The sequence below is a fragment of the Klebsiella sp. P1954 genome (genome assembly GCF_018199955.1).
In the GTDB taxonomy this organism is placed as follows: Bacteria; Pseudomonadota; Gammaproteobacteria; order Enterobacterales; family Enterobacteriaceae; genus Klebsiella; species Klebsiella pneumoniae.
In genome coordinates, this window is record NZ_CP073373.1 from 2,227,949 (window position 1) to 2,283,748 (window position 55,800).

Annotated in this window: 57 protein-coding genes, 3 tRNA genes and 4 pseudogenes (2 of these 64 only partly in view); 32 read left to right on the plus strand and 32 right to left on the minus strand. The window is 57.1% G+C overall.

Annotated elements, in window-relative coordinates; translation table 11 throughout:
* The 4 genes from prfC to KB890_RS10755 form a co-directional block, all read right to left on the minus strand.
* Nucleotides 1-481 carry the 5' end (the start) of a peptide chain release factor 3 gene (prfC, locus tag KB890_RS10740; RefSeq protein ID WP_002887711.1) on the minus strand. It extends 1,109 nt beyond the left edge of the window, so only the first 481 of its 1,590 coding nucleotides appear in the window; the start codon lies at nt 479-481; its stop codon lies off the left edge, out of view.
* Between the two features lie 90 nt (nt 482-571).
* Nucleotides 572-1,249, minus strand: a complete 678-nt coding sequence (gene yjjG / locus KB890_RS10745; protein WP_004146044.1) for a pyrimidine 5'-nucleotidase — start codon at nt 1,247-1,249, stop codon at nt 572-574.
* A 14-nt stretch (nt 1,250-1,263) separates the two neighbouring features.
* Nucleotides 1,264-1,710, minus strand: coding sequence for a ribosomal protein S18-alanine N-acetyltransferase (gene rimI / locus KB890_RS10750; protein ID WP_009309163.1), 447 nt, complete (start codon nt 1,708-1,710; stop codon nt 1,264-1,266).
* A complete protein-coding gene (locus KB890_RS10755) occupies nt 1,679-2,092 on the minus strand; it encodes a DNA polymerase III subunit psi (protein ID WP_004146046.1) in 414 nt (137 codons plus the stop codon). The genes rimI and KB890_RS10755 overlap by 32 nt, the downstream gene beginning before the upstream one ends.
* Nucleotides 2,093-2,194: 102 nt before the next feature.
* Between KB890_RS10755 and rsmC the strand changes: the two genes are divergently transcribed.
* The 4 genes from rsmC to KB890_RS10775 all read left to right on the plus strand — a co-directional run bounded on the left by rsmC (nt 2,195) and on the right by KB890_RS10775 (nt 3,714).
* Nucleotides 2,195-3,223, plus strand: a complete 1,029-nt coding sequence (gene rsmC / locus KB890_RS10760; RefSeq protein WP_004177499.1) for a 16S rRNA (guanine(1207)-N(2))-methyltransferase RsmC — start codon at nt 2,195-2,197, stop codon at nt 3,221-3,223.
* A gap of 171 nt (nt 3,224-3,394) precedes the next feature.
* Nucleotides 3,395-3,481 (plus strand) — tRNA-Leu (locus tag KB890_RS10765).
* 28 nt (nt 3,482-3,509) lie between these two features.
* A tRNA-Leu gene (locus KB890_RS10770) sits at nt 3,510-3,596 on the plus strand.
* Nucleotides 3,597-3,627: 31 nt separating this feature from the next.
* A tRNA-Leu gene (locus KB890_RS10775) sits at nt 3,628-3,714 on the plus strand.
* A gap of 21 nt (nt 3,715-3,735) precedes the next feature.
* Here the strand turns inward: KB890_RS10775 and KB890_RS10780 are convergent.
* Complete coding sequence (locus tag KB890_RS10780) at nt 3,736-3,975, minus strand: DUF1435 domain-containing protein (RefSeq protein WP_002887654.1); 240 nt, start codon at nt 3,973-3,975, stop codon at nt 3,736-3,738.
* 70 nt (nt 3,976-4,045) lie between these two features.
* Here KB890_RS10780 and KB890_RS10785 point away from each other — a divergent pair, with 70 nt between their 5' ends.
* From KB890_RS10785 to fhuF, 3 genes are all read left to right on the plus strand, one after another.
* Entirely contained in the window at nt 4,046-4,216 is a 171-nt protein-coding gene (locus KB890_RS10785; RefSeq protein WP_004221147.1) for a hypothetical protein, read from the plus strand.
* Between the two features lie 23 nt (nt 4,217-4,239).
* The gene (locus KB890_RS10790) at nt 4,240-5,286 is read left to right on the plus strand and encodes a GGDEF domain-containing protein (protein ID WP_002887653.1); all 1,047 of its coding nucleotides are present in this window, start codon (nt 4,240-4,242) and stop codon (nt 5,284-5,286) included.
* Nucleotides 5,287-5,392: 106 nt separating this feature from the next.
* On the plus strand, nt 5,393-6,181 hold the full coding sequence (gene fhuF / locus KB890_RS10795) for a siderophore-iron reductase FhuF (protein WP_002887652.1): 789 nt from the start codon (nt 5,393-5,395) through the stop codon (nt 6,179-6,181).
* Between the two features lie 49 nt (nt 6,182-6,230).
* Here the strand turns inward: fhuF and KB890_RS10800 are convergent, their stop codons facing one another.
* Nucleotides 6,231-7,574: a PTS sugar transporter subunit IIC gene (locus KB890_RS10800; protein WP_020323850.1), complete on the minus strand. Its 1,344-nt coding sequence runs from the start codon at nt 7,572-7,574 to the stop codon at nt 6,231-6,233.
* A gap of 337 nt (nt 7,575-7,911) precedes the next feature.
* Between KB890_RS10800 and KB890_RS10805 the strand changes: the two genes are divergently transcribed.
* Nucleotides 7,912-8,370 (plus strand): YbaK/EbsC family protein, encoded by a 459-nt coding sequence (locus KB890_RS10805; protein WP_004151383.1) that lies wholly within the window; start codon nt 7,912-7,914, stop codon nt 8,368-8,370.
* Between the two features lie 5 nt (nt 8,371-8,375).
* Here KB890_RS10805 and bglJ read toward each other — a convergent pair whose 3' ends face one another.
* On the minus strand, nt 8,376-8,984 hold the full coding sequence (gene bglJ, locus KB890_RS10810; RefSeq protein WP_022631534.1) for a DNA-binding transcriptional activator BglJ: 609 nt from the start codon (nt 8,982-8,984) through the stop codon (nt 8,376-8,378).
* Between the two features lie 41 nt (nt 8,985-9,025).
* Between bglJ and KB890_RS10815 the strand changes: the two genes are divergently transcribed.
* Nucleotides 9,026-9,723 (plus strand): IS1-like element IS1B family transposase gene (locus KB890_RS10815; RefSeq protein WP_095033700.1). Its coding sequence is split into 2 segments (ribosomal slippage): nt 9,026-9,275 and nt 9,275-9,723, totalling 699 coding nucleotides; the frame shifts between segments, so codons are not numbered across the junction.
* Between the two features lie 14 nt (nt 9,724-9,737).
* On the opposite strand, the pseudogene KB890_RS10820 reads toward KB890_RS10815, so the two are convergent.
* The 4 genes and pseudogenes from KB890_RS10820 to pobA all read right to left on the minus strand — a co-directional run.
* A pseudogene (locus KB890_RS10820) lies at nt 9,738-9,824 on the minus strand (bgl operon transcriptional regulator BglJ); the annotation flags it as partial.
* Entirely contained in the window at nt 9,785-10,507 is a 723-nt protein-coding gene (locus tag KB890_RS10825; protein WP_002887645.1) for a helix-turn-helix transcriptional regulator, read from the minus strand. The pseudogene KB890_RS10820 and the gene KB890_RS10825, both read right to left, overlap by 40 nt.
* Nucleotides 10,508-10,772: 265 nt before the next feature.
* Nucleotides 10,773-11,654 (minus strand): helix-turn-helix domain-containing protein, encoded by an 882-nt coding sequence (locus KB890_RS10830; RefSeq protein WP_002887643.1) that lies wholly within the window; start codon nt 11,652-11,654, stop codon nt 10,773-10,775.
* A gap of 16 nt (nt 11,655-11,670) precedes the next feature.
* Nucleotides 11,671-12,855: a 4-hydroxybenzoate 3-monooxygenase gene (pobA, locus tag KB890_RS10835; protein WP_004146057.1), complete on the minus strand. Its 1,185-nt coding sequence runs from the start codon at nt 12,853-12,855 to the stop codon at nt 11,671-11,673.
* 279 nt (nt 12,856-13,134) lie between these two features.
* Here pobA and KB890_RS10840 point away from each other — a divergent pair, with 279 nt between their 5' ends.
* The 6 genes from KB890_RS10840 to opgB all read left to right on the plus strand — a co-directional run bounded on the left by KB890_RS10840 (nt 13,135) and on the right by opgB (nt 18,862).
* The gene (locus KB890_RS10840; RefSeq protein ID WP_016946263.1) at nt 13,135-13,911 is read left to right on the plus strand and encodes a threonine/serine exporter family protein; all 777 of its coding nucleotides are present in this window, start codon (nt 13,135-13,137) and stop codon (nt 13,909-13,911) included.
* Nucleotides 13,902-14,375, plus strand: coding sequence for a threonine/serine exporter (locus tag KB890_RS10845; protein ID WP_002887631.1), 474 nt, complete (start codon nt 13,902-13,904; stop codon nt 14,373-14,375). The genes KB890_RS10840 and KB890_RS10845 overlap by 10 nt, the downstream gene beginning before the upstream one ends.
* Before the next feature lie 102 nt (nt 14,376-14,477).
* Nucleotides 14,478-15,017 (plus strand): primosomal protein DnaT, encoded by a 540-nt coding sequence (gene dnaT, locus KB890_RS10850; RefSeq protein WP_004178536.1) that lies wholly within the window; start codon nt 14,478-14,480, stop codon nt 15,015-15,017.
* A gap of 2 nt (nt 15,018-15,019) precedes the next feature.
* Nucleotides 15,020-15,757: a DNA replication protein DnaC gene (gene dnaC / locus KB890_RS10855; RefSeq protein ID WP_002887623.1), complete on the plus strand. Its 738-nt coding sequence runs from the start codon at nt 15,020-15,022 to the stop codon at nt 15,755-15,757.
* A gap of 65 nt (nt 15,758-15,822) precedes the next feature.
* Nucleotides 15,823-16,314 (plus strand): YjjA family protein, encoded by a 492-nt coding sequence (locus KB890_RS10860; RefSeq protein WP_004177504.1) that lies wholly within the window; start codon nt 15,823-15,825, stop codon nt 16,312-16,314.
* 256 nt (nt 16,315-16,570) lie between these two features.
* A complete protein-coding gene (gene opgB / locus KB890_RS10865) occupies nt 16,571-18,862 on the plus strand; it encodes a phosphatidylglycerol--membrane-oligosaccharide glycerophosphotransferase (RefSeq protein WP_020323861.1) in 2,292 nt (763 codons plus the stop codon).
* Nucleotides 18,863-18,916: 54 nt separating this feature from the next.
* Here opgB and KB890_RS10870 read toward each other — a convergent pair whose 3' ends face one another.
* From KB890_RS10870 to KB890_RS10910, 9 genes are all read right to left on the minus strand, one after another.
* The gene (locus KB890_RS10870) at nt 18,917-19,861 is read right to left on the minus strand and encodes an Rpn family recombination-promoting nuclease/putative transposase (protein WP_020323860.1); all 945 of its coding nucleotides are present in this window, start codon (nt 19,859-19,861) and stop codon (nt 18,917-18,919) included.
* Nucleotides 19,862-19,994: 133 nt separating this feature from the next.
* On the minus strand, nt 19,995-21,005 hold the full coding sequence (locus KB890_RS10875) for an SIS domain-containing protein (RefSeq protein WP_015959384.1): 1,011 nt from the start codon (nt 21,003-21,005) through the stop codon (nt 19,995-19,997).
* 17 nt (nt 21,006-21,022) lie between these two features.
* Nucleotides 21,023-22,084: an SIS domain-containing protein gene (locus KB890_RS10880; RefSeq protein WP_004177511.1), complete on the minus strand. Its 1,062-nt coding sequence runs from the start codon at nt 22,082-22,084 to the stop codon at nt 21,023-21,025.
* Nucleotides 22,085-22,096: 12 nt separating this feature from the next.
* Nucleotides 22,097-22,948: a PTS system mannose/fructose/sorbose family transporter subunit IID gene (locus KB890_RS10885; RefSeq protein WP_004146068.1), complete on the minus strand. Its 852-nt coding sequence runs from the start codon at nt 22,946-22,948 to the stop codon at nt 22,097-22,099.
* Complete coding sequence (locus KB890_RS10890; RefSeq protein ID WP_020323851.1) at nt 22,926-23,705, minus strand: PTS mannose/fructose/sorbose/N-acetylgalactosamine transporter subunit IIC; 780 nt, start codon at nt 23,703-23,705, stop codon at nt 22,926-22,928. Before KB890_RS10890 ends, KB890_RS10885 begins: the two co-directional genes overlap by 23 nt.
* A 16-nt stretch (nt 23,706-23,721) precedes the next feature.
* A complete protein-coding gene (locus KB890_RS10895) occupies nt 23,722-24,192 on the minus strand; it encodes a PTS sugar transporter subunit IIB (RefSeq protein ID WP_002887607.1) in 471 nt (156 codons plus the stop codon).
* 14 nt (nt 24,193-24,206) lie between these two features.
* Entirely contained in the window at nt 24,207-24,629 is a 423-nt protein-coding gene (locus tag KB890_RS10900; protein WP_002887606.1) for a PTS sugar transporter subunit IIA, read from the minus strand.
* 100 nt (nt 24,630-24,729) lie between these two features.
* The gene (locus KB890_RS10905; protein ID WP_020323858.1) at nt 24,730-27,495 is read right to left on the minus strand and encodes a sigma 54-interacting transcriptional regulator; all 2,766 of its coding nucleotides are present in this window, start codon (nt 27,493-27,495) and stop codon (nt 24,730-24,732) included.
* Nucleotides 27,496-27,603: 108 nt separating this feature from the next.
* Entirely contained in the window at nt 27,604-28,425 is an 822-nt protein-coding gene (locus KB890_RS10910) for a GNAT family N-acetyltransferase (protein ID WP_020323868.1), read from the minus strand.
* 32 nt (nt 28,426-28,457) lie between these two features.
* Between KB890_RS10910 and KB890_RS10915 the strand changes: the two genes are divergently transcribed.
* A complete protein-coding gene (locus KB890_RS10915) occupies nt 28,458-28,991 on the plus strand; it encodes a GNAT family N-acetyltransferase (RefSeq protein WP_022631196.1) in 534 nt (177 codons plus the stop codon).
* Nucleotides 28,992-29,060: 69 nt separating this feature from the next.
* Nucleotides 29,061-29,924: a MurR/RpiR family transcriptional regulator gene (locus KB890_RS10920; protein WP_004177525.1), complete on the plus strand. Its 864-nt coding sequence runs from the start codon at nt 29,061-29,063 to the stop codon at nt 29,922-29,924.
* Here the strand turns inward: KB890_RS10920 and KB890_RS10925 are convergent.
* The 5 genes from KB890_RS10925 to KB890_RS10945 all read right to left on the minus strand — a co-directional run bounded on the left by KB890_RS10925 (nt 29,921) and on the right by KB890_RS10945 (nt 34,904).
* Complete coding sequence (locus KB890_RS10925; protein WP_004146077.1) at nt 29,921-30,520, minus strand: 2-dehydro-3-deoxy-6-phosphogalactonate aldolase; 600 nt, start codon at nt 30,518-30,520, stop codon at nt 29,921-29,923. The two genes, KB890_RS10920 and KB890_RS10925, sit on opposite strands and share 4 nt — an antisense overlap.
* Entirely contained in the window at nt 30,507-31,379 is an 873-nt protein-coding gene (locus tag KB890_RS10930; RefSeq protein WP_004178519.1) for a 2-dehydro-3-deoxygalactonokinase, read from the minus strand. Before KB890_RS10930 ends, KB890_RS10925 begins: the two co-directional genes overlap by 14 nt.
* Before the next feature lie 9 nt (nt 31,380-31,388).
* The gene (locus KB890_RS10935) at nt 31,389-32,876 is read right to left on the minus strand and encodes a sodium:solute symporter family protein (RefSeq protein ID WP_004182852.1); all 1,488 of its coding nucleotides are present in this window, start codon (nt 32,874-32,876) and stop codon (nt 31,389-31,391) included.
* A 185-nt stretch (nt 32,877-33,061) separates the two neighbouring features.
* On the minus strand, nt 33,062-33,454 hold the full coding sequence (locus KB890_RS10940) for a RidA family protein (RefSeq protein ID WP_002887555.1): 393 nt from the start codon (nt 33,452-33,454) through the stop codon (nt 33,062-33,064).
* A gap of 10 nt (nt 33,455-33,464) precedes the next feature.
* Nucleotides 33,465-34,904 (minus strand): N-acyl-D-amino-acid deacylase family protein, encoded by a 1,440-nt coding sequence (locus KB890_RS10945; RefSeq protein WP_002887553.1) that lies wholly within the window; start codon nt 34,902-34,904, stop codon nt 33,465-33,467.
* On the opposite strand from KB890_RS10945, the gene KB890_RS10950 reads away from it, so the two are divergent.
* Nucleotides 34,882-35,061: a hypothetical protein gene (locus KB890_RS10950; RefSeq protein ID WP_020323845.1), complete on the plus strand. Its 180-nt coding sequence runs from the start codon at nt 34,882-34,884 to the stop codon at nt 35,059-35,061. The two genes, KB890_RS10945 and KB890_RS10950, sit on opposite strands and share 23 nt — an antisense overlap.
* 43 nt (nt 35,062-35,104) lie before the next feature.
* Nucleotides 35,105-36,325, plus strand: a complete 1,221-nt coding sequence (locus tag KB890_RS10955) for an amino acid deaminase (protein WP_020323862.1) — start codon at nt 35,105-35,107, stop codon at nt 36,323-36,325.
* A gap of 118 nt (nt 36,326-36,443) precedes the next feature.
* Here the strand turns inward: KB890_RS10955 and KB890_RS10960 are convergent, their stop codons facing one another.
* The gene (locus KB890_RS10960) at nt 36,444-37,460 is read right to left on the minus strand and encodes an Ldh family oxidoreductase (RefSeq protein ID WP_020323864.1); all 1,017 of its coding nucleotides are present in this window, start codon (nt 37,458-37,460) and stop codon (nt 36,444-36,446) included.
* Between the two features lie 90 nt (nt 37,461-37,550).
* Between KB890_RS10960 and KB890_RS10965 the strand changes: the two are divergent.
* A pseudogene (locus tag KB890_RS10965) lies at nt 37,551-38,067 on the plus strand (hypothetical protein); the annotation flags it as partial.
* Between the two features lie 3 nt (nt 38,068-38,070).
* On the opposite strand, the gene hpaR reads toward KB890_RS10965, so the two are convergent.
* The gene (gene hpaR / locus KB890_RS10970) at nt 38,071-38,511 is read right to left on the minus strand and encodes a homoprotocatechuate degradation operon regulator HpaR (protein ID WP_002887503.1); all 441 of its coding nucleotides are present in this window, start codon (nt 38,509-38,511) and stop codon (nt 38,071-38,073) included.
* Nucleotides 38,512-38,575: 64 nt separating this feature from the next.
* Between hpaR and KB890_RS10975 the strand changes: the two are divergent.
* The 12 genes and pseudogenes from KB890_RS10975 (at nt 38,576) to KB890_RS11030 (ending at nt 49,223) form a co-directional block, all read left to right on the plus strand.
* Nucleotides 38,576-38,740: pseudogene (locus KB890_RS10975) on the plus strand (hypothetical protein).
* Nucleotides 38,741-38,797: 57 nt separating this feature from the next.
* Complete coding sequence (locus KB890_RS10980; RefSeq protein ID WP_004146085.1) at nt 38,798-39,430, plus strand: fumarylacetoacetate hydrolase family protein; 633 nt, start codon at nt 38,798-38,800, stop codon at nt 39,428-39,430.
* Nucleotides 39,427-40,191, plus strand: coding sequence for a fumarylacetoacetate hydrolase family protein (locus KB890_RS10985; RefSeq protein ID WP_020323866.1), 765 nt, complete (start codon nt 39,427-39,429; stop codon nt 40,189-40,191). The genes KB890_RS10980 and KB890_RS10985 overlap by 4 nt, the downstream gene beginning before the upstream one ends.
* Entirely contained in the window at nt 40,188-41,654 is a 1,467-nt protein-coding gene (gene hpaE / locus KB890_RS10990; RefSeq protein ID WP_002887494.1) for a 5-carboxymethyl-2-hydroxymuconate semialdehyde dehydrogenase, read from the plus strand. Before KB890_RS10985 ends, hpaE begins: the two co-directional genes overlap by 4 nt.
* Before the next feature lies 1 nt (nt 41,655).
* Nucleotides 41,656-42,513, plus strand: coding sequence for a 3,4-dihydroxyphenylacetate 2,3-dioxygenase (hpaD, locus tag KB890_RS10995; protein ID WP_002887492.1), 858 nt, complete (start codon nt 41,656-41,658; stop codon nt 42,511-42,513).
* 9 nt (nt 42,514-42,522) lie between these two features.
* Nucleotides 42,523-42,903, plus strand: coding sequence for a 5-carboxymethyl-2-hydroxymuconate Delta-isomerase (locus KB890_RS11000; protein WP_004151392.1), 381 nt, complete (start codon nt 42,523-42,525; stop codon nt 42,901-42,903).
* A gap of 108 nt (nt 42,904-43,011) precedes the next feature.
* The gene (gene hpaH, locus KB890_RS11005; RefSeq protein ID WP_002887487.1) at nt 43,012-43,815 is read left to right on the plus strand and encodes a 2-oxo-hept-4-ene-1,7-dioate hydratase; all 804 of its coding nucleotides are present in this window, start codon (nt 43,012-43,014) and stop codon (nt 43,813-43,815) included.
* Nucleotides 43,816-43,825: 10 nt separating this feature from the next.
* Nucleotides 43,826-44,623, plus strand: a complete 798-nt coding sequence (gene hpaI / locus KB890_RS11010; RefSeq protein WP_016946174.1) for a 4-hydroxy-2-oxoheptanedioate aldolase — start codon at nt 43,826-43,828, stop codon at nt 44,621-44,623.
* A gap of 21 nt (nt 44,624-44,644) precedes the next feature.
* Nucleotides 44,645-46,003: a 4-hydroxyphenylacetate permease gene (gene hpaX / locus KB890_RS11015; RefSeq protein ID WP_004222447.1), complete on the plus strand. Its 1,359-nt coding sequence runs from the start codon at nt 44,645-44,647 to the stop codon at nt 46,001-46,003.
* A gap of 9 nt (nt 46,004-46,012) precedes the next feature.
* Nucleotides 46,013-46,903, plus strand: coding sequence for a 4-hydroxyphenylacetate catabolism regulatory protein HpaA (gene hpaA, locus KB890_RS11020; RefSeq protein WP_004177537.1), 891 nt, complete (start codon nt 46,013-46,015; stop codon nt 46,901-46,903).
* A 225-nt stretch (nt 46,904-47,128) separates the two neighbouring features.
* Entirely contained in the window at nt 47,129-48,691 is a 1,563-nt protein-coding gene (gene hpaB / locus KB890_RS11025; protein WP_002887473.1) for a 4-hydroxyphenylacetate 3-monooxygenase, oxygenase component, read from the plus strand.
* A 19-nt stretch (nt 48,692-48,710) separates the two neighbouring features.
* Nucleotides 48,711-49,223, plus strand: coding sequence for a 4-hydroxyphenylacetate 3-monooxygenase reductase subunit (locus tag KB890_RS11030; protein ID WP_002887467.1), 513 nt, complete (start codon nt 48,711-48,713; stop codon nt 49,221-49,223).
* A 435-nt stretch (nt 49,224-49,658) separates the two neighbouring features.
* Here the strand turns inward: KB890_RS11030 and KB890_RS11035 are convergent, their stop codons facing one another.
* The 5 genes and pseudogenes from KB890_RS11035 to KB890_RS11060 form a co-directional block, all read right to left on the minus strand.
* On the minus strand, nt 49,659-50,276 hold the full coding sequence (locus KB890_RS11035; protein WP_071604865.1) for a hypothetical protein: 618 nt from the start codon (nt 50,274-50,276) through the stop codon (nt 49,659-49,661).
* A gap of 36 nt (nt 50,277-50,312) precedes the next feature.
* Nucleotides 50,313-50,552, minus strand: a complete 240-nt coding sequence (locus tag KB890_RS11040) for a hypothetical protein (RefSeq protein WP_020323849.1) — start codon at nt 50,550-50,552, stop codon at nt 50,313-50,315.
* Nucleotides 50,549-52,286: pseudogene (locus KB890_RS11045) on the minus strand (VENN motif pre-toxin domain-containing protein); the annotation flags it as partial. The pseudogene KB890_RS11045 and the gene KB890_RS11040, both read right to left, overlap by 4 nt.
* 328 nt (nt 52,287-52,614) lie before the next feature.
* Nucleotides 52,615-52,860 carry a hypothetical protein gene (locus KB890_RS11055; protein WP_045380569.1) on the minus strand — a complete coding sequence of 82 codons (246 nt, stop codon included), beginning with the start codon at nt 52,858-52,860 and terminating at the stop codon, nt 52,615-52,617.
* Nucleotides 52,850-55,800: the final stretch of a two-partner secretion domain-containing protein gene (locus tag KB890_RS11060; protein WP_038434411.1), read on the minus strand. Its footprint extends 4,912 nt past the window's final position; the window shows 2,951 of its 7,863 coding nt (coding positions 4,913-7,863); its start codon lies beyond the right edge, outside the window; the stop codon is at nt 52,850-52,852. The genes KB890_RS11055 and KB890_RS11060 overlap by 11 nt, the downstream gene beginning before the upstream one ends.

Here is a 55,800-nt window from a genome sequence, read left to right on the forward strand (position 1 = left end):
CGTTCTCGACTTCATCCAGCAGCTCCATCGGATCGCGGATATCACGGTCAAGTTTGTTCATAAAGGTGAGGATCGGCGTATCGCGCAGACGGGTGACTTCCATCAGCTTACGGGTCCGATCTTCGACGCCTTTTGCCGCGTCAATCACCATCAGGCAGCAGTCCACCGCCGTCAGGGTACGGTAGGTATCTTCGGAGAAGTCTTCGTGCCCCGGGGTATCCAGCAGGTTCACCAGGCAGTCATGATACGGGAACTGCATTACCGAGGTGGTGATCGAGATACCACGCTGCTTTTCCATCTCCATCCAGTCGGATTTCGCGTGCTGACTGGAACCACGACCTTTTACTGTACCGGCGGTCTGAATCGCCTGTCCGAACAGCAGCACCTTTTCGGTGATGGTGGTCTTACCGGCATCCGGGTGAGAAATAATGGCAAAAGTGCGGCGTTTGGCCACCTCTTGCAGATAAGGAGACAACGTCATAATTAATCTTCTAAGTAAACGCGGCCATGGGCCACGCATGTGGAATACGAAAAATTGCGGCTATTTTACCCATCAACGGGGGGGAGGCAATCAGTGTTTACACAGGAGCTGCTCCAGTTCGCTTAACGAGGTCACCGTCCAGTCCGGCTCGAGGTCCGCCGGCAGCTCGCGCTGATGCGCATTGAGCCAGCAGGTCGCCAGTCCGGCGTTCACGCCGCCGCGAATATCCGACTCGGCGGTATCACCGACCATCAGCACCCGCGAGCGCGGTGGGTTACCCGCCTGCGCCAGCGCATAATCGAAAATACGCGCGTCCGGCTTGGCGACACCCACCTGTTCAGAAATAATCAGCAAATCAAAGTGATCGCGTAAACCTGTCCGCTCCAGACGAGTCTGCTGCAGCGAGGTAAAGCCGTTGGTGATGATGCCCATTCTGACCTTGCCCTGCAGCGCGTTGAGCAGCGAGACCGCGCCCGGCAACGGGGCACAGATTTCCGCCATCGCATTCATAAACGCGTCGTTGAGTTCCCCGGGCGGCACATTCAAACGTTCCGCCCAGCTGTCAAAACGCTGGTGCTGCAGCTGCAGCGAGGTGATGGCGCCGTTTTGGTAATCCACCCATAGCGGCTTGTTCACGGCCTGATAGTCCTGAAAATCTTCGGCGGTAAAGGTCACGCTGTAGTCGAGAAACATCCGCTGCAAGCCGCTGAAAGAATCAAACGTAAACAGCGTTTCATCGGCATCAAAGAAAATCCAGTCCCATTTCATCGTATCACCTTGTGTTACATACTGATTGGCAGAGCCATAATAATGGCGTCTTCGCGTCCGTCGGTCGTAGGATAGTAGTTGCGGCGGATGGTTGCCTCATTGAAGCCTACGCTCTCATACAGCGCGATGGCGGCAACGTTGGATGCTCGCACCTCCAGCCACAGCGTGACGACGCCGAGTTTTTCGACTTCATCAATGACATGCTCCAGCAGCGCTCGCCCCAGGCCGCGGCGCTGGTACGCGGGATCGACGGCGATATTGAACAGCGTCGCCTCATCCAGCACCACTTGCGTAATGGCGAAAGCCGCCATTTCGCCATCTACCGATAGCTGATAGTTGCGATAGCGCTCCCCCTGGTTACTGGCCAGAGTCTGTTCGCTCCACGGGAAAGCGTGGGCGCGTTTTTCGATGTGCCAGGCTTTGGTTAAATCAGCCGTGCTGAGGGTAGAAATCGTGTTCATGTGCGCAGATTTGTTGCCAGAGCGCCCTGCGAGCCGGCGCGCTGGTCTGGAGTTCATCAAAAGCGGGGGTGGACACCTGGGCGCCCGCCAGCGGCAGCGACGCCTCTGTGCCCAACCGCCAGCTGTTGCAGCGGCTGTCCTGCGGCAGCATCGCCACCCGCTCCGGAGTCAGCTGCAGGACCTGATCTGGCGTCACGGCCAGCGCGCGTAATATGTCGCCAATCAGCGGCTCTGTCAGCGACGGCGGGGTTTCCGCCACCATCACCAGACGAATATGTTCAGGAAGCGAGATAGCGATTTCGCCCTGCAACGCCCCCGGTCGGCGCAGCGACCACTGGGTAATGCCCAGCTGCTGTAATTGCCAGTCTCGTCGGGATGTCATAGCGAAACACTCCTGTTAAACAAGCGCGCAATATAGCAAATCCGTCGTATCTGCGCCAACAAACTACTATAATCGGCGCCAGTCTTAATGAAGGAGTGTTTCATGTCCGCTTTTACCCCGGCAAGTGAAGTCTTGCTGCGCCACAGTGATGATTTCGAGTCCGCCCGCGTTCTGTTTGCCGGTGACCTGCAGGATGACCTGCCTGCGCGTCTGGATACCGCGGCCAGCCGCGCCCACACCCAACAGTTCCACCACTGGCAGGTCCTCAACCGCCAGATGGGTGACACCGTCCGTTTTAGCTTAGTGGCTGAGGCCGCTGACGTCGCCGAATGCGACACCCTGATCTACTACTGGCCAAAGAACAAACCAGAGGCGCAGTTCCAGCTGATGAACCTGCTCTCTCTGCTGCCGGTGGGAAGCGACATTTTCGTCGTCGGTGAAAACCGCAGCGGCGTCCGCAGCGCGGAGCAGATGCTGGCTGAATACGCGCCATTAAACAAAGTGGATAGCGCCCGCCGCTGTGGCCTCTATCATGGCCGTCTGGAAAAGCAGCCGACCTTCGACGCCGACGCATTCTGGGGCGAATACACACTGGATAATCTGACGATAAAAACCCTGCCGGGCGTCTTCAGCCGCGACGGTCTGGACGTCGGCAGCCAGCTGCTGCTCTCCACCCTCGAGCCGCATACCAAAGGGAAAGTGCTCGACGTCGGCTGCGGCGCGGGCGTGCTGGCCGCCGCGCTGGCCAGCCATTCACCGAAAGTGCGCCTCACCCTATGCGACGTCAGCGCCCCGGCGGTCGAAGCCAGCCGCGCGACGCTTGCCGCCAACGGCCTGGCTGGCGATGTGTTTGCCAGCAACGTCTTCTCCGAGGTCAATGGTCGCTTCGACATGATCATCTCCAACCCGCCATTCCATGACGGCCTGCAGACCAGTCTCGAAGCCGCCCAGGCGCTGATCCGCGGCGCGGTTCGCCATCTGAACAGCGGCGGCGAGCTGCGCATTGTCGCCAACGCCTTCCTGCCGTATCCGCAGGTGCTGGATGAGACGTTCGGCTTCCATGAGGTGATCGCCCAGACCGGGCGCTTTAAGGTCTATCGCACCATCATGACCCGTCAGGCGAAAAAATAATCGTCTTTTCACGCCGGCGGCCCGCTCCTGGTACCGCTGGCGCTTCCCGCGGGCAAATCCGCCCATTTTTGCAGCAATCGATACAACCTGCATAATTAACTATTGACGTGTCGCCGAAAACCACTAGAATGCGCCTCCGTGGTAACGATACTTTCAGAGTATCGATGGTATGCGAAGGTGGCGGAATTGGTAGACGCGCTAGCTTCAGGTGTTAGTGTCCTTACGGACGTGGGGGTTCAAGTCCCCCCCCTCGCACCATAATCCACGAAGATATTGCTCGCACTGGGCGAAGGTGGCGGAATTGGTAGACGCGCTAGCTTCAGGTGTTAGTGTCCTTACGGACGTGGGGGTTCAAGTCCCCCCCCTCGCACCAACGAGGCAATATCTCAAAGAAAGAATACTGTGCGAAGGTGGCGGAATTGGTAGACGCGCTAGCTTCAGGTGTTAGTGTCCTTACGGACGTGGGGGTTCAAGTCCCCCCCCTCGCACCAATATTCTTCCCTCTCCCGGCATTATCCTCTCAGTTTAATATCCACAATCATCAGCATTATTCCGCCGATCAACGCGACACACGATGGCAGCAGGATAAAATGGCGCAATTGACGATGCCAGATCATCGCCGCGGACATCAGCATGCCCACCGCGACCAGTACCCGCCATACGTCAGCCGACACTCCGGCATACCCGAGAGCGACAATTAGCGCGCCGGGAATCATCACTCCCCAGCCGCTTCCTAATGCTCGCTGCAGCATGGTTTCACCTCTCACAACGATAATGATAACCAATATCATATGATAATCTTTATCATTTGTCATTTGCGACGTGCTCTGCCCCTTTTTCTTTACGTTCGCGGTAATGACATACATTCATGAAGGTGATAAATTAAGCGGATTATCGATATATATTAAATATTTTGCTTATTTTGCAAATAACCTTTTTTTGCACATTGTTATCAGACTCTTCATTTTTGGCTTTCATCATTTTGAAATTTAACGACTAATAATGATTCTTCCGATATGACTGCACAAACCTGGCGAGCACACTACGCACAAAAATATCAATATTCCTTACGGCTTTTTTTACTGCTTAATTTCATTTCTTCCTCGCTGTCGCTGGTGACCCCCCTATTTACGGTAGTTCGTTTTACGCTGCCCTGCGCCCTGATCGTCGTCTGCAGCGGGCTGCTGCTGCTCTGGCACTGGAAATGGCCGCAATCGAAAATAAATATTCCCACTATCTCGTTGTTATTTGGCATGCTATGGGCATGGCACGTAGTGACAAAAGCGATGCTATTGACACCACCGCATTTTAACTATCTGGTGATCGCCCTATTAAGCATTCTGTTTATCGGCACCATCGCTTTTTCCAATAATATCACTGCCTTTACCCTCCACTCTTTACCAACTTTCCTTGCCTGCCTGATAATGGCGGAGGGGGAACAATGGTTGCGTATGACTTACTGCTTTATGCTGCCTATAGCCGGTATTACCCTGCAAAATATTATCCAGAAGCGCAGCGATGCCTTTACGCAGGGTTTAATGGATAAACTGATGCATGAACGCAATACGCTCAACGATCTCAGTATGCTCGATCCCCTGACCGGTTTGTATAATCGCCGCGGACTGCAGAACCGCCTCGATACCCTGCTGGCGCTGGACGGCGACAACCACTACGTGCTGCTCCTCGATATCGATCACTTCAAGGCCTATAACGATCACTATGGTCATATGATGGGTGACCAGGCGCTTATTCGCGTCTCTGCTGCCATTCGCAACGCTGTACGCTCACGCGATATTGTCGCCCGCTTTGGTGGAGAGGAGTTTATGGTGCTGCTGACCAATAGCAGCGAAGAAACGGCCTGGAAGACAGCCGAACGTATACGTCAGCGGGTCTATGACCTGAAGATCCCGCATATGTTTAATGAAAGCGTCGCCACCAACGTCACCATCAGTATTGGCCTGACGCCGCTCATTAATGACAACATTGAACAAGCGCTGGCGCGCGCCGACGGCGCACTCTATGAGGCAAAAAATAAAGGCCGCAACATTATTCTTGCCAGTTGACCTGCGCGCGCTGCGACATCGCGGCGCCGATAAAAGCCTTGCCATGCCGCCTGCAAGCAACTAATATCAGTAATCATTATCATTTAGATTTGTATCTGGAAATCGAATGGCCTGGCGTTCCCTTCCTCTCAGCGATGAACTTATCTGGCGGGCTCCTTTGCCGACGGCTGAGCATGCCCTGGCGGAGAGTATTCGGGAAAAAATCGCCACCCTGCGTCCACACCTGCTTGATTTCCTGCGACTTGACGAACCCGCCCCACGGCACGCGTTAACGCTTGCCGAATGGTCGCAACCCATCGCCTTGCGCTCCCTGCTGGCCACCTGGTCCGATCATATCTATCGTCATCAGCCGACGCTGCCTCGGGAACAGAAGCCTCTGCTCTCGCTCTGGGCGCAATGGTATATCGGTCTGCTGGTGCCGCCGCTGATGCTGGCGCTGCTCAATGAACCGCAAGGCCTCAGCCTGGCGCCAGAACATTTCCATGTCGAATTTCATGAAAGCGGCCGGGCGGCCTGCTTCTGGATTGATGTGCATAGCGATGCCGATATCGAGAGGCTTTCACCGCAGGCGCGAATGGATGCCCTGGTAACGCGCACCCTGCAGCCGGTTGTTGAGGCGCTGGCAGCGACGGGCGAAATCAATAGCAAACTTATCTGGAGCAATACCGGCTATCTGATTAACTGGTATCTTGGGGAAATGCGCGCGCTGCTGGGTGATGAGCGGCTTGCCGCGCTACGTCAGCACTGTTTTTTTGAAAAACAACTCGCCGATGGCCAGGATAACCCGCTGTGGCGAACGGTGATGCTGCGTGAAGGGCAGTTAGTCCGACGCACCTGCTGTCAGCGCTATCGCCTGCCGGATGTCCAACAGTGCGGCGACTGTACGCTTAAATAATTACCACTTACCTGAAAAGTAACGGGCGGCCTTTACCGCCCGTTGCTATTTATGCGGTCTGTTGACTCTCCTGCTCCGCCCGCTCGGCCTCTTCCGCTTCCTGAGCAAGCAGCTGTTTCTCATATACCTTAAAGAATGGGAAGTAGATGATTGCCGACACGCAGGCCAGAACAATGACCAGAATCGCCGCCCGGAAATCCCAGCCCAACGCCCAGGCGCCGCCAATTGGCGCTGGCGCCGTCCATGGTACGACGGAGATGACGCGGCCAATCAGATCCAGCTTCATTGCCGCCCAGGCCAGCACCGCGTTCACCATCGGCGCCAGCAGGAACGGAATAAAGAACACTGGGTTCATGACGATAGGCGTCCCAAAGATCACCGGCTCGTTGATATTGAACAGGCTTGGCACCACGCTCAAACGACCAATGGAGCGCAAATGCGCTGAACGGCTGCGCAGATAACAGAACACCAGTCCCATGGTCGCCCCGGAACCTCCGACCACGATAAAGAAGGTCCAGAACGCCTCCATAAAGATATGCGGCAGAGGCGCGCCCTGGGCCAGCGCCTGCTGGTTCATACCGAGGTTAGTCAGCCAGAACATCTGCAGCATCCCGGACACGATCGCCGCACCGTGGATCCCGGCAAACCACAGCAGGTGGCCGATCAGCACCGCCAACAGAATTGCCGGCAGAGAGTCGGCTGCCGAAACCAGCGGCTTGAAAATGGCCATAATGGCCTGCGGGATCAGCATGTCAAAATGGTGCTGGATAAACAGGCTCAGCGGATAGAGCGTCAGCACGACCACCAGCACCGGGATCAACAGATCAAACGAGTTTTTGATCATCGGCGGAACCTGGTCCGGCAAGCGGATCCCAATGTTGTGCGCTTTCAAGAAACGCATCATCTCCACGCAGTAGATCGCCACCAGAATGGCGGTAAAGATCCCGGTCCCCCCGAGGCTAGCCACCGGCAGCGTGCCATTGGTTTTCGGCGCGGCAATCAGCAAAAAGGCCATGATCGACAGCATTGCGCACATAAAGGGATCGAGCTGATTGGATTTCTCGTAATGCTTACCGAGGTTATAGGAGATTGCCGCGCAGATGTAGATCGACATGATCCCCATCGTCATATCAAAGGGGGTCAGAATACGCCCCTCAAACTCTTTCGCCAGATCCAGCCAGGCGCGGGCAAAACCCCAGGTGGTATCCGGTGAGAACGGTGGATAAGCAAACACTAACAGGAACGATCCGACGATCATAAACGGCATCGCTGAGATAAATCCGTCACGGATAGCCATGACGTGGCGCTGCGACGAGATCCGCCCTGCTATGGGGCTTATGTAATTTTCTACAAAGCGAAATATCAAATTAAACGCAGCATGGTTAGCAGACATAGTAGCCCTCCTGACAGGCTATTGATACTGGCCCAACAACGATTACCCTGCCGTTACGATGACCGCTTTTTGACGCAGCAGGCCGCTGGCGGATGTGCAACCGGCTATACTGCTCATGAGGCAACGATTCATACACGGCTCTTTTGTTATAAATAAAAGGAGAAGTGACTGTTCCAGTATTCATCTCAATGCAGATAACCGCAACCGGTTACAGTAACCGGTTACGGTGATTGTGAAGGAGATCGACAAAATAGAAAGAATCTGGATTGTCCGCGCTGATATTTACACTCCGCCAGGCTTGTGACAGATTTAACCAGGCTTAAATCAGGAGAATCCAATGAGTCTGCAGTCTGTACGGCAGTTTTTTGCCGAACACGCCCCCGATATCGAAATTATTGAGTTAAATCAGAGTACCGCCACCGTCGCACTTGCTGCTGCCGCACACAACGTTGAGCCGGGGCAAATTGCCAAAACGCTGTCGCTCAAGATCAAAGATAAGATTGTACTGATCGTCGCCAGGGGCGATGCGCGGCTGGATAATAAAAAGCTGAAAGAGACCTTTGGCGCGAAAGCACGCATGCTAAGCAGCGATGAAGTGGTTACCTGGACCGGTCATCCGGTCGGCGGCGTTTGCCCGTTTGGTCTGGAAAATCCGCTGGCAGTCTACTGCGACGTCTCTCTCAGACATTATCAGGAAGTACTACCCGCAGCGGGAGCCATCCATAGCGCGGTTCGCATTGAACCAGAACGCATGGCGCAGCTCACCGATGCAACATGGGTAGATGTGTGTTTATAGCCGCATTACGCTACCTGTTTAACGGCGCTGGTCGTACTATTGAGCGGTAAATGCAACAGGATATCCGCCGCGTTTAATAAACCAATGTCTGAGCGAACTCCGAGCTTGGTCATGGCGTTAAACTTATGCGCGCGGATCGTTTTAATATTCCGGTTGAGCTGTATCGCAATATCAGAAAGCGAATATCCCCACGACATATACCGAAGGATGGCGTGCTCCGTCGGGCTTAGCGGATCGTTGCACGCCTCTCTGCCGCAAAATTGTTCGCTGCCGCTGAGATGATTGTCCAGTAGCTGTAGCAAACGCTCCTGTAGCCCGCGTCGCGGCGCGGATTTATTCAGTATGCCGTGCAAACAGGCCGGCATAAGATGGCCGATCAGGTGCATTTCACTTTCATTATTAGCCAGAATAATCGTTTGGACTTCCGGCCGGCACCGCGCCATTTCATGAACAAAGAGCAGGCTCTCGGCTCGTGAAGAACGACTTCCCGAAAGAGAAAAAATAATGGTTGACCAGGGAAACGGTATTTCCGCCGCCCTGAGCATACTGACATTTTTAAACAGATGAATATGATAACGGCGATTATCTTCACGACTAAAGGGTGATGCTGCCAACTTACTGATTTAGTGTATGATGGTGTTTTTGAGGTGCTCCAGTGGCTTCTGTTTCTATCAGCTGTCCCTCCTGTTCAGCTACTGACGGGGTGGTGCGTAACGGCAAAAGCACCGCCGGACATCAGCGCTATCTCTGCTCTCACTGCCGTAAAACATGGCAACTGCAGTTCACTTACACCGCTTCTCAACCCGGTACGCACCAGAAAATCATTGATATGGCCATGAATGGCGTTGGATGCCGGGCAACCGCCCGCATTATGGGCGTTGGCCTCAACACGATTTTCCGCCATTTAAAAAACTCAGGCCGCAGTCGGTAACCTCGCGCATACAGCCGGGCAGTGACGTCATCGTCTGCGCGGAAATGGACGAACAGTGGGGATACGTCGGGGCTAAATCGCGCCAGCGCTGGCTGTTTTACGCGTATGACAGGCTCCGGAAGACGGTTGTTGCGCACGTATTCGGTGAACGCACTATGGCGACGCTGGGGCGTCTTATGAGCCTGCTGTCACCCTTTGACGTGGTGATATGGATGACGGATGGCTGGCCGCTGTATGAATCCCGCCTGAAGGGAAAGCTGCACGTAATCAGCAAGCGATATACGCAGCGAATTGAGCGGCATAACCTGAATCTGAGGCAGCACCTGGCACGGCTGGGACGGAAGTCGCTGTCGTTCTCAAAATCGGTGGAGCTGCATGACAAAGTCATCGGGCATTATCTGAACATAAAACACTATCAATAAGTTGGAGTCATTACCCGACTAAAGATATAGCGCCATGCCATTTCCGTCATCACGCATTTTTCTACGATGGCGACATGGCGGGTTGTACTATTTTTTTCCATTCCATTTGCTCCCCGTAAGCTGAATTGATATTCAGCTCTTGCATTCCCTGCGCGCTGTTGATCCAGGCATACATTTCAGCGTTGCTGCGTAGAGATAAGCGACGCATTGCGCTGTTTTTCTGCGCGCTGATCGTCTTATTACTCTTTTTCAACAGCGCGGCGATCTGGTTTATTCCCCACCCCTTCGCCAGAAGGCGCAGAACTTTACGCTCTGAAAGAGTGAGCATCGCCGCAGAGTGGTAGCTTGCGAAATCGCTGTCCTCATCCCCGGCAAACAGCGTACGGCTAATCTGTTCAGCCGCACGGCTACCGGCGCAAATCACCTCAATCAGCCGGTTAACCGGCTCGCTCTCGGAGATCAACGAGCTTTCAGGACGAATTAATAGCTCAACGGCCAACGGATAGAGGCTGTCGCTGACCATAAAAACCCAGTGAATATCACGGTACTGGGTCATGAGGGAGTAATAACGCTCGCAGACGGCTCGGGGGTGCGCAATCTCGCCGGAGATATCCGCGACAACCAGCACCGCCCGCCGCAGTTGTAAAAGGGTGAGCTCATCATGAGAACGACAAAAACTCAGTTCGTAATCAGGGAGGTTCTCATTGAAGATCACCTTTAACCCTGATTGCATGACGGGAATTTTACTAATAACGACGCCAAACTTACCTTGTCCTGGTAACATAACACCTCCGCTTCCTGTCGAAGTTCCTTCGCTTGCCTGCAAACGATCGGCGAGCGACTTTATCGCCATATCATTTCCTGGATGAATATTAAAATCATATTCATGGCCTGCGCACACGATATACGTAACGACCGAACCGTGGTCATACCGTGTAAAATATTATTGCCGTGTATACTTGCGATTAATATTAACACAGACGTTCCTGCGCTAATAAATTAGAAAAGATAAAAACATTATTTAGCAAAAATAATTTCAGTACTGAACATTATGAAGCATTATCTTTAATTGTTTCTCTAAATGCTTTGGGTGACATACCGCTATAGCGACGGAAAAAACGCGAAAAATAGGCTGCATCGCTAAACCCCAAATAATCAGAGAGTTGTGTAATCGTCATGCGGGTGTACTGCAGATTGCGTCGCGCTTCAAGCATCAACCGCTGATGCAATACTCCAAGAGCGCTACAGCCATAAAACTCACGACATAAATAATTTAAGTGCGTAACCGACAGTCCAATCAGCTTCGCATACTCCGCCAACGGGAGATGCTGTCGGTAGTGGCTCTCGATAAGGCGGGCGAAGTGACGCATCATGCTGCGCTTCCGCTCCGCTTTATCTTCCGCGGGGGACGCGGGATGGCACTGTCGGTTCAGCCAGACCAACAGCGTCCCCAGCAGCGAATAGAGCATCATTTCTCGCGCATCGTGCTCTTCGCAGTACTCCTCGCGAAGCGCTGAAAACAGCGTATGCATGCGCCCGCGAGAACGGCCCACCGGCACACACTGCGGCACGCTAAGCACATCCAGAGGGCGACCGAACTGATTTTCAAACCGGCTCAGCAGCGGCAGCGCCAGAGAGAGCACAAACCCTTGCGTCCCGGGTGAAAAATTAAACCCGTGAATACAGAGGGCGGGAACCACCTGGATGCAGGACTCCGTCATCACCGCGGTGGCGCCTTCAATTTCGATCTCCGCCCGCCCCTGATGCAGATAGAGAAGCTGGACCATTTCCGCATGCTGATGGACGCGAATATGCCACTGATACAGGCTGCTGCGCTGTAAAATCGACTCACAGTGCAGCAGGTCCGGCGTCGGCCAGCCGCACTCTTCGCCATACAGCTTAAATACGGGCACGGTTTGAACGAACGGCATGATGACTCCTCTTAATTCAGGCGACACGCTCCATGGGCAAGCCCACGTAGTTTTCCGCGATGGTGGTCAGCCCGGCGCGCGAGCCCAGATAGTAGCGGCGGTCGGCGGCCTGCATTTTAGCGTCGAACGCGTTCTGATCCGGAAAATCATGCAGCAGGCGGGTCATAAACCAGCTAAAGCGTTCCCCTTTCCAGACCCGATCCAGCGCCAGTTGCGAGTAGGCCGCCAGCAGATCGCTGCGGCCACGATGGTAGTATTCGCGCAAAATCCGCCACAGATAGTTCACGTCCGATGCCGCCAGATTTAATCCTTTCGCCCCGGTTGGCGGAACGATATGCGCCGCATCCCCCACCAGGAACAACCGCCCATATTGCATCGGCTCCACGACGAAGCTACGCAGGGGGGCAATGCTCTTCTCAAGTGAGTGACCAGTCACTAACCTGGATGTCAGCTCTTCCGGCAAGCGGCTTTTCAGCTCCTGCCAGAAGCGCTCGTCCGACCATGCTTCAACCTTATCGCTCAGCGGAACCTGCAGATAATAGCGGCTGCGAGTCAGTGAGCGTTGACTGCACAATACAAACCCCCGCTGATGGTGCGCATAAATAAGCTCCGGATTGACCGGCGGCGTATCCGCCAGCAGGCCTAGCCAGCCAAACGGCCACACGCTCTCGTAGGTCTGCAAAATGCCAGCTGGAATACTTTGCCGCGATACGCCGTGGAAACCGTCGCAACCGGCAATAAAATCGCACTCCAGACGGCAGGTTTCCCCTTCGCTGAGGTAGGTGATCGTCGGCCGGTCGCTTTTGGCGTCATGGATAGCCACCTCGCTCACGCCATAGACGATCGGCGCACCGCTGGCGGCCCGGGCAGCCATCAGATCGCGGGTTACTTCGGTCTGGCCATAAACCATTACGCTCTTACCGTCGGTTAGCTCGCTCAGTGCGACGGGCACCCGCTGGCCGTCAAACAGAAACTCCACCCCATGATGCACCAGGCCTTCGGCATCCATCCGCTGCGCCACGCCCGCTTCGCGTAGCAGATCGACGGTGCCGCTTTCCAGAATTCCCGCGCGGATGCGCCCCAGCACATACTGCGGCGTTTGACGCTCAAGGATCACGGTATGGATCCCGGCGTTGTGCAGCAACTGCCCCAGCAGCAGCCCGGAGGGGCCCGCGCCAATAATCGCGACCTGTGTCTTCATAGGGATGTCTCACTCTTGCAGGGTTAATTATTTGTATAATTTTTGTTTAATAAAAGTGCTTTTCTGCATTTTTGATAAGTCAGTGGGGAAAAAGAAGGGATGAATGGCGACAAAAATTGCACTTTTCACCAAACTGGCAAAAGTGTGGGATGCTTCAAATTCTGCCGCCCCGCAGACTGGGAATTTTTGCACATTATTTGATCCCACCCCCCTCAGCCGCCACTGCGCTTCAGGTTAAAGTATCGGCAGATACCAGGCGTCGTGAACAATAGAGGAAGTATGCAGGTTGATCGGACACAGCAGCGGGCAATCACACGTTTATGCATCCAGTGTGGTCTTTTTCTGTTACAGCACGGCGCCGAGAGTGCGCTGGTGGAGGAACTGTCAACACGTCTCGGGCTGGCGTTGGGGATGGACAGCGTTGAAAGCGCCATCTCTTCGAATGCCATCGTCCTGACCACCATTAAAAATGGCGAATGTCTTACCTCTACGCGCAAAAATGTCGATCGCGGCATTAATATGCATGTGGTGACGGAAGTGCAGCACATTGTGATCCTCGCCGAGCATAAGCTGCTGGACTATCGCGACGTCGAGAAGCGTTTTGCGCAGATCGTTCCCCTGCGCTATCCGCGCTGGCTGCTGGTGCTGATGGTGGGTCTTTCCTGCGCCTGTTTCTGCAAACTGAATAACGGCGGTTGGGATGGGGCGCTGGTCAGCTTCTGCGCAAGCACGGTAGCCATGTACATTCGCCAGGTGCTGACCCATCGCTCCATGCATCCGCAGATCAACTTCTGCATCACCGCCTTTGTCGCCACCACCATCTCCGGGCTGCTGCTGCGCCTCCCGACGTTTGCCAGCACGCCGACCATTGCCATGGCCGCCAGCGTTCTGCTGCTGGTCCCGGGTTTTCCATTAATCAATGCCGTCGCCGATATGTTTAAAGGGCATATCAATACCGGACTCGCCCGCTGGGCGATCGCCAGCCTGCTAACCCTCGCCACCTGCATTGGCGTGGTGATGGCCATGACCGTATGGGGGCTGCGCGGATGGGCATAATCTCATTTATTTTTGCGCTGGCGGAAGACATGCTGCTGGCGGCGATCCCCGCCGTCGGGTTTGCGATGGTCTTTAATGTCCCTCAGCGCGCTCTGCGCTGGTGCGCGCTGCTGGGGGCGATTGGCCATGGCTCGCGTATGATCATGATGAGCGCCGGTTTTAACATTGAATGGGCCACCTTTCTCGCCGCTCTGCTGGTGGGCAGCATTGGCATTCAATGGTCGCGCTGGTATCTGGCGCATCCGAAGATTTTTACCGTCGCCGCCGTGATCCCGATGTTTCCTGGCATCTCAGCCTACACGGCGATGATTTCCGCGGTAAAAATCAGTCATTTTGGCTATTCGGAAGAGATGATGATTTTGCTGCTGAGCAATTTTTTAAAGGCCTCTTCGATTGTGGGCGCCCTTTCGATTGGCCTGTCGATACCCGGCCTGTGGCTGTATCGTAAGCGTCCTCGCGTCTAACCCCGACGTCGCGGTTAATCCGCGACGCTCCTTCCGCGATGGCCTCTGTGCTACTATGTGCAGATCACCCCACTCTTTGCAGTTCAGAGTTGAGATAGAGTTATGTCTTCGCGAATTTTAACCTCCCATTTTAGCGGCCTGGAAGAGTTCCTCCAGCAGCACGCGGCGCTGCTGGCAAAATCGACTGACGGCACCGTTGCCGTTTTTGCCAATAACGCGCCGGCATTCTATGCGCTGACGCCAGCGCGGCTGGCGCAACTGCTGGAGCTGGAAGCCAGGCTGGCGCGCCCCGGCAGCGACATCGCGCTTGACCCGCAGTTTTTCGAGGAGCCCGCCGCGGCGCCGGTTGCGGTGCCGATGGGCAAATTTGCTATGTACGCCGGGTGGCGGCCTGACGCCGATTTTCAGCGCCTGGCCGCGCTGTGGGGCATTGCCCTGAGCCAGCCGGTTACCCCCGAAGAGCTGGCCGCTTTCGTCGCTTACTGGCAGGCGGAAGGTAAAGTCTTTCACCACGTGCAGTGGCAGCAGAAGCTGGCGCGTAGCGTGCAAATCAGCCGCGCCAGCAACGGCGGACAGCCGAAGCGCGATGTGAACAGCGTTAGCGAACCCGACAGCCATATTCCGCGAGGTTTCCGAGGATGAGCATGAAAAACGTTGGCGACCTGATGAAACGCCTGCAGAAAATGATGCCGGCACATATTGAACCGGCGTTTAAAACCGGCGAAGAGCTGCTGGCCTGGCAAAAAGAGCAAGGCCGGCTGCGTTCCGAAGCGCTGGAGCGAGAGAATCGCGCGATGAAAATGCAGCGCACCTTCAACCGCTCGGGGATCCGCCCGCTGCATCAGAACTGCTCCTTTGATAACTATCGCGTCGAGTGCGAGGGGCAGATGAATGCGCTCGCCCGGGCGCGCCAGTACGTGGAAGAGTTCGATGGCAATATCGCCAGCTTTATCTTCTCCGGTAAACCGGGCACTGGCAAAAACCACCTGGCGGCAGCCATTTGCAACGAGCTGCTGCTGCGCGGGAAGTCGGTCTTAATCATCACCGTGGCCGATATTATGTCGGCGATGAAAGATACCTTCGGCAACCGGGAAACGAGCGAAGAACAGTTGCTTAACGACCTCAGCATGGTCGACCTGCTGGTGATCGATGAAATTGGTATGCAGACAGAGTCTCGCTATGAAAAGGTCATTATCAATCAGATAGTTGACCGGCGCTCATCCTCCAAACGACCTACCGGGATGCTCACCAACAGCAATATGGAAGAGATGAACAAACTGCTCGGCGAGCGGGTGATGGACCGTATGCGGCTCGGCAACAGCCTGTGGGTTATCTTCAATTGGGAAAGTTACCGGCACCGCGTTACAGGCAAGGAGTATTAAGAGATTTCCGGGCGACGACGGCGTTATACTAAAGCGATTATTCAGTCACGCTTATGAGTCCGTCTATGAAATCGTTTAAAAATAGCGTTGTTGCCGCGCTTGCCGTTAGCGCGTTTACCCTCTCTGGCGCCCACGCCGCCTCCTGGCAGGATTCCCTTAACAGCGCTGCCAGCCAGCTCAGCGGCAGTAACGCCCAGGCCAGCGGCGGCATGTCCGTCTCTTCGCTAACCAGCCTGCTCAACGGCAGCAGCCAATCCCTGACCGCCAGCAGCATGAATAATGCGGCCGGGATACTGTCATATTGCGCGAAACAGAAGCTGGCCTCCGTGACCAGCGCCGATAACGTCAAAAATCAGGTGCTGGATAAACTGGGGCTTAGCACGCCGGAAAAACAAAAACAGGACACCAGCTATCTGGATGGCCTGCAGGGGCTGCTCAACAGCAAAAACGGCCAGCAGTTGGACCTGAATACGCTCGGCAATAGCTCGCTGGCGAAACAGGTAAAAACCAAAGCCTGCGATCTGGTCTTAAAACAGGGTGTTAATTTCCTCTCCTGATCCTGACTGACAAGGCCGCATTTGTTGCCTTCGCGGCGGCGCCGCGGCCTGAAACGCTTTTTTTGCAGTTTTCCTGTTCCGTTTTCCCATTTCGCCCGATGCGATGCCGATCAAAAAAGGCAACTTCTAAACCAATTCTGAATAACTGCACACTTTCATGACGCTAGAATTGCAGCAAGATGGCGCTGCAATTACAGTGGGGCTTGAAAAGTAATCTGTTCTGCCAGCCGATAACTGGCATTAATGAGGATGAGCTGTGTCAGAGTTGTTATCCATCGCCTTATTTTTAGCTTCGGTGGTGCTGTATGCCTGGAAAGCGGGTCGTAACACCTGGTGGTTTGCCGCCACGCTCACGGTGTTAGGCCTGTTCGTGGTGCTGAATATCACCCTCTACGCCAGTGACTACTTCACCGGCGACGGCATCAACGACGCGGTACTCTACACTCTGACCAACAGCCTGACCGGCGCCGGGATCGGCAAATATATACTGCCGGGGGTCGGCGTGGCCGTCGCACTGGTCGCCGTCTTTGGCGCCCTCGGCTGGGTGCTGCGCCGCCGTCGGCATCATCCTCATCACGTCGGTTACAGCCTGGCGGCGCTACTGCTGGCGCTGGCCTCCGTTGATGCCAGCCCGGCCTTCCATCAGATCAGCGAGCTGGTGAAATCCCAGTCACGCGAGGGCGATCCAGACTTTGCCGCGTACTATAAAGAGCCGTCGAAGCAAATCGACAATCCGCAGCTGAACCTGGTCTATATCTATGGCGAAAGTCTCGAGCGCACCTATTTTGATAACGACGCCTTTCCCAACCTCACCCCTGAGCTTGGCAGAATTAAAGATGAGGCCATTGATTTCAGCAATACCATGCAGCTGCCGGGGACCGATTACACTATCGCCGGCATGGTCGCCTCACAGTGCGGCATTCCGCTGTTCGCGCCGTTCGAAGGTAATGCCTCAGCCTCAGTCTCCAGCTTCTTTCCACAGAATATTTGCCTTGGCGATATTCTGAAGAACTCCGGTTACGAGAATTACTTTGTGCAGGGGGCTAACCTGCGCTTTGCCGGCAAAGACGTGTTTCTTAAATCCCACGGCTTCGATCATCTGTACGGGGCGGAAGAGCTAAAAACTACGGTGGCGGATCCTACCTACCGCAACGACTGGGGCTTCTATGACGACACTGTGCTCGACGAGACCTGGAAAAAATTCGAAGAGCTGTCGCAGTCCGGGAAACGCTTCTCGCTCTTCGCCCTGACGGTGGATACCCACCATCCCGACGGTTTTATCTCACGCACCTGCGAGCGTAAACGCTATGATGTGGACGGCAAGAAAAACCTCTCTTTCAGCGCCGTTAGCTGCAGTCAGGAACATATCGCCGCGCTGATAGAGAAGATTAAAGCCTCACCCTATTTCAAAAACACGGTCATCGTGGTCTCTTCCGATCACCTGGCCATGAAGAACAGCGCCTGGGATTATCTCAACAAGCACGATCGCAGCAATCTGTTCTTCGTCCTGCGCGGCGATAAACCGCAGCAGGAGACCCTGGCGGTGAAACGCAACACCATGGATAACGGCGCGACGGTGCTGGATATTCTCGGCGGCGATAACTATATCGGCCTCGGGCGTAGCAGCCTCTCCGGCCAGTCGCTCTCCGGTATTTTCATGAATATGAAAGAGAAAGTCCTGGCATGGAAGCCTGACGTGATCCGCCTGTGGAATTTCCCCAAAGAAATGAAGAATTTCACCATCGACTCGCAGAAAAATATGATCGCTTTCTCCGGCAGCCATTTCCGTCTGCCGCTGCTGCTGCGGGTATCTGACCAGCGCGTAGAACCGCTGCCGGAGAGTGAATACTCTGCGCCGCTGCGCTTCCAGCTGGCCGATTTCGCGCCACGGGATAATTTCGTGTGGGTCGATCGCTGCTATAAAATGGGCCAGCTGTGGTCGCCTGAGCTGGCGCTCTCCACCGACTGGTGCGTCTCGCAGGGACAGCTGGGGGGTGAGCAGAAGGTCCAGCACGTTGATAAGCCACAGTGGCACGACAAGACCGCCTTCAGGGACACCCTTATTGATATGGAGCGCTATAAGGGCAACGTCGATACGCTGAAAATTGTCGACAACGATATTCGCTATAAGGCCGACAGCTTCGTGTTTAACGTCGCTGGCGCCCCGGAAGAGGTTAAACAGTTCAGCGGTATTTCGCGTCCCGAGTCGTGGGGGCGGTGGTCCAATGCTCAGTTGGGCAGCGACGTGAAGATTGAATATAAAGAGCCGCTGCCGGAGAAATTTGATCTGGTGATCACCGCCAAAGCTTATGGCCCAAACGCCAATAAGCCGATTCCGGTGCGAGTTGGAGAAAGTGAGCAAGTGCTCACTCTGGATAATGACGTGACTACCACGACGCTGCATTTTGACAACCCAACGCGCAGCAACACGCTGATCATCACCCCGCCGGACCCGCAAACCACTAACGAGGGCAATATCCTCGGCCACTCCCCGCGTCAGTTGGGGATCGGCATGGTGGAGATCAAAGTGGTGAAAAGCGAAGGCTAACGCAATCCTGCCCGGCGAATTTTCGCGCCGGGCAGCGGTTGTCGTGGCAGGACGTTAACCACACAGCGGCTGTAGTTCATCAGCCGACAGTCCGGTGATCTTCTGTACCATCTCTTTGTCGAGGCCATTCTGTAACATACTGCCGGCAATGCGCAGCGCCTCGCGTCGGCTGCCTTCCTGCAAGCCCTCCAGGTGCCCTTCTTCCCGGCCTTCCAGTCGGCCTTGTTGCCGACCTTCCTGCTTAAGCTTTTGCGCGATAGACATCAATGTCTCCTCATACTGTGGCAGACGGCGGGCCAGCCGGCGGAGAAACACGCCCGGCTCGGCCGTATTACCGTACTGCAGCATATAGTGAAACAGCATTCTCAACTGCCGACGGTTAGTGTATCCCAGCATCACAACGGCCGCCAACGACTCCGTTATGCCGCTGAGATCGCGCTGGCGAATATGTTTTTGCATCAGCTCCAGCAAGGCGACTCGCCGATGTTGCACGATGTCATCGTCCGGCATCACCGTCACGTCGATCAATGGAAACTGACAGCCATACAGCGTCTTCGCCAGCTGCGGGTCGGCAAATTCATCCAGCCAGTTGAGGGAAAAAGGATACGGACTGGTTGCACCGTGATAAAAAAGCATCGGCACCACCAGCGGCAGCGTTTTGTGCCCGGCATCCAGGTGGCGCTGCATTGCGGCAATCGCATAGCGCATCAGGCGAAAGGCCATATGGCTATCCGGTGAGCTCTGGTGCTCTATCACCACGTAAACATACCCCGTGCCGCAGGTGGTCTGCACCGACCAGAGGACATCTGAATACCAGGCGCGCAGATCCTCATCGATAAAGCTCGCCGATTGCAGCCTCAGGGTAGAGAAATCGCACCGCTGACGGATCGCTTCGGGAAGGTAGAGGGTGAGGAAATCAGTCGCTGTCTCCGGGTGACGAAGAAATCGCTTAAAGACCGCATCGTGCGGCGTCGAGGTCATCCATTTTTTCATGGCCATCCGCTTGCCTGAAAGAGAAGGTAAGCCGGACTCTATCACCGGTTTTTACCCGGTTGGGTTTGACGACAATTTTCTGGGAAGCGCCTCGGAGAATAGCATGGCGGCCAGCCCGGCTGGCCGCCATCAACACGGCTTAGTAATCAAACTGCCGGTAGTAACGGCGGATATTGAGGTCGTGGCCGGTATGGTGTTCAAAGTGGGCCGCCAGCCGGTCCACCAGCAGGGTGGACACCACGCACGGCGCCATAACCCAGCGGAACGCGTCATCAATGCCGTTCAGCGGATAGTCGCGCGGGTCGATAACCACCAGATGGTCAGTTATTTTTTCGGCAAAACGCTCGACGCGTTCGTCCAGCGCCCGGCATCTCCCCTCGCCTTTCACCAGAAACAGCGGAACCTCTTTTTCCAGCAGCTCCAGGGTGCCGTGGAAAAATTCAGCGGAGCTCACCGACTTCGTCCGCTTCCACTGCATCTCTTCGAGAATACACATTGAGAACAGATAGACCTCGCCCCACATTTCCGCGCCGCCAATCCACATCATATAGTCGCAGTCATGGTATTGCGCGGCAATGCTATCCGCTCGGGGATCGAACTGGCGTTTCGCCTGCAGGAGATTTTCCGGCAGTAACTCGAGCTGGCTGGCAAATCGCGCATAATCAGCAAACTCGCCGTGACGAAAAATGACGCGGAAGAATAACCAGTACAGCAGCATATATTCATATTCCACGCCATTTTTGTGGCACATCGGAATATGCCAGCTGGCGGCGGCAGCCAATGGCGAGTCGGCGTGACGAGTAATAGCTACCACGCGGATCCCCTGTGCCTTGCACCATTCGGCAATGGCGACCGACTCTTTGGTATCGCCGGATTTAGATAACGTAACGACAACCGCATCTTTATTTAATTTTTTATGTCCGCGATGGATTAACTCCGCGGCCTGTTCAAGATATACCGGCACGCTGGTTAATTCTTTGGCAAATTCATTAATTGCCATCATCGGCGCCAGGGAACCACCTACCGAAGCAAAAAATAATGCGCTACAGCCGCTGTCATAAATATCGTCGGCTACGGTTTCAGCCTGTTTACGCGCAGCGATGATCTCGCGAGCACTGGTCAGGTACTCGTCCTGATTAAAACCCAACATAGTTTTCTCCTGAATATTCAGATTTTACTTTTTAAGACGCGGTCAAAATCGTCGAAAATACGTTTAGCCAGATCGATGCCTTTCAGTCCTGCGGTATGCCAGGCGAGCATCTGCACTGGGACAATCAGCAGCAGAGGCGCCAGGTGATGCTCGCACGGACAGTTTAGCGCCAGCGTTTGAGCATCCTCTTCGTCACCCAGCGTCAGGGTAAAGGCCCGGCCAATGGACGGCGCCAGATAGTCGCGCAGCGCCCGGGTTCGCGCGTCCGGCGTATCTTCAATAAACAGCATCACATGGCGGGCATTGGCTTCCAGATAGGGGCCATGCATATAGGCTTCCAGCTCAAAGCCGCTGGAAGGCACGCGCACCGTCTCGGTAAATTTGGTTTCGAACTCCTTCGCCACGCCAACCAGCGCGCCGTAGCCGGTGGCGACAAAGCGCTCGCCGCTCCGCAGCGTTTCGCTATGGCGGTCAATAAAGCGCGAGGTGCGGACGATAACCTCCGGGATCGCCGCTACCAGCCGCTGCAATTCAGCGAGATAGTGCTGCTCCTCGACCTCGCTGGCTTTCTCCTGCTTACGAGCAATGATCAGCGCTATCAGCAACAGGTTGAGCACCGTCGCGCTAAAGCCGCGGGTCACAAACCCTACGCTCTCGATCCCGGTATTAATATCCAGAACGCCATCGCTGGCGCCTCCTATCGGGCTTTGCGGATCTGAGGTCAGGGCGAAAACCGACTTGCCGGAAGCCTGTACCTTACGCATCGCCTCCAGCGTCGACGCGCTTTTTCCGCTCTGTGAAATCGCCACCACCAGATCGGCATGCGGGTCGATCGCGTCGTAATGGGTGAAGTTGTACGGCTCTTTAATGTCAAGCAGCACACCGAAGCGTTGCTCAAAGAAATAGCGCGCGCACAGCGCGGCATTCAGCGACGATCCGGTCGCGAGCAATAATATCCGCCGTACCGGGTGCTGGCGGGCGAAGGTTTCAATCGGCGCCAGCTTTTGCCGGTACTCGCGCAGGATCTGCGCCAGGCAGGCTGGCTCTTCACTGATATATGTCATCATTGTTGGTCGCATAGCTCACTCCCGTTAAAACAATCCGATCCACGAACCCAGAATGCCCACCAGCGCCATGCCGCCAATAATTGAGAGCGGTTTAACTTTCCGTCCCAGTAGCCAGTAGACGATGCCAAAACTCACCAACGGCAGCATGCAGGGCAGAATGTCGTTGATAATGTCCTGTACCTGGGTTTTGGCCTCCCCGGCGCCGAAGGAGAGAGGAATGGTGATATCGATCATTGAAGCGGTCATCGCCCCGACTACCATCAGACCGATAATCGACGCCCCGTAGGTCAGGCTCTCCATCATTCCGCTCTTCTGGATCCGCTGCAGGACCCCGGTGCCCAGTACGTAGCCCCAGCGGGTAAAACACCAGCGCACCAGAATGTGCGGCACGTTAAACACCAGCAGAAACAGGATCGGCCCGAGGATGTTGCCCTTCAGCGCCAGGCTGGTGCCGATCCCGGTGGCGATGAGGCGCAGCGTCCCCCAAAAGAAAGAGTCACCCAGCCCGGCTAACGGTCCCATCAGTGAGGCTTTGACGTTATCAATCGCAGTGGCATCCATGTTTTTCTGCTGACTGTTTTTCTCTTCCATCGCCGTGGTGATCCCCAGCAGCAGGGTGACGATATGCGGCGTGGTATTGAAAAAAACCAGATGCCGCTTCAGCGCTGCGGCCAGCTCCTCTCTGCGCGGATAGAGCTTCTTCAGCACCGGGATCAACGCGTAAACAAAGGCGAGATTCATCTGCCGCTCATAGTTCCACGAGAACTCCATCTGGAAAGAGCGCCAGAACACCCGGCGTAAATCGCGCGGCGTAATCCGGGTTTCTTCCTGCGCCTGCGGCTGCAGGGTCTCTTCAGAAATCATCTTCGTCGTCATCGCTGCCTCCTTGTTCTGTCGTGATACGAGGTGAATTCAATGCGGTGACGTTAACCATGACCACCGCCACGATAGCGCCGAGAATGGCGATACCGGTCACCGGGATTTTCAAATAGGCCATCAGCACAAAACCGAGGAAAAAATACGGCGCCACTTTCTTGTTAATCAGCAGCCTGGCGAGCATCGCGAAGCCGAGGGCCGGGATGATGCCGGTGGCGACGCTGAGCCCATGTTTGATAAATTCCGGGATCGTATCGAGCAGGGATTTCACCGCGTTGCTGCCAACCAGGAATGAGACGGTGACCACCGCGGCAAGCATCAGCGACAGGCCGAATCCGGCAATCAAATGCATCCGCTCAATGCCGCGGAGATCCGCCCGTTCCGCATACCCGTCCGCCTTCTGGCTAAGCATTGGAATGAACATCCCCAGATAGATGTTTTTCAGGATCAAAGTCAGCGTGGCGATAGGCAGGCCAAGCAGCAACGCCGTTTCTGTGCCTGCGCCAGAGGTAATGGCGAACGCCACGCCGAGAATACCGCCGGTCACCACGTCGGGCGGGATCGAGGCGCCAACGGAGAAAGAGCCGATAAACGCCAGCTCCAGCGTCGCGCCCATAATGACGCCGGTCTGTACATCCCCCAGCACCAGCCCGGTCAACAGCCCGGTGACGATAGGCCGTGAAATTAGCGACGTCCCTAAGGCATATTCCGATTGCGCGATAAACGCCACCAGACCCAGTAAGAGAGCCTCTACCATAATCTGTCCTCCGGAATTACACGCATTCCGCAAAAAGCTGTTTGCGATCGTTCGGGACCTGGCGAATCTCCACTTCGACGCCCTTGCCCACCAGTTGTTGTAGCTGTTCTATTTCTGTCGGCAGTAAATTAATCGCCTTAGAGATATTTTTACTGCCCTCTTTAGCCTTTATTCCGCCAAGATTTATGCTTTTTATTTCGTCGATGGCGCTGGCAATACGCCAGGCGTCATTAACCGACTCCACAACAATAAATAAATTATATTTATCGGTAACCCCGCTTTTTATTGCCTCAATAGAATCATTTATATTTTTAATCACCAGCTTCACCGAGGGCGGTTTGGCAAGCTTAATGGTGGTTTTCCGCAACTCATCGCCAGGGACGCTATCGTTGGCGATTAAAATACAATCGGCGCCGACATATTGGGTCCAGGAAAAGGCCACCTGGCCGTGAAGTAATCGATGGTCTACCCTTAATAATGTAATCATCATGCTTCCTCATTTCAGAAGTCTTTATCCATAGTCATCGCGCTGGCAATCGTTTGATTGCAGTACTGAATGCTCTCTTTGGCGTTTGTTAATGCCTCGGTAATTAATTTTTCGGTATTGTCTTCGGCTGCGGAAATCAGCAAGTCAATAATTAACGGCAGATTTAAACCGGATAATAAATGGAAATGTGGGCGAGATAAAAAACGAACAAACTCGTTATTCACGCTACCGGCAAAAATATCCGTAATCACGATCAGCTCATCCTGCGCCGGGAAACGCGCCACTAGCGCTTCCACCTGCTGCGTCAGATCGACCTCTTCTTCCACGTAGGCACACAAGGTATGTATGTCGGGTTGTTTACCGAGGATCAGTTCCACGGAGTTCAACAAACCGTTAGCAAAGCTGCCATGGCTGGCAAAAATATAGTGTCGTTTCATCCTTACCTCGAAAGCGCATTCCACTGCTTTCTTAATTGCAACCGACGTGCCAGAAACAGTGGCGCGTCGGCTAACGCAAGGATAAAAAAGAAGAGATGTGTTAAAAGTCTTGATCTTCCTGAATAAATTCTGTTTCCCGCGTCAGGATATCGTGAATGTAGCAGAGCTCTACAACGGGAATTTTGACACTATACCCGCTCTCTATGACACTAAAGGCCTCGCGTAGCGTAGCCAGCTCGCGATCCGGACACTGCCCTCCAGTGTATTGGGCTGGGGAAGCGTGACGAATTAATCGCTCTATCAGACAGCTGATATGCACATACAGCGCGACCTTACGATCGTTAGGTACATCGCGCCCGGCCAGATGCTCATAGCGCAGCAAAAACTGCTCAACCTGGTTGATCACCTTAGCCGTATCGAGGATCGTCACCGACTCGATCACCCGGCGCAGCGAAAAGTTTTTCAGGATCAGGTTGTTGATCTCGCTGACCTGCTCCGCCGTCGCCAGTTCGCCAAAAATGCGCATCAGCGGACGACTCCCTTCGCCAGAGATCAGCGAATCCAGCGAGATCCATGGTAGATCGGCAAGATGCGGATCCAGGGTACCGACGATCGCCAGCACCTCATAGCGGCTTAGCATCGGCTCCCGTCGCGCGGGATCGGCAAGGGTCTCCACATCGCAGGCCACAATATCAATGCCAAGCGCTTCAGGAATGCTGGCTTTTAACAGCGCCGACAGATTCGCCGCCGCGCCCAGACCGGTCGCGCAGGTGGTTAAAATCGCCCGCGGCTTATCGGTTTGCGGGTAATAGAGCTGGTGCTCAACCGCAAGGTCATCGCCGATCTCGCGGACGATATCTTCCAGCATAACGCCCTGCAAAATGCGCTCCCCGACGTACATCGCCATACCGGTGGAGACATTGTTGATGATCGCCATCGGCGTACTCAGGCGACGATTAAAATGGCGGTGAATGGCGTTCAGCGATCCCATGTCGACCAGGATTATCAATCCTGATGCCAGGGCATGGCTCTCTATGTAGGCCATCACCTGGTTAGCGATAGCCTCCGGCGTCACGTCCAGCGGCATATCGAATGACTCAAAGAGCTGGCTTTTCAGCAAGCGGTTCGCCACGTTGGCGATGCTGCTGGCGGTAGCGTAACCGTGAGCGAGAATTATCGCCCGGGTCACCTGCTGCTGGCTGATGGCGCCATTCTTGTGGAACCACAGCACTAACAGCAGCAGGTCGATACGCTGGGGTTCAATATCCAGCTTCAGCGTCAACGCACCGAGGATCGCTTCGCAAAAGCGATACAGCAGCGGAAACTTCTGTACCAGGAAGTCCTCCAGCTGGCGGGCTTTTTCATTGTTTATCGTGGACTGCGCCTGTCGGGATCGGTGGATCAGGTAGTGGCTCAGCGCGTAGAGGCAGTTGCCGTTAAACTGGATATTGAAGCGCTTTTCCAGGCGATAATACTCCTCCCGAACCTGATGAGCGATCAGCAGCAGCATCTGCGAGCTACTGGAGTCATGATTATCAAAGATCAACCGATCGAAGAGGGTTTCAATCTCTTCCCCCATGCTCCTTTGCGCCTCTTCCCAGACCGTTTTTTTATTCAGCACCGCTTCATACTGCGCCAGAACCCGACACTGAACGTCATAGATCAGCCCCTGTACCGGGTCGCGCGCGCGCAGCAGCCAGACCAGGCTGGTCTGCGGCTCGATAAGCAGCGGCTCCTGCTGGCCCATCGCTTCGCTGAGCGCTGGCGTCGCGGCCATGACATTTTCCGGCAGATCGTGCAGCGTCACGGTCAACATTTCGCGGCCCGGAGACCTGGCCCAGGCTGACGCCACGGCGTACTTCACCACATTCTTCAGCTCGCCGACGTTGCCCCGATAAACATACTGCGTCAGGACCTGCAACAGTCGCGGCGTTAGTTGCAGCCGGGCGGCAAGCGTGCGCGCCTCCTGCCAGAAAAACTGTAGCGTTAGCGCCTCCTTCTCCTCGCGGCTACGGTGTTGAAGATCGGGCAAGCTAACCAGGATCGGAATTCGGCGCAGGAAGGTGGTGAGAAAAGTGCTGTGAATATCTTCGGTGGTGGCAAACACCAACCGCAGCGAAATCGGCAAGCCTTGCGCGGTCTCCCCCACCCGGTAGATCTCCTTACGATCCAGCCAGGTGAACAGCTTCTCCTGTCCCTGAGCATCCAGGCGATGGACCTCATCGAGAAACAGCATCCCGCCGTTTGCCGCCTCAAACGCCCCCGCTTTATCGCTCTGCGCACCGGTAAACGCGCCTTTGACGTAGCCAAACAGGTTGGCGGCCAGCAGCTCCGGATTACTCGCATACTGCGCGCAGTTAAAGCTCACAAAGGGGGCATCGGGCGCCAGCAGCCCCTGGGCGATGGCGAACTCATGCATCAGCTCAGCCATATAGCTTTTGCCGGTCCCGCTATCGCCGGTAATAAGCAGCGGTAGCCCGCCGTTAGGATAAAACAGCGCGGTTTTCATCTGCTCAATCGGTTTACGCAGGCTGCCGTCATGCCCGGTCAGCAACGAAAAATGGTCCGCCTGCTCCGGCTGGCGGTCGCTCTCCGCGAGTAACTCCGCCATGCTGGCATACTCACTGCGGGAAAGCGGGTAGAACTGCTGGCAAAAGGCTTTTTTATGCAGAAAATAGACCGGCCGGGTGTTGATTTTCACCAGCACGTCCTGAGCGACCAGCTGATTGAGATAATGGCTGGCGGTATTTCTTTGCATCGCGAAACGCCGGGCCAGCCAGCTGGCGGTAAAGACCTCGCTCAGGTTATCCGGATCGAAAAAATCGGTCTGATTTTGCAAAAAAGCCAACAGTTCCGTTTTACGCATCGCATCCCCCTCTTCGCCATTACGAAGGGATATGATGCGGGAAAAGAGAGGCTTATCGACGGCCCATGCTGTTTTTTGCGGTCCAGCGCACACTCCTGGCTAAGCCGACTACGCGTCGGCCAGATCCATCGTCATTTCATACTGCTGCAGCGAGAGCGGCGTATATCCGGCCGCGGCAAACAGCGGCGTAAAAGTTTCCGGGACCGTCACCGAAGTACCAATGCCCGGGAACTGCTGCGCCAGCGCCATCAGCAGCTCACGCGCCAGCCCCTGGCGGCGGGCGGCGGGCTCCACCCACAAAAACGACAGTACAGGGCGCGAGCCCGCCGTCGTTAGAACCGCGAAGGCGCGCTGTTCCAGCGTCACGACCTGACATGGCAGAGTGGCGAAGGTAAGCGGATCCAGCAGCCAGGGAAGCTGGCTGTTACTCTCCTCAATGGCGCGCCGAAGCAGGGACAGGGTGGGATAAAGCTGCAATACGCCCGGCACCGGGGGCAGAAGTTCTGTACTCAGGTAGCCGCAGAGCCCATAGCGTCGCGTAAAGCCCAGCGACTGATACAGCGCGACGGCCGCATGGTTATCGCGGATCACCTCCAGGAATACCGTCTCGATCCCCTGCTGTTGCAAAAGCATCAGCAGCTCCTGCATCAGTTTCCGGCCCAGGCCTTTGCCGCGCCAGGCCGGGCGCAGGGCAAAGGCCGCCAGGCGAGCGGCACTCCCCCGGCGCGCGACGATCGCGATCGCCGCCGGTTCATCTCCGGCCAGCCAGACGCGGGAATCGACCAGGCTCATCCCCTCGGCGCTAAAACGCTGAACAAATCCCTCTACCGACTGGGTAACAGGCACCAGGTAGGCTTCAAAACAGGCGTTGAGAATATCCGTTAACTGCACGCTGCTGAACTGCGTGGCGGGAACGGCGGTCAGCTCCATACTTTTCTCCCGAAGGCTGCTATGCTGAGGTGATGAAAACTACCACTATAACTGCCGGTGCCGTATTACGCCTGACTCAGGAGAGCGATATCGCCCTTCTGCCCGCCATTGAACGTTCTGCCGCCCAGGCATTTCGCCAGATCCCTTCTCTCGCCTGGCTGGCGGACAGCGAGGTGATTAGCGTTGCGCGCCATCATGATTATCTGGAAACGGAGCATAGCCTGCTGGCGGTAGCCGCCGGGCAACCCGTTGGCTTTATTCTGACCGAACCGTTCGACGATGCGTTATTTATCGTCGAAGTCGCCGTCCACCAGGCCTGGCAGCAACAGGGCATCGGCCGAATGCTGCTGGAGCGGGTTATCGAGAGCGCACGGCAGATGGGCTACCCGGCGGTAACCCTCACCACCTTCCGCGAGGTGCCGTGGAATGCGCCGTTTTATACCCGTCTGGGATTCGCCATGCTCGATGAGCTGACCCTGCCCGCCGGGCTGGCGGCAAAAAGGGAACAGGAGACCCGGCACGGCCTGCCGCCCGAGTCGCGCTGCGCCATGCGCCTGGCGTTGTAGACTTCAGCACTGATTTCAGCGGCGCAATATGGTACAAAGTACCATTCAAAACTTACCCGTTGTTACCGTATGTCCTGGTCAATCGATATTATTTCCTGCATAACCGATCGCTTTGTGGAACTCACGGCGACCGAAAAACGCATTGCGCAGTTTATTCTCGATGATGTCGCGGCGGCGGCGGAGCTGCCCATCGCCGAGATAGCGCGTCTGACGCAAACCAGCCAGGCTTCGGTCACCCGTTTTGCCCGGGCGCTCGGCTGTAAAGACGTCCGAGAGCTGAAGATGAAGCTTGCGCAATCTCTTGCGGTCGGCCAGCGGTTTATCCTCGATGTTCCGGATCTCGAAGGCGTCCAGGGGATCTATGAGTCAATCATCAGCGTACTGGAGACCAACCGGCGGGCGCTGGATATCGAGGCGCTGAAGCGCGCGGTGAGCTGGCTGAGCGATGCGCGGCAGATCCTCGCCCTGGGGATGGGCGGCGGTTCGACCATCTGCGCTCAGGAAATTCAGTATCGCCTGTTTCGCCTCGGTCTGCCGGTAGTCAGCCAGAGCGATGGTCTGCTGGTACGCATGATGAGCTCGGCGGTGACGCCGCAGGATGTGGTGATCGTGCTGTCTCTGGGCGGCTATACCCGGGAAATCATCGAGAGCGCGGCGATTGCCAGCCAGTACGGCGCGAAGGTTATTGCGATTACCCCCGCCGGAACGCCGCTGGCTGAACAGGCGGATCTGGTGCTACCGCTGCTGGTACGGGAGAACGACTATATCTTTAAGCCCAGCACTTCCCGTTACGCGATGCTGGCGATGGTCGATGTGCTGGCCACCGAACTGGCGATGGCCAACAAAACCCAGGCAAAAGGCAAATTACGCCGTATTAAGCTGGCGCTCGACAGCCACCGCGGCGGCGTCGATCGGCAGCCGCTGGGGGACTAACTTTTACTGGCGGAGATAAACCTCTCCGCCTGCTCGCGGGTACGTTCCACGGCCTGTCCGGCGCGATAAAGATCGCTGCCCAGACCGGCACCGGCGCACCCCGCCTGTATCCAGGTCGCCAGATTTTCCGGCGTCACGCCGCCGACCGCCAGCACCGGCACCTCCGGCGGCAACACCGCTTTCAGCGCGCGAATATAGTCCGCGCCGAATGCTGATGACGGAAAGATTTTCAGCCATTGCGCCCCGGCATCCAGCGCGCTAAACGCCTCGGAGGCCGTCGCGCAGCCGGCGCACACCAGCATCCCCTTATCTACCGCGCGGCGGATCACCGCCGGGGCCGTATTGGGCGTCACGATAAGTTTCGCCCCGGCTTCAGCGAGAAAATCAACCTGTTCAACCTTCAGCACCGTTCCCGCGCCAATCATCGCCCGCTCGCCAAACTGACGCACCATCGCCGGAATACTTTGCTGCCAGTCCGGCGAATTGAGCGGGATTTCGATATAGCGAAAGCCTGCATTTATTAGCGTCTCAATATGATCTGCCGCCTCAGCGGGTTGAATGCCGCGTAAAATCGCCACCAGCTTAATCTTGTCCATCAATCATCCTCGCTATACCCGAAAGAAACGCCGCCTCGCCGGAGCAACAGGAAACGGCCAGCCCACGCGCCGCCATCGCCTGCTGATAACGGGCGCTAAGCGAGTGCTCACCAACCAGCACCACGCGGCTGGCGCGATAGCGTTCGCTGAATGTCGCCACCTCCGCGCCAATCAACAGCCCGGAGAGATAATCGCTCACCGAAGTCGCCGCCAGCGCGCCTAACACCCGCGCGGCGCGGGCGCTAAAAAGCCCGGACAATAACGCCGGCTGATTTAACCCTTTTTCCATACCGAGGGCGAAAGCGGCTTCATCCGGCAACTGCGCAGGCAATTGCTGGCCGAGCAGCGAATGGTTAAGCAGCAGGTGATGCAGTTCGCCGGTCATCGCCGTGGCGAACTGGCGCACCACGCCGTTTTGCACCTGCACCCATTTGCAGTGGGTGCCGGGCATCACGTAACACTCCGCGGGCATCAGTTGCCAGGCGCCCAGCAGCTGCGTTTCTTCACCGCGCATTACGTCGTAATCTGCAGCCTGCGCCACTTTCAGCCCCGGCACGATCCACACTTTTTCCGCCACCTCATATAACTGACCGTTGAGCGCCTCCAGCGCCAGCGGGCAGGCCAGATAAGGCACCGGTTGCCAACCGGCATCGCTGCCGATCATGCCCGCCATCACCACCGGCAGCGCGGGGTCGCCGCGCCACGGCGCCAGCTGCTGCTGAAATACCGCTTCGGCGCGCTGCCCGTTCAGACGCGTGACGCCGCAGGGCAGTTTCAGCTTGTCGATGCATTCGCCATCACGCATCCGCCATGCCCGCAGCTGGGTGGAGCCCCAATCGACGGCAATATACTCGTTCATGATTGCCCCTTACCCGCGTGAGGTATGACGTTTGCCAATCGGCAGCGGCGGCGGCGTTGGGCGGCTTTCACGCTCGCGGGTAATCATCTCCAGCGCCTGCTCGCGGCTCATGCTGCTGGCCGGGGTCAGTAACGTCACCACAACCGAGGCCACCAGGCTCGTCAGCACCGCCGGAATACACGGGTTGCCCCAGAACGCCAGCCAGTCGCTATCCACCAGCACCGCAACCGATGCCCCGGCGCCGCCGGCCAGCGCGGCGACCGCGCCCTGCCAGTTAAAGCGTGTCCAGAAACGGCCAAGCATGGTGCAGATAAACATCCCGGACATAATCATCGAGATCATTTTGGTGATGTAGCTGATGATGTCGTTGGAGGTCAGGGCAAACAGCAGCGCCAGCGCAATCACCAGAACCAGGAAGATCCGCGACAGGCGAATCGCTTTCTCCGGCGCGGGCATATGGCCGGTCACCAGGGTGTAGAGGTCGCGCAGCATAATGGACACCGCGGCGATGGCATCAGAGCTGCCGGAAGACATATTGGCCGACATGCCGGCAATCAGGATCGCCATCGCCAGCACCGGCGGCAGCACCTGGGTGGCAAACAAGAAGGCGAAGCCGCTGTTCTCCAACTGCGGGTTCATGGTCCATACCGCCATACCGATGATCGCCGGCAGGAAGGAGAATCCCAGATACAGCAGGCCGGTAATCGTGAAAGAGTGGCGTACCGAAGAGACGGTCTTCGCCGAGTAAATACGCTGGCGATAAGAAGGCGTCGCCAGCACGCCGACGCCGATCACCATCGCCAATGATAGCGCCGGCAGCACGCCTAATTTATCGACCGCGAACAGGCTTTGCGCCGCCGGATCGACGGCCTGCTGAATATGGCTCCAGCCGCCAACGTGATGAACCGCCAGTATCGCCATTAAAATAAAGCCCACGAACAGCACGATCGATTGAATGGTATCGATCCACACCACTGCGGAATAGCCGCCGATACCGACATAAACCACAAAAGCCAGTGCGATAATAATTTTCGCGACATTAATATCAATGCCGCTGGCCCACGCCAGATATAATCCGCCGCCTAATATATGCGCCCCCAGCCAGCCGATAGAGGCAATAAAAATAAGTATCGCGACGAGGTTTTTAATAATTTTACTGCCGCCGGTGTAATACGACATTTCTTCACTCATGGTCATGAAGCGAAGTTTACGTACCGGTGCAAATAACCATGCCACCAGCAGGATCCCCACCGCGCCGCCGAGGCCGTAAAGCATCCCGGCCCAGCCGTTGCTGTAGCCAAAGCCGACGGCGCCGACGCTGGAGCCGGTCCCCACCATGGTGCCGACCGTCGAACCGAGAGTGAGGATCATCGGCAGCGAACGACCGCCAAGTAAAAAGTCTTCGCCGGTTTTCTGTTTGCGCGAAACGTACCAGCCTAAGGTAATCATCGCGCAGGCATAAACGGAAAACCAAATCATAAATGACATATTATTCATGGCTCACATCCAGACGTAATAAATAATATTCGTGCCGCTGAATATTATGAGTTAACAGGAACCATGCCTGAAAAAAGGCATAGCGAACCCAGTGGCACCGATTTATTTATTCACTCTGGTGCCGATATCACACTTTTTTGATGCTCCCTCCCGCAAAGGGAGGGATTTATTTTAGGTTTCGAGCGTTATTGTCGCGCAGCGTTAAAACAGGTCACATCCACTTCGACTTTACAATCCACCACCAGGTCCGCTACGCAGCAGATGCGGGCAGGCGGGTTGTCGCCAAAGAACTCGCGAAATACCTTATTGAACGACTGAAAATAGCGCGCATCGGTGAGGATCACTTTAACATGCACCACGTCGGCCAGGGTGTAGCCCGCTTCGGTCATGATATCTACGCAGTTCTGAATCGCCAGACGCGACTGGTCGACAATCCCGCCTTCCACGACTTCGCCATTTTTCATCGGCGTCTGGCCGGAAACGTACAGCCAGCCTCCCGCTTCCACCGCCCGCGCGAACGGTAGGTGCTGCCCGCCGGTACCGGTACCACCTTCTACGCCATAACGCTTGATACTCATACTCAACTCCTTAGTCCATCCGACGACGCAGGAAACGCCCTGCCCGTCCGGTAATTTTCTTATCACTGCCGTAGCTCATCACGCCGTTGACCATCACCGCCTCAATGCCGTCCGCCGGTCGTTTCGGGTCGGAGAAACTGGCGACATCGCGCACCGTCTGCGGGTCAAACAGCACCAGGTCGGCAAAGTAGCCAATTTTCACCAGCCCGCGATCCGCCAGCTGGAAGCGCGCCGCCGACAGCCCGGTCATCTTGTGTACCGCGGTAGTCAGCGGGAATAGCTGCTCGTCGCGGCTATAGTGGCCGAGCACCCGCGGGAAGGCGCCCCACAGGCGCGGATGCGGCATCGGATCGTTCGGCAGCCCGTCAGAGCCAATCATGGTGACCGGATAGCGCATCACCCGCCGTACGTCCTGCTCATCCATGTTGTGATAAATAGCGCCCGCCGGCATCAGCCGCGCCGCGGCGTCGTGCAGGCTCACCTGCCACTCATCGGCGATCTGCTGCAGCGTTTTCCCCGCCTGCTCCGGCTGCGCTTCGGACCAGGTAATCACGATATCAAACTCGTCGGTCACCTGTTTCATATCCAGCGTCGATGAGCTGGCTGAATAGGGATAACAGTCGCAGGCGATATCCTGCTGCTGGCGCATCTCATCGAAAAACGCCAGCGTCTCTTTGGTACGCCCCCAGTTTTTTGCCCCGGCGCACTTGTGGTGCGAAACCACCACCGGCACGTTGCCGTGACGGCCAATACGGAAGGCTTCGTCCAGCGCCTCGAGAATCGGCTCAAACTCTGAACGTAAATGGGTGGTATAGACGCCCTTCCCGGCCGCCAGCTCTTCCGCCAGCGCCATCACCTCCTCGGTGGTCGACTGGAAGGCGCTGGCGTAGGCCAGCCCGGTACTGAGCCCTAATGCTCCCTGGCGCAGCGCATCGCGTAGCTGTACGCGCATGCCGGCGATTTCCGTCTCGTTCGCCGGACGAAACAGATCGTCCATATGGTTATTGCGCAGCGCGGTGTGACCGATTAACGTGCCGACGTTCAGCGACGGTCGCGCCGCCTCCACCGCATGGGCATAAGCCTCCACGGTGGGATAGATAAAGTGTTGCTGCTCGCCGAGGAGATTCATCGGGTCCGGCACTTCCCCCCGCATGGTGGCGGTCGCCGCACTGATCCCGCAGTTGCCGACGATCACCGTCGTCACCCCCTGGCTGAGCTTCGGCAAGTACTCCGGCATGCGGATCACGTTGATATCATCATGGGTATGCACATCAATAAAGCCCGGCGCCAGTACCCGCCCCTGGCCATCAATCACCTGCTCCGCCGCAACGTCCAGCGCCGGGGCGATAGCCATAATTCGATCGCCCTTCACCGCCACATCAGCACGGTATTGCGGCCCGCCGCTCCCGTCGATCACCGTGACGTTTTTGAAAAGCCAGTCAACTTTCATAGCAATTACTCCCTTTCGACATGCCGATAAGTTAACCATTTACAAGCGCAAAAAACAGTGGAAAACTACGCAAAACTCAGATCGTTTTGTGATACTTTTATTCAAAACGAATGACATTTTTATATTAAAAATATATTTATCAAATAGTTATAAATGATACCCAGCGACTAACCGATTATAAAACCTGAAAGGATAGTGTTATGAAATACCATTCAGCACCGATCATCCCGCACAAATCCGCCCTCATGTCCGCGCCGGCTAATCTGCTGGCGGAAGAGGTCTGTCTACCCGCCGCGCTGCTAAAAAAGTCGGCGCTGGAAAATAATATTTCATGGATGCAGCGCTACGCCGACGCCCGCGGCGTATCGCTGGCGCCGCATGGTAAAACGACAATGACGCCATGGATATTTCAGGCGCAGCAGCGAGCGGGGGCGTGGGGGATCGGCGTGGGCAGCGCCTGGCAGGCTAGCGCGGCAATGGCCAGCGGCATCCAACGCGTCCTGATGGTCAATCAGCTGGTCGGCAAAGCCAATATGCAGGTGGTCGCGCAGCTAAAAGCCCACTATCGGGCGGTGGATTTTATCTGCTGCGTCGATAGCGAGGTCAACGTGCGCACCCTCTCCGCATTCTTCGCAGACCAGGGACAAACGCTGGATGTGCTGATTGAACTTGGCGTGCCCGGCGGGCGCTGCGGTTGTCGTAGCGTTGATGACGCGCTGGCGCTGGCGCAGCGGGTAAGCGATCTGCCGGGGTTACGGCTACGCGGACTGGAATTGTATGAAGGAGTGCTGCACGGCGACGATCCGCAACCGCAGGTGGAAGCGCTGTTACAGCAGGCCGCGGCGCTTGCCTGCCGCATGGAGCCGCTGGTTGACGGCGAATTTATTCTCACCGGCGCGGGCACCGTCTGGTATGACGTGGTGTGCAACATCTGGCTGGCGGCGGCAAAACCGCGCCGCTGCCGTATCGTCATCCGCCCTGGCTGTTATATCACCCACGATCGCGGGATCTACGATCTCGCCCAACAAGCGCTGATCGCCCGCGATCCGATTGCCTGCGATCTCGCCGGCGATCTCACTTCAGCGCTGGAGCTGATGGCGATGGTGCAATCGGTGCCGGAGGCGGATCGCGCGGTAGTGAATTTCGGCAAGCGCGACTGCGCTTTCGACGCCGGGCTGCCGCAGCCGATCGCCCATTATCGTAATGGCCAGCAGTTAGCGCTGCGCGCGGAGTCGATCGTCAGCACCGGCATCATGGATCAGCATTGTATGCTGCGCCTGGCGCCGGGCAGCGATGTGCAGGTCGGCGATATTCTGCTGTTCGGCACCTCGCACCCGTGTCTGACCTTTGATAAGTGGAAGACGTTGCTGCTGGTCGATGACGACTACAACGTGCTGGACGAGCTCGACACGCTGTTTTGACAGGCATCCGGATAGCGGCGCTTCGCACCTTACCCGGGCTACACAACCCGCGACGTTCGGTAGCCCGGCTAAGCGTAGCGCGAGCCGGGGGATGTATCGGGTAGCGGCGCTTCGCGCCTTACCCGCCCTGGCGCAAGGCGCAAATCTCATCATGCAATGAACGACTGATAATGACCCCCTGCCGTTCACTCTGCTGGCGGCAGGCAAAACGCCGCTCGCCCGGCAGCCGCGCCCCTTGTTCCTGCATACCCATGAACAGCGTTTCGGCGCGCGCCAGCTGCTCTGGTGCCTGTGCGCCGAGAAAACGCTGCGGATCCAGCGCCAGAATCAGCTCGCCGCCGTAGGGGAGACCGCCCGCGCCGTTATCCCACGCCAGCGATTCGGCGCTGGTCATATCGCCGATAAGCGGCCCGGCCAACAGCTCAACCATTGCCGCCAGCGCCGAGCCCTTATGGCCGCCGAAAGTCAACATCGCGCCGTTCAGCACCTCTGCGGCATCGGTCGTTGGCTGTCCCTGACTGTCGATTCCCCAGCCTTCCGGTAGCGCTTTGCCGGCGCGCTGATGCAGCTGGATCTCGCCGCGCGCCGCGGCGCTGGTCGCCATATCAACAATAAACGGCGGCTTATCCTGCCGCGGCCAGCCGAAGGCGATGGGGTTGGTGCCGAACAGCGGACGTGTGCCGCCCGCCGGGGCGACCCAGGCGTGGCTTGGCGTGCAGGCCAGCCCCACCAGCCCTGCCTCGGTCAACGGCTCAATATCGGCAAACAGCGCGGAAAAATGAACGCAGCGATTAATTGCCAGCGCCGCAATGCCATTGTGGCGCGCCTTCTCCAGCAGCAGCGGCAGCGCGCGCTCGTAGGCCAGCAGTGAAAAAGCGCCCCCGGCGTCCGCCCGCGCAATCCCCGGCGCCTGGTCATGGATCTGCGGCTCGGCATCGGGCGATACCTTACCTTTGCGCAGGGTATCGACAATGCCCAACAGCCGCCACAGGCCGTGGGAAGCGCAGCCGTCGCGCTCCCCGGCGGTCACATTGCGGGCAATCGCCGCCGCGTGGTCGGCGCTAAATCCATTGGCGCTGAGTACCTGCAGCGCCAGGTCATAAGCTTCAGGTAACGATAGAGTTACCGACTCCATACTGTTCTCCTTTACTCTTCTTCGTCTCCGCTAAAGTTAGCCTGCGGCAGGCAGCTGCGCGCGCCCCAGTAGTAAATCCCCAACGACATCGCCGCCATCCGGGAGGTGAACGGCGCGCGGCTGATTGCCCGCCCCTCCGCGCACAGCGTGCTGTTTGAAACCGCCGACGGCGGCGGCGTGGTTTACTGGCAGAAACTGATCCTCTGCTGCAGCGCGGGCGGCCTGCAGGCGGTGGCGGATACGATGAACCAGGCCGGAGGCGACGTGACGAATATCATTGAGCAAGCGCCGCTCCCGGCGCTGGCAGCACTTCGCCGACGCCATAAACCGCGCCTTCCGGCTGGCGGAGTCGTTGAAAAACGCGGCGACGCCGGAGAGCCTGCTGTGCCGTTGCGAAGATGTGCGCTGCGGCGACGTAGCTGCCGCCGACGACTGGCTGCAGGCCAAACTGACCCAGCGCTGCGGTATGGGCACCTGTCAGGGGCGCACCTGCGCCGCCAGCGCCCGCTGGCTGTATGGCTGGCCGCTGCCGCAGCCGAGAGAGCCGCTGTCCCCCGCCCGCGCGGAAACGCTTATTGCCCTCGCCAGGCTGAACGCCGAGCCGTAACCGCTACTCTTCTTCATCACCGCGCCCGGCAGGGACGCCAAGCGCAATAAACTCCTCCAGCAGGGAGGTCAGTTGCTGCAGCTTTTCCGTGGTGAACTGGGCCTCCAGCAGGCGATAGGTTTCTTCCACCTCCGCCTGGGCGCTTTCGTACAGCGCAGTTCCGGCAGGCGTCAGCGAGACGTACAGCTTGCGCTGATCGTTAACTGGCTTTAAGCGCAGCACCAGCCCATCCCGCTCCATGCGCGTCAAAATACCGGTCAGGCTGGGGCGCAGGATACAGGCGCGAAAGGCCAGATCGTGAAAGTCCATCGACGGACGTTCGGCGAGAATTCGCACGATCCGCCACTGCTGTTCGGTGAGATTGTGTCGTTTGACGATCGGTCGAAAGTAGGCCATCGCCGCTTCACGCGCCTGCAACAAGGCAATGGTTAATGAATCATGCATAGTATCCCCTCAACAGCCTCACCAAAAACTTATTAATAACTTAATAATTAGCGTTAATCCTGCCATGTACAACCGGTTTCTGCACCTGAAAAGTACCAGTCTTTTCCTGAAAAATATTCAATCTATTGATTTATAACAAATAAGTAATTGTTATGTAAATATTGTGTTAATCCGATCACAAAACATTCACTTCCAGTTGCTAAACCTCAGCGCAAAGCATAAAAGATGATCATTAATATATTAACGAAATCCCTTTAAACCGAAATCTGTCCCAGAGGAGTGGTGAATGAAAGGTACCATCTTCGCCGTTGCGCTCAATCATCGCAGCCAGCTCGACGCCTGGCGCGAGGCATTTCAACAGGCCCCCTACAAGACGCCGCCGAAAACCGCGGTCTGGTTTATCAAGCCGCGCAATACCGTAATTGGCGATGGCGAAGCGATCCCGTATCCGCAGGGCGAGACCGTACAAAGCGGCGCAACGGTGGCGCTGATTGTCGGCAAAACCGCGCGTAAAGTGGCGGCGGAAGAGGCGGCGAACTATATCGCTGGCTACGCGCTGGCTAACGATGTGAGTCTGCCGGAAGAGAGTTTTTATCGCCCGGCGATCAAAGCCAAGTGCCGCGATGGCTTCTGCCCCATCGGCACACTATCGGCGGTACGCAACGTCGACGATCTGACCATCATCACCGAAATTAACGGCCGCGAGGCGGATAGCTGGCATACCGGCGATCTGCAGCGTAATGCCGCGCAGCTGCTGAGCGCCTTGAGCGAGTTCGCCACCCTCAATCCCGGCGACGCGATCCTTATCGGCACGCCCCACTCCCGCGTCACGCTGCGCCCCGGCGACCGGGTACGTATTCTCGCCGACGGTTTCCCGGCGCTCGAAAACCCGGTTGTCGCAGAAGGAGAGCTGGCATGAAACAGGCACGCATTGAATGGCAAGGACAGGTACGCGATGTGCTTGTCAATGAACGCGACCAGGTGCGCCTGGACGATGGCACGGTATTAAAAGAAGGTGAATTCCGCTGGCTGCCGCCCGCCAACGGCACGCTGTTCGCGCTGGGGCTGAATTACGCCGATCACGCCAGCGAGTTGGAATTTAAACCGCCAACCGAGCCGTTGGTGTTTATCAAAGCGCCGAACACCTTTACTGGCCACCAGCAGCAGTCGGTACGCCCGGATAACGTCGAATACATGCACTACGAAGCCGAACTGGTGGTGGTGATTGGGAAAACCACGCGCCGCGTCAGCGAAGCCGAGGCTATGGATTATGTCGCCGGCTATACCGTGTGCAATGACTACGCGATCCGCGACTATCTGGAAAACTACTACCGCCCGAACCTGCGGGTGAAAAGCCGCGACACCCTGACGCCGATCGGCCCGTGGATCGTCAGCAAAGAGGCGATCCCGGATCCGCATAACCTGGCCCTGCGCACCTGGGTCAACGGCGAACTGCGCCAGCAGGGCACCACCGCCGATCTGATCTTCAGCATCCCGTTCCTCATCGCTTATTTAAGCGAATTTATGACCCTGCAACCGGGCGACATGATCGCCACCGGCACGCCGAAAGGGCTATCCGACGTGGTACCGGGCGACGAGGTGATCGTTGAAGTCGAGGGCGTGGGCCGCCTGGTCAACCATATCATCAGCCAGCAAGCGTATGAGGAGACACTGTCATGAAAAAGATTAACCATTGGATCAACGGTAAAAACGTTGCCGGCGCAGACTATTTTCATACCACCAACCCGGCCACCGGCGAGGTGCTGGCGGAAGTCGCCTCCGGCGGCGAAGCCGAAATCAACCAGGCGGTAGCGGCGGCGAAAGAGGCCTTCCCGAAGTGGGCTAACCTGCCGATGAAAGAGCGCGCGCGCCTGATGCGCCGCCTGGGGGATCTTATCGATCAGAACGTCCCGGAGATCGCGGCGATGGAAACCGCCGATACCGGCCTGCCGATCCACCAGACCAAAAACGTGTTGATCCCGCGCGCCTCACACAATTTCGAATTTTTCGCCGAAGTGTGCCAGCAGATGAACGGCAAGACCTATCCGGTCGACGACAAGATGCTGAACTACACCCTCGTGCAGCCGGTTGGCGTCTGCGCGCTGGTGTCGCCGTGGAACGTGCCATTTATGACCGCCACCTGGAAGGTGGCGCCGTGCCTGGCGCTGGGGAATACCGCGGTGCTGAAAATGTCCGAGCTGTCGCCGCTGACCGCCGATCGTCTGGGCGAGCTGGCGCTGGAGGCCGGGATCCCGGCTGGCGTGCTCAACGTGGTGCAGGGCTATGGCGCTACCGCTGGCGACGCGCTGGTGCGCCATCATGATGTGCGCGCCGTCTCCTTCACCGGCGGCACCGCCACCGGCCGCAACATCATGAAAAACGCCGGCCTGAAAAAGTACTCCATGGAGCTGGGCGGAAAATCGCCGGTGCTGATTTTTGAAGATGCCGATATCGAGCGCGCGCTTGACGCCGCGCTGTTCACCATCTTCTCGATCAACGGCGAACGCTGCACCGCCGGCTCGCGCATCTTTATTCAGCAGAGTATCTACCCCGAGTTCGTTAAACGCTTCGCCGAGCGCGCCAATCGCCTGCGCGTAGGCGATCCGACCGATCCGAACACCCAGGTCGGCGCGCTGATTAGCCAGCAACACTGGGAGAAAGTGTCCGGCTACATTCGCCTCGGCATCGAAGAGGGGGCCACCCTGCTGGCCGGCGGCGCGGATAAACCGTCCGACCTGCCGGCGCATCTGAAAGCCGGCAACTTCCTGCGCCCGACGGTGCTGGCGGATGTCGACAACCGTATGCGCGTCGCCCAGGAAGAGATTTTTGGCCCGGTCGCCTGCCTGCTGCCGTTCAAAGACGAAGCGGAAGGGCTGCGCCTGGCGAACGATGTGGAATACGGCCTGGCGTCGTATATCTGGACCCAGGACGTCAGCAAAGTGCTGCGCCTGGCGCGCGGTATTGAAGCCGGGATGGTGTTCGTCAACACCCAGAACGTGCGCGACCTGCGTCAGCCGTTCGGCGGCGTGAAGGCCTCCGGCACCGGCCGCGAAGGCGGCGAGTACAGCTTTGAAGTGTTCGCCGAAATGAAAAACGTCTGCATCTCGATGGGCGACCATCCGATCCCGAAATGGGGAGTCTGATATGGGTAAGTTAGCGTTAGCAGCAAAAATCACTCACGTGCCGTCGATGTATCTGTCTGAGCTGCCGGGGAAAAACCACGGCTGCCGTCAGGGCGCGATCGACGGGCATAAAGAAATTGGCAAGCGCTGCCGTGAAATGGGCGTCGATACCATTATCGTGTTTGATACCCACTGGCTGGTCAACAGCGCCTACCACATCAACTGCGCCGACCATTTTCAGGGCGTCTACACCAGTAACGAACTGCCGCATTTCATTCGCGACATGACCTACGACTACGACGGCAACCCGGAGCTGGGCCAGCTTATCGCCGACGAGGCGGTGAAGCTCGGGGTGCGTGCCAAAGCGCACAATATCCCCAGCCTGAAGCTGGAGTACGGCACCCTGGTGCCGATGCGCTACATGAATAGCGATAAGCATTTCAAAGTGGTGTCCATTTCCGCCTTCTGTACCGTTCACGATTTTGCCGACAGCCGCAGGCTGGGTGAGGCCATCCTCAAAGCCATTGAGAAATACGACGGCACCGTGGCAGTGCTGGCCAGCGGTTCGCTGTCGCACCGCTTTATCGACGACCAGCGCGCCGAAGAGGGGATGAACAGCTACACGCGCGAATTTGACCATCAAATGGATGAGCGGGTGGTGAAGCTATGGCGCGAGGGCAAATTCAAAGAGTTCTGCACCATGCTGCCGGAGTATGCCGACTACTGCTACGGCGAAGGCAACATGCACGACACGGTGATGCTGCTCGGCCTGCTGGGTTGGGATAAATACGACGGCAAGGTGGAGTTTATCACCGAGCTATTCGCCAGCTCCGGTACCGGCCAGGTTAACGCCGTGTTCCCGTTGCCAGCGCAGGCGTAAGGGGGCCCCATGCCGCATTTTATCGCCGAATGTACCGACAACATCCGCGAGCAGGCCGATCTGCCTGGGCTGTTCGCCAAAGTCAACGAGGCGCTGGCCGCCACCGGCATCTTTCCGATCGGCGGGATCCGCAGCCGCGCCCACTGGCTGGATACCTGGCAGATGGCCGACGGCAGGCAGGATTACGCCTTCGTGCATATGACCCTGAAGATCGGCGCCGGGCGCAGCCTGGAGAGCCGTCAGGACGTGGGAGATATGCTGTTCGCGCTGATCAAATCCCACTTCGCGACGCTAATGGAGAGCCGCTATCTGGCGCTGTCGTTCGCCATGGAAGAGCTCGACCCGACGCTGAACTACAAACAAAACAACGTGCACGCGTTATTTAAATAATGTGCAAATTGCCCGGTGGCGCTGCGCTTACCGGGCCTACAACGGCCATGAATTTGTAGGCCGGATAAGCGAAGCGCCATCCGGCAATGCAATGCCACAGGAATCTCTATGCTCGATAAACAGACCCGTACCCTGATTGCCCAGCGGCTGAACCAGGCCGAAAAGCAGCGTGAACAGATCCGCGCGATCTCGCTGGATTATCCGTCGATCACCATTGAGGACGCCTACGCCGTCCAGCGCGAGTGGGTCGAGATGAAGATCGCCGAAGGCCGCGTGCTCAAAGGCCACAAGATCGGCCTGACCTCTAAAGCGATGCAGGCCAGCTCGCAGATTAGCGAGCCGGACTACGGCGCGCTGCTCGACGATATGTTCTTCCACGACGGCAGCGATATTCCCACCGACCGCTTTATCGTTCCGCGTATCGAAGTCGAGCTGGCCTTCGTGCTGGCCAAACCGCTGCGCGGCCCGAACTGTACGCTGTTTGATGTCTACAACGCCACCGACTACGTTATCCCGGCGCTGGAGCTTATCGACGCGCGCTGCCACAACATCGACCCGGAAACCCAGCGTCCGCGCAAAGTGTTCGACACCATCTCCGACAACGCCGCCAACGCCGGGGTGATCCTCGGCGGCCGGCCGATTAAACCGGACGAGCTCGACCTGCGCTGGATCTCCGCCCTGCTGTATCGCAACGGCGTAATTGAAGAGACCGGCGTCGCCGCGGGCGTACTCAATCATCCGGCCAACGGCGTGGCCTGGCTGGCCAACAAGCTGGCGCCGTACGATGTCCAGCTCGAAGCCGGGCAGATTATCCTCGGCGGCTCCTTCACCCGCCCGGTCCCGGCGCGCAAGGGCGATACCTTCCACGTCGACTACGGCAACATGGGCGCCATCAGCTGCCGGTTTGTCTAGGAGAAACACCATGAATAACGCCTTTAAAGACGCCTTAAAAGCGGGCCGTCCGCAAATCGGCCTGTGGCTTGGACTGTGCAGCAGCTACAGCGCCGAACTGCTGGCCGGCGCGGGCTTCGACTGGCTGCTGATCGACGGCGAACACGCGCCTAACAATGTACCAACGGTGCTGACCCAGCTGCAGGCCATTGCGCCCTACCCCAGCCAGCCGGTGGTGCGTCCGTCGTGGAACGATCCGGTGCAGATCAAACAGCTGCTGGATGTCGGCGCGCAAACCCTGCTGGTGCCGATGGTGCAGAATGCCGAAGAGGCGCGGCTGGCGGTCAGAGCCACCCGCTACCCGCCTGCCGGCATCCGCGGCGTCGGCAGCGCGCTGGCCCGCGCCTCGCGCTGGAATCGCGTCCCGGATTATATCCACCGGGCCAATGACGCCATGTGCGTCCTGGTACAGATTGAGACTCGCGAAGCGCTGAAAAATCTGCCGCAGATCCTCGATGTCGAAGGGGTGGACGGCGTGTTTATCGGCCCGGCGGATCTCAGCGCTGATATGGGCCACGGCGGCAATCCGCAGCACCCGGAAGTGCAGGCCGCCATTGAAGATGCCATCCAGCAAATCCGTCAGGCCGGCAAGGCGCCGGGGATCCTGATGGCCAATGAACAGCTGGCGAAACGCTATCTCGAACTGGGCGCGCTGTTCGTCGCCGTCGGCGTCGATACCACCCTGCTGGCCCGCGGCGCAGAAGCGCTGGCGGCCCGGTTTACCCACACCGCAACGACCACAACCGATAACAATAAATCCGTCTATTGAACGGATAATGTGGAGCGCAACATGACTACCTCTACCCTGCAACACAATGATAATAAAGCCGTTGAAGTAGAAAACCGGGTGATCAAAAAGCTGTTCCGCCGCCTGATTACCTTCCTGTTTGTTCTCTTTGTTTTCTCATTTTTGGATCGAATTAATATCGGCTTCGCCGGTCTGACGATGGGTAAAGATCTCGGCCTGACCTCCACCATGTTCGGCCTGGCGGCGACGCTGTTCTACGTCACCTACGTGCTGTGCGGGATCCCCAGCAATATCATGCTGGCGAAAGTTGGCGCGCGCCGCTGGATCGCCGGGATCATGGTGGTCTGGGGGATCGCCTCGACCTGCACCATGTTCGCCACCAACCCGCATACGCTGTACATCCTGCGCATGCTGGTCGGCATCGCCGAGGCCGGTTTTCTACCGGGGATCCTCGTCTATCTGACCTGGTGGTTCCCGGCCTACCATCGCGCCCGCGCCAACGCCCTGTTTATGATCGCCATGCCGGTGACCATGATGCTCGGCTCGATACTTTCCGGCTATATTCTGGCGCTCGACGGCCTGTGGAACCTGAAAGGCTGGCAATGGCTATTTCTGCTGGAAGGCCTGCCGTCGGTGGTGCTCGGCGTCGTCACCTGGTTCTTCCTCAACGACACGCCGGATAAAGCCAACTGGCTGGATAACGAAGAGAAACAGGCGCTGAAGGCGATGATCGATCGCGAACGGGAACATGCGGCGATCGTCCCGGCTTCGCCGCGTTCCACGTTGCGCGAAGTACTGACGCCAGCGGTGCTGATGTATACCCTCGCCTACTTCTGCCTGACCAATACCCTCAGCGCCATTAATATCTGGACGCCGCAGATCCTGCAGAGCTTCAACACCGGCAGCAGCAACATCATGATTGGCCTGCTGGCGGCGATCCCGCAGTTCTGCACTATTTTCGGCATGATCTGGTGGAGCCGCCGATCCGACCGCCGCAAAGAGCGCAAGATGCATACCATCCTGCCCTACCTGTTCGCCGCGGCGGGTTGGCTGCTGGCTTCGGCAACGCACCACAGCCTGATCCAACTGATCGGCATTATTATGGCTTCGGTGGGATCCTTTACCGCGATGGCCATTTTCTGGACCACCCCGGATCGGGTGATCAGCCTGCAGTCGCGCGCGGTGGCGTTGGCGGTGATCAACGCTATCGGCAACGTCGGCTCTGCCGTCAGCCCGCTGTTGATCGGCATTTTGCGCGATACCACCGGCAGCTTTAGCTCCGGGCTGTGGTTTGTCGCCGGATTACTGATCGTCGGCGCGCTGGTGCTTACCCGCATTCCAATGAGCCAGCGTGAGGACGCCGCCGCCGCGCCGGGATTAGCGGCGCAAAAAGGCCACTAAGGAGCGGGTATGTGCCAGCATTCCATCGCCAACATCGACATCAATAAAGATTACGACGAGAGTCTGGGTACCGAAGAGGTGCACTATCAGTCGTTCTCCCGCATGGCGGCCTTTTTTGGCCGCGACATGCAGGCGCATCGCCACGACCGCTATTTCCAGATGCACTACCTTGATACCGGACAGATTGAGCTGCAGCTTGATGACCATCGCTATTCGGTGCAGGCGCCGCTGTTTGTGATAACGCCGCCCTCGGTACCGCACGCTTTTATTACCGAGTCCGATAGCGATGGCCATGTGTTGACGGTCCATGAGGAGCTGATCTGGCCGCTGCTGGAGGTACTTTATCCCGGCACGCGGGAGACCTTCGGCCTGCCGGGGATCTGCCTGTCGCTGGCGGATAAACCCGACGAGCTGGCGGCGCTGGCCCACTACTGGCAGCTGATTCGCCGGGAATCTACCGCCCAGTTGCCGGGGCGGGAGCATACCCTGGCGCTACTGGCGCAGGCGGTCTTTACCCTGCTGCTGCGTAACGCAAAGCTCGACGATCACGCCGCCAGTGGGATGCGCGGCGAGCTGAAGCTATTCCAGCGCTTTAACCAGATGATCGACAGCCACTACCATCAGCACTGGACGGTACCGGATTACGCCAGGGAGCTGCATCTGACCGAATCGCGGTTGACCGACATCTGTCGCCGCTTCGCCAACCGTTCGCCGAAGCGGCTGATATTTGACCGTCAGCTGCGCGAGGCGAAGCGCCTGCTGCTGTTTTCCGATAGCGCGGTCAATGAGATTGCCTGGCAGCTGGGGTTTAAAGACCCCGCCTATTTTGCGCGCTTTTTTAGCCGCCAGGTCGGCTGCTCGCCCAGCAGCTACCGGGCGCAAAAAGTACCGGTGTCGTAATACCCCGGCGGCGCTGCGCTTGCCTGGGCTACAGACCGTAGGGCGGGTCAGCGCCGCGCCAGCCGGTAAAAGTTGCAGAGATCACAAAATTCACTCCCGCCTGAAAAGTACCCGCCGTTGTCGCAAACGTCCCTTCACGACAAGCGCCATAACCGCTTCAATTAAACAACAAAAACAAAACATATATTTAACATCATTATTCCGATAAATACTGAAGAGGCCCCTATGAAACCTGAAGATTTCCGCGCCGACGCGAAACGCCCGTTAACTGGCGAAGAGTATTTAAAAAGCCTGCAGGATGGCCGCGAAATTTATATCTACGGCGAGCGCGTGAAAGACGTCACCACGCATCCGGCCTTCCGTAATGCCGCGGCCTCCGTCGCTCAGCTGTACGATGCGCTGCACAAACCGGAGATGCAGGATTCCCTGTGCTGGGGCACCGATACCGGCAGCGGCGGCTACACCCATAAATTCTTCCGCGTGGCGAAAAGCGCCGACGATCTGCGCCAGCAGCGCGACGCCATCGCCGAATGGTCGCGCTTAAGCTACGGCTGGATGGGCCGCACCCCAGACTACAAAGCCGCCTTCGGCTGCGCGCTGGGCGCCAACCCGGCGTTTTACGGCCAGTTCGAGCAGAACGCCCGCAACTGGTACACCCGCATTCAGGAAACCGGCCTGTACTTTAACCACGCGATCGTCAACCCGCCGATCGACCGCCACAAGCCGGCTGATGAAGTGAAGGATGTCTACATCAAGCTGGAAAAAGAGACCGATGCCGGGATCATCGTCAGCGGCGCGAAAGTGGTCGCCACCAACTCGGCGCTGACCCACTACAACATGATCGGCTTCGGCTCCGCACAGGTGATGGGCGAGAACCCGGACTTCGCGCTGATGTTCGTCGCGCCGATGGATGCCGAAGGCGTCAAGCTTATCTCCCGCGCCTCCTATGAGATGGTCGCCGGCGCGACCGGATCGCCGTACGACTATCCGCTTTCCAGCCGTTTCGACGAGAACGACGCGATTCTGGTAATGGATAAGGTGCTGATCCCATGGGAGAACGTACTAATTTATCGCGACTTTGACCGCTGCCGTCGCTGGACCATGGAAGGCGGTTTTGCCCGCATGTACCCCCTGCAGGCCTGCGTGCGTCTGGCGGTCAAACTGGACTTTATCACTGCCCTGCTGAAGCGTTCTCTGGAATGTACCGGCACCCTTGAATTCCGCGGCGTGCAGGCCGACCTTGGCGAAGTGGTGGCGTGGCGCAACATGTTCTGGGCGCTGAGCGATTCCATGTGCTCGGAAGCGACGCCGTGGGTCAACGGCGCATGGCTGCCGGATCACGCCGCGCTGCAGACCTATCGCGTAATGGCGCCGATGGCCTACGCCAAGATCAAGAACATCATCGAGCGCAACGTCACCAGCGGCCTGATTTATCTGCCGTCCAGCGCTCGCGATCTGAACAACCCGCAGATCGACCAGTATCTGGCGAAGTACGTGCGCGGCTCCAACGGTATGGATCACGTTGAACGCATCAAGATCCTCAAACTGATGTGGGACGCCATCGGCAGCGAATTCGGCGGCCGCCATGAACTGTATGAGATCAACTACTCCGGTAGCCAAGATGAGATTCGCCTGCAGTGTCTGCGCCAGGCGCAGAGCTCCGGCAATATGGACAAAATGATGGCGATGGTCGACCGCTGCCTGTCCGAGTACGACCAGAACGGCTGGACGGTGCCGCATCTGCACAATAACGCTGATATCAACATGTTGGATAAGCTGCTGAAGTAATTCGCAGCGGGAGGTCATAATGCAATTAGATGAACAACGCCTGCGTTTTCGCGATGCCATGGCCAGCCTGTCGGCTGCGGTTAACGTTGTCACCACCGCAGGTGAAGCCGGCCGCTGCGGCATTACCGCCACGGCGGTTTGCTCGGTGACGGATACGCCGCCATCGGTGATGGTTTGTATCAACGCCAACAGCGCGATGAACCCGGTGTTTCAGGGCAACGGCAAGTTGTGCATCAACGTGCTGAACCACGAACAGGAAATCATGGCCCGTCATTTCGCCGGGATGACCGGGGTGACGATGGAAGAGCGGTTTGCCCTCAGCGGCTGGCAGCAGGGCGCGCTCGGGCAGCCGGTGCTGAAGGGTTCGCTGGCCAGTCTCGAAGGCGAGATTAGCCAGGTGCAAACCATTGGTACCCACCTGGTGTATCTGGTGGAGATCCGCAATATTACCCTGAGCCCGCAAGGGCACGGCCTGATTTACTTTAAACGCCGTTTCCACCCGGTGATGATGGAAATGGAAGTGGCGGTGTAATGGCCTCGCCTGCCTCTCCCCGGATAACGGGGAGGGGCTACACAGATTCGCGTTAGCCTTCCTGCCGGGCAAACTGTGTCAGCGCCGCGCCGCCTTCTGGTACTTTCCGCCCGTACCGCCGTCGCCGTCCGGCTCCCCTGCGCGCTGATTTGCTCCTCGCTCGGATGAGGATTGCCTCCCGCTACCTATTACGATTTTTCTTGTAGCCTTGGTAATAAATCCACCAACAGCCAATTGCTCCGATAAGACCTCCGACAATACTTCCCTTTAGGATTTTCATGAAATCAATTGCATATAAATAAAAAGGTTGACCGAAAATCAAAAATAAAACAATTTCTATCAAAAAATGAGTTATAACAACACCTACGAAGACACAAACAGGAAAGGAAATAATCAAGTAAATGAATATCAAGAACCATTTTGAGGTTGAGATTTTCATTTCTTACCCCCTAAATTTTTACCTGCCTGATCATTACTATATTCTGTTATTATTGAGCTTGTTATATTACCAGCAACTCTTGGTATTGGATCTAATGACAATGGCTTCGATATCCCCATTCCGACATCAGTCCACAGCCAATCTTTCCATGGCTTCATCGGGTTGTAAATTTTATCCACAGGCAGCTCAATGAGTTTTCCTGCACCATAACCCACTCCAGAGGCCAAACCATTAATTAAGCCACCTGTAAAAGGATTATCCCCTTTCAGATAGCTGGATGTTGCACCACCTGCCGCATTCCAGCTCATTGTTCTCTTTAATCCTGTATTTCTGGTAAAAGCTCCAACATACGTCGCAATGAGCACATCCGTTGGATTAACTTCTCCATTAATAAGATACTGGATACCAGCATTTGCCGTTCCGCCTATCGCGCCAGTAACCTGCATTCCCCCCGGCAGGTAGATTAGCCCCGCTGAAGCCAAGGCACCTGCATAAGCTTTATTCTCAGCAATTCCTCGCTGGCAAGCTTCACCAGACGGGTTATCTGCGCATGAGAGAACATCTGCGCCATGCTCTCTGGCTTTCTCACCCTGGCTCCATTCGTTCCCACCCATCAGGTTATTCTCCACAACAACTCGTACATATTGTGGTTATTTTCTACGTTGAGAAGAAAAATGATTCATCAGCCAGGTACCAACCCCGCCAATAACACCACCTGTGATGCCTACCTTAAAACTAACATACAACAGCTCCTTATACGGTATATTCTCATTTCCTGAATTCATTTCGTTTACTAAAAAAATAGCCAACTGTCCCAAAAAAGAAACAGTAGAAACAATAATAGCGCCCATTATAACTACATATGCAAGGATGAATAATTCTCGCTTCATTTTATTAAACCTTTTTTTGTGATAGCGTCTTCAACCTTTGGTCCACCCTGAGAGGTTGCTTCCGAAGCAGCAGAGCCAGATATTGCCCCCCAAGTACTGGGACGAGCGTCAAACTGTAAAGGCTTACTTATCCCCATTCCAACATCAACCCACTCATAGTTTTTCCATGTAGGATTGAGTACTTTATTTAGCGGCATTTCAATAAGATACTTACCCATCCCGTAACCCAGTGCTGAACCAGCAGCCCCCCAACCAGCACCATTCAGCGGGTCATCACCTTTCAAATAATTTGACATTGCACCACCCGCCGCATTCCATCCAATCGTTCCCAATAATCCTGTATTAGCAGTAGCTGCACCTATATAGCTGGCTATTAAAACCTCTGTCGGTTTAATTTCACCAGTTAATGCATATTGTATTCCTGCATTTGCTGAACCGCCTATCCCAGCAGTTACTTGCATCCCGCCTGGTAAATAAATTAACCCAGCGGAAGCCAATGCTCCGGCATAAGCTTTATTAACTGCTTCGCCTCGCTTGCAGGCTTCACCATCTGGAGCATCATTACAGGAAAGTACATCAGCACCATGTTCCCTGGCTTTTTCCGTCTGAAGCCATTCACTACCGCCAAGTAAATTATTCTCCACCGCGTTCTTCCCGGCCTGCGCACCCGCCACCGCATCCGCGCTGCTGCCTCCGCTAAGCCCACCCATCAGTCCCGCCGCCAGCGTACTCAGCGCGCTTATCGTCGACTTCTGCTCATCCGACAGCTCTTCTGTCTTAACATCCGGATAGTATTCCGTCGCTATCCAGCGCCCCAGCAGCTCGCCGCTCACCGCGCCTGCCGCTCCCGCCAGCGCGCTGTTATTTCCCGATGCCGCCGCTATCGCTCCCCACACCGCATGCGCCATCGCATTGGCTTCCACATTCACCTTACCCGTCGCGCTGTCCGTCGTCTGGCTGTGAATGATTTCCGCCACATACGGGCTCACTGCCCCGCTCGCCGCCTGCGCCAGGTTGCCCCCCGCCAGACCCTGCATCGCCGCCGTTACCGCCTGCGCCACCTTCTGGTACTTTCCGCCCGTATCGTAGTCCGCCGTCGCCGTCCGGCTCACCTGCGCGCTGATTTGCTCCTCGCTCGGACTGCCATTCCCTCCCGCTACCAGCTTCGCCCGCGCCGCTGCCCGCGCCGCCGGGTCGCTCTGCGCCGCCTGCGCGTTCAGCTTGCCCTGCGTCACCAGCACATCACTCACCTGGCGCCCGATTTCACCTATCTTCTGCGCCGTCGCCAGACGGTTCTGCTCTTTCTCCTTATCAAATATCGGACTCAGCGTCTGGTTCGCATGCGCCGCATCCCGGCTTAACCCCGTCACGTCCTGCTGCTGACTCGCGCCGTCGCGGATAACGATACTGCCCTCGCTCACCGCCGCCCGCGTCAGCGAACTGTCGCTGCCGCTGCCGTTCGCCCCCATCAGCAGACCACTGGCCGCATTCCCGAGGAACTGCCCCGCCACGCTACCGCTCGTGCTCACTCCCGCGCTCTGCTGCTCCACGCTGTACTCGGCATAGTTTTTAATATCCCGGAAACCCAGCGTCCCGGTATCCAGCCGGTTCAGCTCCGCCGCCGCCGTGCTCGCCAGCACGCTGCTTCGAATCGTAGTTATCGCTGTCCTGCTCACTGGTCAGCGTCAGGTTACGCCCGACGTCCATTGTCACCAGATGACCGCTTACCTGCGCCCGATTTCACTTGCCTTCTGCACCACCGCCAGCCGGTTCCACTTTTTCTCCTTGTCACACAGCGGGCTCAGGGCCTGGTTCGGACATTCCGCATCCCATCATCCGCTGCGAGTTCTACCGCCGGGATTGGCTGACAAAATGCCGCTCCGGATCCGGGTGATGCGGGCGTCAACCGGGCAAAGATGCTCCAGTGGTTGAAGACCTTCCCCGGCGCGCTTAACGACATCGGTGATCTGCCGGTGATCAAGCGAGGCAAGGGGCATTTTTCGGGAGCGTAATCGCTGATAACACGATCCCGACGCTGCGGCCGGGATCTTTTCGACATAGATTAAAATCCCTTTACTTTAAAAAGGCGGAATAATGCGAGTCCAATGCCTCCAATGCTTCCACCATAAAGTCCTAATTTCGCTCCATGCAAAACATCCTGCCAAGTTGCATTAAAACCATCGCCAAGCAGCCACAGTAACAACGAAAAAAAAAGCTTTCCGCATACAGATAATGCGATCATGAATAAAATCGTAGCAACTAAGATAAATAGAGACTGTACACATCTAACTCGGAGATCATTTTTCATTTTTATCTCCTATTTTTTTTATTACCTGTTCAGCTCCTTTACCGCCTCCTTCTGATATTACTGAAGCTCCAATATTACCCATGTTGCCTGGAATCTTACCCGGCAACATCTCCTTAGAGATCCCCAGTTGACCTTTAATTTCGGTATATTTCAGCAGGTCAGGATTAAACTTAGGATCCCAGCCGCCGGTTAGCCATTTACCAGCCGCATTTATGCCTGAAGAGATTAGTTTGCCTCCCCAGTAGCCGCCAGCAGAACCCAGACCATTAGTAATTGCTCCCGTTAAAGGATTGTCACCGTTGATCTGACTGGTTAGCGCGCCACCGGCTGCATTCCAGCCCACTGTTCCCCATAAGCCATTCCCTATGCTTGCAACGTTTATCCAGCCAGCCACAGCAGAGTTAACCGGATTCACCTTGCCATCTTCAGCATACTGAGCACCTGCGTTTACCCCTGCGCCCAACCCCCACATCGCCTGCGCGGTACCGGGTAATAACGCCACGCCTCCTGTAGCCAGTGCTCCCGCATAGGCTTTGTTTTCCGCCAGGCCTCGCTGACAGGCTTCTCCTGAAGGATTGTCTGCACACGACAGCACATCCTTACCATGCTCTCTGGCTTTCTCACCCTGGCTCCATTCGTTCCCACCCATCAGGTTATTCTCCACCGCATTCTTCCCGGCCTGCGCACCCGCCACCGCATCCGCGCTGCTGCCTCCGCTAAGACCCCCCATCAGTCCCGCCGCCAGCGTACTCAGCGCGCTTATCGTCGACTTCTGCTCATCCGACAGCTCTTCTGTCTTAACATCCGGATAATATTCCGCCGCTATCCAGCGTCCCAGCAGCTCGCCGCTCACCGCGCCTGCCGCTCCCGCCAGCGCGCTGTTATTTCCCGATGCCGCCGCTATCGCTCCCCACACCGCGTGCGCCATCGCATTGGCTTCCACATTCACCTTACCCGTCGCGCTGTCCGTCGTCTGGCTGTGAATGATTTCCGCCACATACGGACTCACTGCCCTGCTCGCCGCCTGCGCCAGGTTGCCACCCGCCAGACCCTGCATCGCCGCCGTTACCGCCTGCGCCACCTTCTGGTACTTTCCGCCCGTATCGTAGTCCGCCGTCGCCGTCCGGCTCACCTGCGCGCTGATTTGCTCCTCGCTCGGACTGCCATTCCCTCCCGCTACCAGCTTCGCCCGCGCCGCTGCCCGCGCCGCCGGGTCGCTCTGCGCCGCCTGCGCGTTCAGCTTGCCCTGCGTCACCAGCACATCACTCACCTGGCGCCCGATTTCACCTATCTTCTGCGCCGTCGCCAGACGGTTCTGCTCTTTCTCCTTATCAAATATCGGACTCAGCGTCTGGTTCGCATGCGCCGCATCCCGGCTTAACCCCGTCACGTCCTGCTGCTGATTCGCGCCGTCGCGGATAACGATACTGCCCTCGCTCACCGCCGCCCGCGTCAGCGAACTGTCGCTGCCGCTCCCGTTCGCCCCCATCAGCAGACCGCTGGCCGCATTCCCGAGGAACTGCCCTGCCACGCTACCGCTCGTGCTCACTCCCGCGCTCTGCTGCTCCACGCTGTACTCGGCATAGTTTTTAATATCCCGGAAACCCAGCGTCCCGGTATCCAGCCGGTTCAGCTCCGCCGCCGCCGTGCTCGCCAGCACGCTGCCGTTCAGCTGCGTATGCCCGCCCACCTTCACATCAAAACCGCCCTCGCCGGCAAAAATCCCCGTCTGCGCCTCCACCGACGCCCAGGTGCTGTGCATTTTGCTCTGGCTCAGGTTGAGAGAACCCGAACCGCCGCCCATGCTGCCGCTCGCCCCCGCACTGCCGCTACGCTGCTTCGAATCGTAGTTATCGCTGTCCTGCTCGCTGCTCAGCGTCAGGTTACGCCCGACGTCCATTGTCACCTGATGGCCGCTCACCTGCGCCCCGGTCAGCGTCGTATCGCGACCGCTGACGATAGTCACCCGCTCACCGGCGCTGAGGGTCGTTTCGTTATGCGTCAGGCTGTTGCCCTTCTCGTGGCCCTTCGCGGCGTTGGCGCTGGCGCTGACCGTCAGCCCGTTCGCGCCCTGACCGAAGTTAATACCGACGCCAAACGAACTCCCATGGCTCTCGTTTTTACCGCTCAGGGTGCTGGCGTTCTCCGCAGAGAATAAATTCACATCGCGCGCGGCATTGAGCAACGCGCTGCCGCCGGCCTGCAGCTGGCTGCCCTCAACGTTGATATCCGTCTCCGTGGCGATAATGCTGAGATTGTTGCCGGCCATCAGGCTGCTGCCGCGGCTGGTGTTCTGCGTTTGTCGCTGAGTGGATTTCGAGGACTGGCTACCCCAGGAGAGGTTGACCCCTATCATGCTCTCCGGACTGGAATCCGCAGTCTGCATCTGCGATGCCTGATACGCCTGTACGCCCGATAATGCCGACTGCAGCCCGCTCAGCGCGGCGAGACGGCCATTGCTCTCGGTGCTGGCCTGGTTGGCGCTGGAAACCGCGGTATTAATGGCGCTGCCCACCATCCCGGATAACGCCAGCGTCAGGCCGCTGGTTTTCTGCTCCACGGTATGGGTCTGGGTGCTCTGGTTTTCCGCTGCCAGAATATTCACGGTTTTACCGGTCAACGCCATATTGTTGCCGGCCACCAGGTCAGATCCCTGAACCGTCAATACATTACCGGCGCTCAGGCTAAGGTTGCCCTGTGAGCTTCCGACGGTACTGGCGGCGCTACTCAGCGCCGTCGTCACATCGTTGGCTTTCAGCGACGAACTGCCGACGCTGAAGCCAACGCCGCCGGTGCCGGAAAAGCCGCTATGTTTCTCTTTACGTAGATGGTTTTCCTGGCGACTCTCCTTGGCGGTGGTGATGGTCAGGTTACGCCCCGCCACAAGGTTGACATCCTGGGTGCCGGCAACACTGCTGCCGGACACCAGCAGGTCGCGCC

Excerpts from the sequence above, each read along its gene's own strand:
- yjjG (WP_004146044.1), bottom strand. The coding sequence starts at position 1,249 with ATGAAATGGGACTGGATTTTCTTTGATGCCGATGAAACGCTGTTTACG.
- rimI (WP_009309163.1), bottom strand. The coding sequence starts at position 1,710 with ATGAACACGATTTCTACCCTCAGCACGGCTGATTTAACCAAAGCCTGG.
- KB890_RS10755 (WP_004146046.1), bottom strand. The coding sequence starts at position 2,092 with ATGACATCCCGACGAGACTGGCAATTACAGCAGCTGGGCATTACCCAG.
- rsmC (WP_004177499.1), top strand. The coding sequence starts at position 2,195 with ATGTCCGCTTTTACCCCGGCAAGTGAAGTCTTGCTGCGCCACAGTGAT.
- KB890_RS10780 (WP_002887654.1), bottom strand. The coding sequence starts at position 3,975 with ATGCTGCAGCGAGCATTAGGAAGCGGCTGGGGAGTGATGATTCCCGGC.
- KB890_RS10790 (WP_002887653.1), top strand. The coding sequence starts at position 4,240 with ATGACTGCACAAACCTGGCGAGCACACTACGCACAAAAATATCAATAT.
- fhuF (WP_002887652.1), top strand. The coding sequence starts at position 5,393 with ATGGCCTGGCGTTCCCTTCCTCTCAGCGATGAACTTATCTGGCGGGCT.
- KB890_RS10800 (WP_020323850.1), bottom strand. The coding sequence starts at position 7,574 with ATGTCTGCTAACCATGCTGCGTTTAATTTGATATTTCGCTTTGTAGAA.
- KB890_RS10805 (WP_004151383.1), top strand. The coding sequence starts at position 7,912 with ATGAGTCTGCAGTCTGTACGGCAGTTTTTTGCCGAACACGCCCCCGAT.
- KB890_RS10825 (WP_002887645.1), bottom strand. The coding sequence starts at position 10,507 with ATGTTACCAGGACAAGGTAAGTTTGGCGTCGTTATTAGTAAAATTCCC.
- KB890_RS10830 (WP_002887643.1), bottom strand. The coding sequence starts at position 11,654 with ATGCCGTTCGTTCAAACCGTGCCCGTATTTAAGCTGTATGGCGAAGAG.
- pobA (WP_004146057.1), bottom strand. The coding sequence starts at position 12,855 with ATGAAGACACAGGTCGCGATTATTGGCGCGGGCCCCTCCGGGCTGCTG.
- KB890_RS10840 (WP_016946263.1), top strand. The coding sequence starts at position 13,135 with ATGCAGGTTGATCGGACACAGCAGCGGGCAATCACACGTTTATGCATC.
- KB890_RS10845 (WP_002887631.1), top strand. The coding sequence starts at position 13,902 with ATGGGCATAATCTCATTTATTTTTGCGCTGGCGGAAGACATGCTGCTG.
- dnaT (WP_004178536.1), top strand. The coding sequence starts at position 14,478 with ATGTCTTCGCGAATTTTAACCTCCCATTTTAGCGGCCTGGAAGAGTTC.
- dnaC (WP_002887623.1), top strand. The coding sequence starts at position 15,020 with ATGAAAAACGTTGGCGACCTGATGAAACGCCTGCAGAAAATGATGCCG.
- KB890_RS10860 (WP_004177504.1), top strand. The coding sequence starts at position 15,823 with ATGAAATCGTTTAAAAATAGCGTTGTTGCCGCGCTTGCCGTTAGCGCG.
- KB890_RS10870 (WP_020323860.1), bottom strand. The coding sequence starts at position 19,861 with ATGGCCATGAAAAAATGGATGACCTCGACGCCGCACGATGCGGTCTTT.
- KB890_RS10875 (WP_015959384.1), bottom strand. The coding sequence starts at position 21,005 with ATGTTGGGTTTTAATCAGGACGAGTACCTGACCAGTGCTCGCGAGATC.
- KB890_RS10880 (WP_004177511.1), bottom strand. The coding sequence starts at position 22,084 with ATGCGACCAACAATGATGACATATATCAGTGAAGAGCCAGCCTGCCTG.
- KB890_RS10885 (WP_004146068.1), bottom strand. The coding sequence starts at position 22,948 with ATGACGACGAAGATGATTTCTGAAGAGACCCTGCAGCCGCAGGCGCAG.
- KB890_RS10890 (WP_020323851.1), bottom strand. The coding sequence starts at position 23,705 with ATGGTAGAGGCTCTCTTACTGGGTCTGGTGGCGTTTATCGCGCAATCG.
- KB890_RS10895 (WP_002887607.1), bottom strand. The coding sequence starts at position 24,192 with ATGATTACATTATTAAGGGTAGACCATCGATTACTTCACGGCCAGGTG.
- KB890_RS10900 (WP_002887606.1), bottom strand. The coding sequence starts at position 24,629 with ATGAAACGACACTATATTTTTGCCAGCCATGGCAGCTTTGCTAACGGT.
- KB890_RS10905 (WP_020323858.1), bottom strand. The coding sequence starts at position 27,495 with ATGCGTAAAACGGAACTGTTGGCTTTTTTGCAAAATCAGACCGATTTT.
- KB890_RS10910 (WP_020323868.1), bottom strand. The coding sequence starts at position 28,425 with ATGGAGCTGACCGCCGTTCCCGCCACGCAGTTCAGCAGCGTGCAGTTA.
- KB890_RS10915 (WP_022631196.1), top strand. The coding sequence starts at position 28,458 with ATGAAAACTACCACTATAACTGCCGGTGCCGTATTACGCCTGACTCAG.
- KB890_RS10920 (WP_004177525.1), top strand. The coding sequence starts at position 29,061 with ATGTCCTGGTCAATCGATATTATTTCCTGCATAACCGATCGCTTTGTG.
- KB890_RS10925 (WP_004146077.1), bottom strand. The coding sequence starts at position 30,520 with ATGGACAAGATTAAGCTGGTGGCGATTTTACGCGGCATTCAACCCGCT.
- KB890_RS10930 (WP_004178519.1), bottom strand. The coding sequence starts at position 31,379 with ATGAACGAGTATATTGCCGTCGATTGGGGCTCCACCCAGCTGCGGGCA.
- KB890_RS10935 (WP_004182852.1), bottom strand. The coding sequence starts at position 32,876 with ATGAATAATATGTCATTTATGATTTGGTTTTCCGTTTATGCCTGCGCG.
- KB890_RS10940 (WP_002887555.1), bottom strand. The coding sequence starts at position 33,454 with ATGAGTATCAAGCGTTATGGCGTAGAAGGTGGTACCGGTACCGGCGGG.
- KB890_RS10945 (WP_002887553.1), bottom strand. The coding sequence starts at position 34,904 with ATGAAAGTTGACTGGCTTTTCAAAAACGTCACGGTGATCGACGGGAGC.
- KB890_RS10955 (WP_020323862.1), top strand. The coding sequence starts at position 35,105 with ATGAAATACCATTCAGCACCGATCATCCCGCACAAATCCGCCCTCATG.
- KB890_RS10960 (WP_020323864.1), bottom strand. The coding sequence starts at position 37,460 with ATGGAGTCGGTAACTCTATCGTTACCTGAAGCTTATGACCTGGCGCTG.
- hpaR (WP_002887503.1), bottom strand. The coding sequence starts at position 38,511 with ATGCATGATTCATTAACCATTGCCTTGTTGCAGGCGCGTGAAGCGGCG.
- KB890_RS10980 (WP_004146085.1), top strand. The coding sequence starts at position 38,798 with ATGAAAGGTACCATCTTCGCCGTTGCGCTCAATCATCGCAGCCAGCTC.
- KB890_RS10985 (WP_020323866.1), top strand. The coding sequence starts at position 39,427 with ATGAAACAGGCACGCATTGAATGGCAAGGACAGGTACGCGATGTGCTT.
- hpaE (WP_002887494.1), top strand. The coding sequence starts at position 40,188 with ATGAAAAAGATTAACCATTGGATCAACGGTAAAAACGTTGCCGGCGCA.
- hpaD (WP_002887492.1), top strand. The coding sequence starts at position 41,656 with ATGGGTAAGTTAGCGTTAGCAGCAAAAATCACTCACGTGCCGTCGATG.
- KB890_RS11000 (WP_004151392.1), top strand. The coding sequence starts at position 42,523 with ATGCCGCATTTTATCGCCGAATGTACCGACAACATCCGCGAGCAGGCC.
- hpaH (WP_002887487.1), top strand. The coding sequence starts at position 43,012 with ATGCTCGATAAACAGACCCGTACCCTGATTGCCCAGCGGCTGAACCAG.
- hpaI (WP_016946174.1), top strand. The coding sequence starts at position 43,826 with ATGAATAACGCCTTTAAAGACGCCTTAAAAGCGGGCCGTCCGCAAATC.
- hpaX (WP_004222447.1), top strand. The coding sequence starts at position 44,645 with ATGACTACCTCTACCCTGCAACACAATGATAATAAAGCCGTTGAAGTA.
- hpaA (WP_004177537.1), top strand. The coding sequence starts at position 46,013 with ATGTGCCAGCATTCCATCGCCAACATCGACATCAATAAAGATTACGAC.
- hpaB (WP_002887473.1), top strand. The coding sequence starts at position 47,129 with ATGAAACCTGAAGATTTCCGCGCCGACGCGAAACGCCCGTTAACTGGC.
- KB890_RS11030 (WP_002887467.1), top strand. The coding sequence starts at position 48,711 with ATGCAATTAGATGAACAACGCCTGCGTTTTCGCGATGCCATGGCCAGC.
- KB890_RS11035 (WP_071604865.1), bottom strand. The coding sequence starts at position 50,276 with ATGGGTGGGAACGAATGGAGCCAGGGTGAGAAAGCCAGAGAGCATGGC.
- KB890_RS11040 (WP_020323849.1), bottom strand. The coding sequence starts at position 50,552 with ATGAAGCGAGAATTATTCATCCTTGCATATGTAGTTATAATGGGCGCT.
- KB890_RS11055 (WP_045380569.1), bottom strand. The coding sequence starts at position 52,860 with ATGAAAAATGATCTCCGAGTTAGATGTGTACAGTCTCTATTTATCTTA.